Here is a 57671-nt window from a genome sequence, read left to right as displayed (position 1 = left end):
ATAACGGAAATTACTGGGCGTACCGGATTTATACTAATGGAAACGATAATGTGAAAGTATGGGAATTCCGAACTAATGGAGATTTTCACAGTCCGGGTAGAGTTTATATGGAAGATGCTTATATCTCTACGGATGGTAATATATATGGCAGTGTGTGGGATGGTCATTTAAACAACTGGGTTGTATCACAGATTAGGGAGTCTGCATCCTCCGGTTCTGGCTGGGTGAAAGATGAACGGACAGGAATGATCTCTCAGGCAGGAAGGATCTCTGCATCAAGCGGTAATATGCATGTTACTTTTCCTGTCGCATTTTCGTCCGAGGTGCTTGCTATAGTTCTTACAGTTGGAACAACTAATAACATTAATGCAACCTATTATAACGATAATACTTCAGGGTTTGATGTATCATTGAATGGTGGCGTTGAACATTATTCGCTAAGCTGGTTTGCTCTCGGGAAATAGAGGTAGTGATAGAAAAATATTATTACAGCGCTAAAACTGGTGGCTTTTATCTGATTTATGATAAAGCTGCCTATAAGTCCGGAAATGGCTGGCCGGATGACGCTGTTGCTGTCACTGATGAAGATTATAAGGCACTGTTTGCAGGCCAGGAAAAAGGGAAAGTTATTATCGCCGACAGCACCGGAAAACCCACCCTTGCTGACCCGGTTATTAACTGGCAGTTGAAAGCTGAATCACAACGCCAGAACCTGTTATCCGAAGCCAACGGTACAATCGCTGACTGGCGTACCGAGCTACAGCTTGAGGTTATCAGCGACGATGATAAAGCCAGCCTGATTCAGTGGATGGCATACATAAAAGCACTTAAGGTGCTGGATTTTACAGGCGTTACTGACGAGATGATTTATAAGACGATTGCCTGGCCGGATAAGCCAGAATAGATAAAAAATCCCGCCAGTTACCAGTTACCAGTTGCGCTGGCTGGCGGGAGACAATCGGTCATAGACGTGTAAAGGAGTTATAAATAATGTTATTCCGGGTGAGGACAATACGCCCCTAAACTTCAACAATACATAAACCATTGAGAATGTTATCACGCTGAAGCCGGATACACGCTGGTGCTCAGATGGCTTCGAAATCCGTTGCCAGAACCGGGAAGTGGTGCAGGTGGTGCTCAGCCTTGACTGTTGTGGCCGCGAAATCATCGGCTGGCCGGCAACAACGGGAGGACGGGCTTGGCATCCATGCGCTCCCAGTTTGATAATATCTCTTCTGGCTGTTGAGGTGGTTCAATGTAGTAATCTGACGTTGGTGGGCCTCAGTAAACCGTGCTGCGCCACCATTTATATTTATCCGCAGCAGCTATGCTGAATATTGCAGTTAGCTAATCCAATAATATCAGCGTAAAGAAATTAAAATGCCAGCCAACAGAATGTTGTTTATGCCAGAATAAATACATATTCAACTACCGAGGACAATTTTTCATCCACATCGAGGAAAAGCAACAACGTGGATAAGTTGTAAACCTATGGATAAAATGTTCATCCCAATGATGGCATCTCATATTTTCCTTATTTCCTTCTCTAATTGCTTAATTTGCGATCAGTACTGGCGTTCCGTGTTGTAGTTCCGCTCTCTCCTGTTTTTCTTATTGAATTGAATCCTGCTGTCACGCCTGTTTTTTGCGTGGATGGGAGTTTGTTTCCCGTTGAGGAGAGAAATGATGTGGTATTGGTTTTTATTAGCGCTGGCTATTGTGTCGGAAATTACTGGCCCCTTGTCAATGTAGTGGGCCAATGTCAATGACGATAACGCCGGTTATGTTTTCATGTTGGTGATGATCGTGCTTTCTTATATTTTCTTATCATTTGCAGTAAAACGCATCGCACTGGGGGTGACTTATGCTATGTGGGAAGGTATTGGCATTCTGTTTATTACCCTGTTTAGTGTCATGCTGTTTGATGAGAGCTTATCGTTGATAAAAGTTGCGGGATTAATGACGATGGTCGCTGGCATCGTGCTGATCAAATCCGGTACGCTGGCCCCTGGGGAGTGACATCATGACCACACTTAATGTTGCTCACGTTACATGGTTGGCACTGGCTATTGGGTTGGAGATCATAGCCAATATTTTTCTGAAGTACTCTAACGGTTTTCGCCGTCCGTTATACGGCGTGCTATCACTTTTCGCTGTACTGGCGGCGTTTACTGAACCGCCCCGGTTTCCTGGGAGAGTATTCAGTCTGTGAAGTCAGGCCACCAGATCCCTGTTTCCGATGAAGGCGTAACAGGCCTTTTCCATTTCTGCCGGTGGGATATTGACTCCCTTGATATGCTGGTAACAAACCGGGGCAGTATTTAGCCTGGACAACTCCAATGATAACCACCTTTTATCTTAAATCCAGTATACTTCACGCACTGAACTAAACGGAGTGTGGCATGGAACATCACTACGCGCGCCTGGTGAATCGTGCTGCGCTGGCAGCAACGACGCTGGCTTCACTGCTGCTGTTGGTGAAAATTTTCGCATGGTGGTACACCGGCTCGGTTAGCCTGCTGGCGGCATTAGTGGATTCCCTGGTGGATATCGCTGCTTCACTGACGAATCTTTTTGTGGTGCGCTATTCTCTTCAGCCCGCAGATGAAGAACATACCTTTGGCCATGGTAAAGCCGAATCCCTGGCGGCGCTGGCGCAGAGTATGTTTATTTCCGGGTCTGCTCTGTTTCTCTTTCTGACCGGTTTACAGCACATGGCTTCGCCCAACACCATGCGTGCGCCGCTGGTCGGTATGCTAGTGACGATGATCGCACTGTTTTCAACGGTAATCCTGGTGACTTTTCAGCGCTGGGTTGTACGACGAACACGCAGCCAGGCCATACGTGCCGATATGCTGCATTATCAGTCCGACGTTATCATGAATGGTGCGATCCTGCTGGCGTTGGCGCTCAGTTGGTATGGTTTTAAACGTGCAGACGCGCTGTTCGCGTTAGGCATCGGTGTTTATATTCTCTATAGCGCGCTGCGGATGGGGTATGACGCCGTACAGTCCTTGCTGGACAGGGCGCTTCCGGAAGCAGACCAGCAAGAAATCATTAATATTGTCGCTAACAGGCCGGGTGTGCAGGGAGTACATGATATTCGTACTCGTCAGTCTGGTCCGACTCGTTTTATTCAACTGCATCTTGAATTGGACGATCATCTGCCATTATTCCAGGCTCATCAAATTGCTGAAGAGGTGGAGCAGGCTTTATTAAAAGGTTTTCCCGGCTCTGATATCACTATCCACCAGGATCCGTGTTCGGTGGCAACAAGGCGCTATCCGCATACGTTATAATTTCCAGTTAAATAAGTAGCTTACCTTAATGCTTGCTAAAAACGTGATATAACGCAAAAAAATTAGCCGAAAGATCACTGACCTGAATCAATTCAGTTCTCGGGCTTTGATATACTATTGCAGTTATCAGTCCGTAAGATCGCCCGCGTACGTCGATCCTCTCACGGCGTCCAGAATTTATAATTTGCATCAACAAGTTCAGAGGTTGTCATGATTAAAAAAATCGGTGTACTGACAAGTGGCGGTGACGCTCCAGGTATGAACGCAGCCATTCGTGGAGTCGTTCGCTCTGCGCTGAGTGAGCATCTGGAAGTTTTTGGTATCTATGATGGCTATTTGGGATTGTATGAAGATCGCATGGTGAATCTGGATCGCTACAGCGTATCGGATATGATCAACCGGGGTGGAACGTTCCTCGGTTCAGCCCGTTTCCCTGAATTTCGTGAAGAATCTGTCCGTGCTGTCGCTATTGAGAACATGAAAAAACGTGGTATTGATGCGCTGGTGGTTATTGGCGGTGATGGTTCTTACATGGGAGCCAAGCGCTTGACCGAAATGGGTTTCCCCTGCATCGGTCTGCCTGGCACAATTGATAACGATGTGGCGGGTACTGATTACACTATCGGTTTCTTCACTGCGCTGGAAACCGTAGTGGAAGCGATTGACCGTTTGCGTGATACCTCTTCTTCTCACCAACGTATCTCGATAGTGGAAGTGATGGGGCGCCACTGTGGCGATCTAACGCTGGCGGCGGCCATTGCTGGTGGTTGTGAATTTATCGTTCTGCCGGAAATCCCCTATACCCGCGAAGAATTGGTGCAGGAGATCAAAGCAGGTATTGCTAAAGGTAAAAAGCACGCCATCGTGGCGATTACTGAGCATATTTGCGATATCAATGAGTTGGCGAAATATATTGAGGCTGAGACCAAACGTGAAACGCGATCCACTGTGTTAGGGCACATTCAACGTGGTGGCGCGCCGGTAGCTTATGACCGTATTCTGGCTTCCCGTATGGGGGCGTATTCCATTGAGTTATTGCTGCAAGGTTACGGTGGACGCTGCGTGGGTATTCAGAACGAGAAGATGGTGCACCATGACATCATTGACGCGATTGAAAACATGAAGCGTCCGTTTAAAGGTGACTGGCTGGATACCGCCAAGAAACTTTACTGATTAAAAGTAAGGCGCTAAATGATAGCGCCTTTTTTATGCATTCTATTATTCCATTCAGTTATTATCGCTATCTTTTAATTCTTTAAATCGTGAAAGACTTTATGTCACCCTCTCTTACGATGAAAACCTTTGGAGTGTGTGTGATGAAGAAGTGGAGTGTGGGTATCACCCTGTTACTGGCTTCAACTGGTGCCCTGGCGAAGGATATCCAGTTGTTGAACGTCTCTTACGATCCAACCCGTGAACTATACGAACAATATAACAAAGCTTTCAGCGCACATTACAAGCAGGAAACCGGCGACAATGTGATTATCCGTCAGTCGCATGGTGGTTCAGGCAAACAGGCGACTTCAGTCATCAATGGGATCCGCGCTGATGTTGTCACTCTGGCGCTGGCTTCTGATGTGGATGCGATTGCTGATCGCGGGCGTATCGATAAAAACTGGATCAAGCGCTTGCCAGATAACTCAGCGCCTTATACTTCAACCATCGTGTTCCTGGTCCGTAAAGGCAATCCTAAGCAGATCCATGACTGGTCAGATTTGATCAAACCCGGTGTTTCCGTTATCACGCCGAACCCAAAAACGTCTGGGGGAGCTCGCTGGAACTATCTGGCTGCATGGGGTTGGGCGCTGGATCAAAACCACGGTGATACCGCAAAAGCGCAGGCTTACATAAAAGCGCTGTTCAAAAATGTCCAGGTGCAGGATTCTGGTGCGCGTGGCGCAACGAATACTTTCGTCGAGCGGGGAATTGGCGATGTGCTGATTGCCTGGGAAAATGAAGCATATCTGGCGATAAACAAACTGGGTAAAGATCAGTTTGAAATTGTGACGCCAGGTGAGTCCATCCTCGCCGAGCCGACCGTTTCGGTAGTGGATAAAGTGGTCGACGAGCGTGGAACCCGCAAGGTCGCTGAAGAATATCTGAAATATCTGTATTCTCCGCAAGGCCAGGAAATTATCGCACAGAACTACTATCGTCCACGGGATCCGGTGGTGGAAAAGAAATACGCTAAAACTTTTGCTCCGGTCAAACTGTTTACTATCGATGATCCTAAATTCGGTGGCTGGGCCAAAGCGCAGAAGACTCACTTTGCTGATGGTGGAACGTACGACCAGGCCATGCAGCCTTAACGCATTTTTTCTGCATACCCGTATCAGGGCCGGACTTTTGTCCGGCCTTTTTTATTGCTGGCCCTAAAATGACCGCGTTGGGACACCGGTTCTCAAGAGTCGCCCTGATACATATCTGAAATGATTTTATGCAATAATTTGTCTAACTAAAGATCGAAGGATGTAGATATGCAGAAGCGAGTGCGGCTCCTCATCGCAGTAGTGATCAGCGTGATTGTTATAGCGGCCAGTTTGATCTTTATGGTGTCAGAGCATAACAATAATTCTGATGCTTTATGGAAAATCGTCAGCCAGAAGTGCGTACCGAACCAGCAACAGAATAATGACCCGGCACCATGCCGACAGGTGGATCTCCGTGATGGCTACGTGGTGCTGAAAGATCGCGTTGGTCCGCTGCAATTTTTATTGATACCGGTGGATAAGATTACCGGCATTGAAAGCCCAACACTGCTTAATCCCTCCACGCCCAATTTCTTTGCCGCCGCCTGGCGCGCACGGCATTATATGAAAGAAAAACGGGGTCAGACAATAGACGACAGCATGGTGGCCCTGGCCATTAACTCGTTGCGTGGCAGAACGCAGAACCAGATGCATATTCATATTTCCTGTCTGAAGCCGGATATTCGTCAACGTCTCAATAGCCTGGATGCTTCGCTGACCAGCCAGTGGCAGTCCGAACAGTTAGGGGATCACCAGTATCAGGTGAGGGCGCTGACCCGTGATGAGCTTATCAACACCAGCCCATTTATTCGGGTTGCTAATGAACTGCCTGGCGCTCGAGAGGAGATGTATAAATATGGTATCGCTATCGCCTCGTTGCCGGATGGCCGCAAGGCGCTGATGGTTATCAAACGTAATCTGCTGTTGCTGAATCGGGGTTCTGCTGAAGAGCTACAGGATCACAACTGCAGTATCCTGAAATCGTAAGGTCCCCTGCACGACGGCTCAGGATTCGGCCTGCTGGTCATCAGCATACTTTGCTGTGGCTATCCAGGCTGCGCAGAATAATGTCAGGCGGGCGAAAAAGTAGAAGAACGCCATCAATCCCAGTACTGACCCAAAGGCGGCACCAGAAGGCGAAGAAGCCAGTTTCGGTAGCGTCAGCGTCATAATAAATTTGATGATTTCAAAGCCCGTCGCCGCCAGCAACGTGCCGCGTAATAGCGCGCGCTTGCGTGGTTTATGGCGCGGCAGGATCCAGAAAATCCACAGGAACAGCAGATAGTTAGCCAGAATTGAAATTGACAGCGCGATCAGTGTCATTGCCGGGCGTAACCCGTCGATGCCATCCAGTCCCAGCGCCCGGACAATGGTCGTCTGCGCAGTACCCGCAATTGAGGTGAGAGAAAGGGTGATAATCAGCGCCAGCATCAGGCCGGTTAAAGAGATAAAGTCGCGGGAATACTTTAACCAGATCTTCTCTTTATCCTGTTCGTTACGTTCCCAGACATCACGCGACTGAGCGCGGATGGCTTCACGCAGATTGCCCATCCAACTGAGCCCGGAATATAGCGCAATCAATAACCCGGTCAGCCCGACGGTGGTGCGTTGCTGTATGGCGGTGTTTACTGTATTTTTTAGCGTTGTGGCCAGGGTCGGATCGCTGATGTTATTGACGATTTTATCGATGAGTTGGGTCAGTAGATCCTGATTGGATGCCAGCACAAACCCTACGGCGGCAAAAGAGACCATCAGAATGGGGATCAGTGAAAGAAAAGAGAAATAGGTTATTGCCGCGCCAAACTGGCTGCCCAGTCGGTCATTAAAACGTTCTCCTGCACGAATAAAATGCGCGACCGCGGGGATAGCCTGGAACCAGGCTATCCGCCTTGATACGCGTGTAATGGATTTGTCGACAGTCTGATTGCCGGTTTTAATATTGAGCAGCGGTTTCTCAGGATTATGCTGCACCTCTGTTGGCTGTTTTTCCGTCATGAACCTTTCTTTATCTCCTTCAGGGGGGACCCTATTAAAATTATAGCGTTGTAGGTCAGTCTACGTAATGCTTCATTGTTTGCGTCAGCCATTCCATAAACACCTGTACCCGCCTCGCCAGGTTGCGCCGATGGGGATAAATCAGCGAAACAGGCAAGGGTTCAGCGCAAAAATATGGCAGGACTTCGATCAGTTTTTTGTCTTTCACTGCCTGACGCAAACCGCGTTCAGGGGCCTGAATGATCCCCAGGCCAGATAAACAGGCAGCACGATAGGTTTCGGTACTGTTGACAGTGACAGTGCTGCCGGTCTGAATCAGGTGGCGGGTTTTGCCATCAAAAAACTCAAAGCCCGACGGTTGACTCCCGAGTTGCTGGCTGTAATGTACCATGGCGTGTGTCGACAGATCGTCAAGGGTGGTGGGGGTGCCAAAACGCGCAAGGTAATGCGGACTGGCGCAGTTAATTTGGGTCAGCATTCCCAGTGGACGGGCAATCAGCCCCGAGTCTTCCAGTGTGCCGACGCGGATAACACAGTCAAAGCCTTCTCTAATAACATCAACCCGCCGGTCACTGCTACTCAGTTCCAGCTCAATACCCGGATAGTGCTGTAAAAAATCCGCTAACAGCGGCAAGATATAATGACAAGCCAGGCTGACGGGCATATCTACCCTCAGACGACCGCTTATTGTCGCGGGATCGTGTTGAAAGAGTGAATCCATTTCTTCCAGCGTCGCCAGTACGTCGCGGCAGCGCTCGTAATAAACCTGCCCGTCCTGAGTTAGTTGAACCCGTCGGGTAGTGCGGTGCAGCAATCTGGCTCCCACGGTATTTTCCAGCGCTTGTAACTGTCGTGAAAGGCTGCCTTTAGGTAGTCCCAGGCTTTCGGCCGCCCGGGTAAAACTCTGTAATTCAGCAACCCTGACGAAGACCTGCATAGCGTGAATTTTATCCATCCATGTGCCTGTTGTTGTTAGAAATGAAACAGTGAAGCGTACCTGAGGACATTTATAGATCAGATTGCATCTAATATCCTGTTTTTTGTCCACAGCGTAATCAACGGAGTACAAAATGAGCCAGAAAATTGCACTGATCACCGGCGCCAGTCGGGGTTTAGGTAAGAATGCAGCCTTGAAACTGGCTGCAAAGGGCGTTGATATCATTCTGACCTGGCGTAGTAAAGGGCAGGAAGCACAGGAAGTCGTGCAGCAAATTAACGCGTCTGGCGCCCGTGCTGTGGCTATTCAGCTGGACACAGGCGATAGCAAAACGTTTTCTGTATTCGTCAACGAGGTGCGGCAGCAACTGACAACGAGATGGCAGCGCGATAGTTTTGATTATTTATTAAACAATGCCGGCACTGCGCTGCACCAGGATTTTGCCACCACCAGTGAAGAGCAGTTTGACGAGATGGTTAACGTTCATTTTAAAGGGCCTTTTTTCCTGACGCAGAAACTGTTGCCATTGATGGTAAATGGTGGACGTATCCTGAATGTGTCCAGTGGGCTGGCTCGTTTCAGCTTACCGGGATCCAGCGCCTACGCCTCGGTGAAAGGTGCAATAGAAGTATTAACCCGCTATCAGGCGAAGGAGCTTGGCGTCCGTGGCATTACGGCTAATGTCCTGGCGCCAGGAGCGATTGAGACCGATTTCAGCGATGGCAGGGTGCGTGATAATCCTCAGGTTAATGCTTCAGTCGCGTCGATGACTGCGTTGGGTCGCCCTGGTTTGCCGGACGATATTGGCGATGTCGTTGCCCTGTTGCTCAGTGATGAGAGTCACTGGATTAATGGTCAGCGTATCGAAGCCTCCGGTGGGATGGCGTTGTAATGGTCGGCATCTAATGTAATCGGTTGAGGTGAAAGCGATATCGGGTAACCGGATAGGGGGTGTTGGCAGCAATGCACTGGTGGAAAATCTGAGCGGTAGTCAAACGCGTCAATGATATTACCAGTGTGCCAGTAGCCTTGACAGTTTAGACACTGATGGTGCCGTTGAGCACCGTCAGTGTCTGGCCGCCGATCCATACTCCATCAGCGGCATAGGTCACGCTCAGGCGACCGGCACGCTGCATTGCAGTGCCCTGACGTACTCTGTAGTCCAACTCAGCCCCCTGAGCCTGCAGATAGCGGGCAAGGCAGGCGTTGGCGCTGCCAGTAACCGGATCTTCAATCAGCGAGCCATTTGCAGTGAACAGACCTCGCACCTCATACTGTTCTTTCTCGCCATTAAGTGGTCCAAATGGCATTACGCCATTAACGCGCGCTTTTTTGGTCAGCCGCTCAAACTCGACCACGTTGGGTTTAATAGCCAGCACCGCTTCGGCTGAAGTCATTGGCACCAGCAGCCAGCGGATGCCCATATCAGCTATCATCACTGGCAGCCTGCTATCAATCGCCTCGCTGTTCAGCGCGCGGCTGAGTGGGGCATCCGTGAATTCAGTCAGCGTGGCTTGCGGTGCGGCGAAGGCCAGGTCGTTATCAGCGCCAATTTTAATCGTGACCAGGCCGATACCGCACTGTTGAATAATTCTCCCTTTTATTTTCAAAGTGATGCCTGACTCCAGTAAGGCGTGAGCTGTACCCAGGGTTGGATGTCCGGCGAAAGGAAGCTCATGGTCGGGAGTGAAAATGCGCACTCGATAGTCTGCAGCCGGATCTTCTGCTGGCAGTACAAATGTGGTTTCCGACAGGTTGGTCCAGCGGGCAATGGCCCTCATCTGTTCATGGCTCAGATCGTTGGCTTCGATAATCACCGCCAGCGGGTTGCCGTTCAGTGGTGAAGAAGTGAATACATCAACCTGCTTAAAAGCGCGTAACCGTGTCATCATTGACCTCCTAATAGCTTGGGCCTGAACAAAAAAGTGACGGGATTATGCTGAAGACATTAGGACGAGCTTCGTCCATCAACGTCAGAAAAGTGTTGTGGGTTTGCGAAGAGCTCAATATTGTTTACCGACGTGATGACTGGGGGAGGGCTTTAAGTCACCTCAAGGAGCGGCCTCCAAAGCGATGGATCTATGTCGCGGGGAATGCCTTTTCCCTGGCCGACATTCCGGTCGGGTTGTCGGTCAATCGCTGGCATGAAACACCACTGGATCACCCCAATTTGCCCGCGGTACGGGCTTATTATGCGCGACTGATATGCTACCTGGGGTCGCAACGGCACGCCGTAGGGCTCAGTCGATGCCTGCGGCAATTCCGCTCATTTCACAGGCCAGTGCGCCGGTCCTTTTCAGGGCCCAGGTATAACGTTCATCAAACAGATAGCAGCAGCTCAGACGCATTGCGCTGTTGCCGCGTTCGCTCAGTGTATAAAGTGCACCTGGTGTCAGACAGATTTTCTCCTGCAACAGGCGATGGAAAAGCTCAACGCAGTCGACGCTGCCGGGCAGTTCAACCCAGAACACAAACCCGGCACAAGGCTGCGTTGCCCTGGTGCCCTTAGGGAAATGGCGGGCAATCAGTCCACGTGCTTCATCTACCTGAGCGGCATAGCGCCGGCGTATGGTACGTAGGTGATGATCGTAACCACCTGATTCCAGGAAAAGACCGAGTGCTTCGGAAAGTAGCCGTGATTCGGTCAGTGATGAGACCGATTTCAGCCGCGACAGCTGTTCACTGAAGCGCCCGGCTGCAATCCAGCCAACGTGGAAATCTGGCGCGACCGTTTTGGTGAAGCTGGTGCAGTGGATCACCCAGCCGTCGGTATCGAAGGCTTTTACCGCCGGTGACAGTGGCCAGCAGAATTGCAGTTCACAATAAAGACCATCCTCAATCAGTGGGATCTGATACTGATTAACCAGCTTTGCCAGCCGCTTTTTATCCTCCAGCCTCATGGTGTAGCCTAGCGGGTTTTGTCCCGTAGGCATTGCCACCAGCGCCTGGATCCTTTTCTCCTGCAGCAGCAATTCCAGTGCGTCGAGCGACAAACCATGTTGAGGATCGGTAGGGATTTCCACTACGGTCAGGCCGAGGCTGGCGAGGAGCGGAAAGAGGTAGAAATAGGTTGGTGTCTCGATCCCCACGCAGCCGCCCGGTTTGGTTACGGCCCGCAAAGCAAGCTGCAGTGCCTCCATACAGCCGTGGGTGAGGGTGATGTCTTCCACGGTCAGCGCCATGCCCAGATCCATCGCCCGTCGTGCTATTTCCCGGCGCAGCCGCTGGCTCCCAGGCGGAAGAGCATAGCGACCAATCAATTCGGGTTCCCGGCGCAATAACGAGGCCATAATGCGGCGGATTTTTGCCGTGGGAAAAAAATCGCTGTTCTGAGGACAGGCAAGGGAAATGTTGGTGTAGTCAGGATGGTTTTGCGCGGCAAACACGGTTTCAATCAAATCCAGCTTTTCGCTGCTGGGAGAACGTACAGTAGTACTATGGCGGCTGCCTGCTTTCACCGAGGGCAGCACGCCGCGGACGTAATAACCGGACTGTGGCCGCGCTTCGATCAGGCCGCGATCCTCAAGGATCCGGTAAGCGGCCAGCACAGTATTAACGCTGACCTGATGATGACTGGCACAGCGACGGATAGCGGGAAGGCGACTGCCGGGCAGATAAGTGCCGCTATGGATGGTTTCTGCCAGTGTTTCGGCCAACTGGTAGTACAGCGTGGTTTCCTGTGGTTCGATGATGGACACAGTTATCCCTCCTGTAGATGGGTACAATGGTAAGATTAGTGTAATTGTACCCGTAACAATATTGTATTTTTGAGTCTGTTACCATCTGATGCCAGCCTGTATTTTGGTGTTCTTACTTATCAGCAGGATACAGACCATGCTCGATCCCTCTTTTTTCAGCTACGTCACCGTTATGTCCATCACACCGGGCCCGAACAATCTGATGCTGGCCACCTCCGGCGTCAATTTCGGCATGCGACGTACGCTGCCGATGGTCATGGGAGTTATGATTGGCTGTGCGATCCAAACGGCAATAGCCGGTCTGCTGCTGGATGTTTTATTGCAGTGGATGAGTACCATTCGTCTACCGCTGACGCTGCTGGGTTGTGCCTATCTGCTATGGCTCTCGTGGAGAATATTCTGTTCCGGTGCGCCAGAAATGCAGGGAAAAGCCCGACCAATGACGTTGGTGGGCAGCGCGCTTTTTCAGGCAGTGAACCCGAAAGCGTGGCTGATGGTGATCAATGTGGCCCTGATGTACACCTCAAACAGTGGCATTCTGGCTGTCGCGATAGGTTTTATGGTGCTGAATTTCCCCTGCATCATGGTTTGGGCGATGATCGGCGACCAGATGAGGCGCCATTTGCAGGTGCCGTGGAAACGACGCTTGTTTAACACGGTGATGGCGTTGTCGCTGGTGGTAACTACTCTGTGGATGCTGTCGGAAGTCATTCATTCTTAAGCACTGAAGGCGGCGCTAAGGCCAGCCGTTTTTTTCCTGCAAACCGGATAGCCGCATAATAGTTTTTAGCGTCAGGCAGTAACAAATTTACTACCCGGACGCGCAGTTCGGGCAGATAATACTTGTCCCGAACTGCCGTGGATTATTTACCGATTACCGCATCGTGGTTGTCTGTGGATTCATCATTAGCCGCAGAAGATGGCGTGTAATCCAGTTGCAGGATCCGGCTGGTTTCCGCCAGGACATGCTCTGTCGCTGCCACGTTGCCATCCAGTTTCTGGCCGTAAAATGGGATAATCGCCTTAATCCTGGCCTGCCATTCAGCACTGTTGAATTTATCCTGAAAAACTTTCTTCATCAGATCGAGCATGATCGGCGCAGCTGTTGAAGCCCCCGGCGAAGCGCCGAGCAGGGCGGAAATAGTGCCATCCCCTGAGGTGACAACTTCGGTTCCCAGCTTCAGGACGCCGCCTTTTTTCTCATCTTTCTTGATTATCTGAACCCGTTGTCCGGCTTTCACGCGTTTCCACTCTTCTAACCTTGCGAGTGGCAAATAGTCCTGCAGTGCTTTCAGCCGCTCGTCATCAGTGAGCATCACCTGACCGACCAGATATTTCACTAAATTGAAATTATCCAGACCGACATGAACCATTGGCATAAAGTTAGCCGGGGTCATTGAGTTAAACATATCCCACAGCGAACCCTGTTTGAGGAACTTGGTGGAGAAGGTGGCAAACGGTCCGAACAGCAGCACGGGCTTACCGTCCAGTATACGTGTATCCAGATGGGGGACGGACATCGGTGGAGCGCCAACCGAAGCTTTACCATAAACCTTCGCCTGATGGCGCTGTACCACTTCAGGATTATCAGTAACGAGAAATTCGCCACCAACCGGGAAGCCGGCATAGTCTTTAGCTTCAGGAATGCCGGTTTCTTGCAAAAGGGTAAGGGCTGCGCCGCCTGCACCAATGAAAATGTATTTTGCGCGAAGGTTTTTTTCTTTGCCGCCATTTTTCAGGTCGGCGACGGTGACGGTCCAGCTGTCGTCAGTGTTACGTTTGAAACGGCGGACCTCATGACGGGTCTGGAGGGTAAAGCGCTGGCTTTTTTGCAGAGAAGCAACCAACTGGCGGGTGATTTCACCGAAATTAACGTCAGTACCAATAGTAATATGCGTGGCGGCAACGCGCTGCTCAATATCGCGCCCTTCCATGATCAATGGCGCCCATTTACGAATAATTTCCGGGTCTTCGGTGTATTCCATGCCTCGAAACAGGGTGCTTCTTTGCAGCGCACTGAAACGCTTCCTCAGGAAGTCGATGTTATCATCACCCCAGACAAAACTCATGTGAGGCACACTGCTGATAAAGCTGCGGGGGTTATTCAGTACGCCGCGCTGGACCTGCCACGCCCAGAATTGGCGGGATATCTGGAAGGCTTCATTTATGCTGATGGCTTTGCTGATATCGACAGAGCCATTCGCCTGCTGCGGGGTATAGTTCATTTCTGCCAGTGCGGAGTGTCCCGTACCTGCATTGTTCCAGCCGTTTGAACTTTCTTCGGCGACACTGTCGAGACGCTCAATCATGCTGATGTGCCAGTTCGGCTCCAGTTCCTGTAGCCAGGTGCCGAGCGTGGCGCTCATGATACCACCGCCGATCAGTAATACATCAATGTCTGTTTTCTGTTCTTGTACGGAGGCCGGGATAAGGTTTTCGGCTGATTTTCGCATGGGCGATACCTCCATATGTTGACAAGTCAACATGTTAAACTGGTGAAACAGTCCCAGTTTCTAAGGAACCAGTTTGGCTGTTTCGCGGAATACAGGGATAGTTGGCTGGGTAATCCATGCCCCGGGCATAGATGATTTAACCACCCGTTTACTGATAGAAAATATACCATTGTTATGAGTAAATTAAAAAATTGTTTAAAGATTAAAAGTGGGAATGAAGGATGAAAAAAAATTAGTAAGAGTAATATCAGGCCTTGAAATAACACTCTGTTAAAGCCGTAAATCAATGTTTAATTATTTAATATCAATTGATTGAAATGATTTTATTAACGCTATCTGTTGATGGCGTGATGGACGAAAAGTCGGGTTGACATGATCTGATAACCGCTTTTATTGCAAAATTTCTGACGGTGGCGGGGCTTGATTATGTTGCCGGGTGTAATCAATAAGGAGAGGCGATGATCGTGCGGAGTATGACAAGAAAGAAGGAGAAACCCCTGTACCGCTTAATAGCACAGGGGAACGCTGTCAGGTGTTTTTGGCTGCCGCCGCAGCTTTAACGATAACCGCGAAGGCATCTGCTTTCAGCGAAGCGCCGCCAACCAATGCACCGTCGATATCCGGCTGAGCAAACAGTTCTGCCGCGTTCTTGTCGTTAACAGAACCACCGTACTGGATAATCACTTGTGCAGCGATGGCTGCGTCTTTCTTCGCGATATGGCCACGGATGAATTTATGCACTGCCTGCGCCTGTGCAGGGGTGGCTGATTTGCCGGTACCGATAGCCCAGACGGGTTCATAGGCAATGACCACATCTTTGAACGCTTCAGCGCCCTGGCTGTTCAGTACGGCGTCTATCTGGCGGGCGCAAACTTCTTCGGTTTTACCGGCTTCATTTTCCGCTTCGGTTTCCCCGATGCATAGCACAGGGATCAGACCTGTGGCTTTCAATACGGCGAATTTTTTGGCGATCAGTTCGTCGCTTTCCTGGTGGTAGGTTCGACGTTCAGAGTGACCGATGATGATGTATTTCGCCCCGATATCTTTCAGCATCTCAGCGGAAACTTCACCAGTGAACGCCCCCGATAAGTTCACATCAACGTTTTGTGCGCCGAGCGCAATATGGCTACCAGAGAGGGCGTGTTTCGCCAGATCCAGATACATCACTGGCGGGGCAATGGCTACGCCGCAGCCGTCAACGCCGCTCAGCTCGGTACGCAAACCGGCGATCAACTCATTGACCATATGTTTGCTGCCGTTGAGTTTCCAGTTACCCATGACTAACGGATGTCGCATTATATCCTCCACGCTTAGCGCGATACGGTTAAATTACTCTGCCTGAGCAGTGTTGTCTGCCAGACAGTATAGAGAGCAAAATCTTTAAAGGCTTTGCTTTTCGTCATTTTTGGCTGGGATCCTGGGGGGTCATCGAGAGCTTAATCGGTTCAATGGCAAAGGTTAGCCCTTTGTCGCCATTGTCAGAAATGACGTAGCGCACCGCGCCCTCAGTCTGAGCAAAATAACGTGACCCTTTGCCTTTGCTCAGCAGGTCATCCAGTCGCTTCAGGCTCTGCTCTTCACTGAGCGTTGGCTCAAAAAAACGCGCCAGTGCGGTCATGTAGGCGAGGGCTTTAGCGCGGGCATTTTTCTCATCAGGTCCAGGAATGGGGAGCCAGGTTAGCTGTAACGTTTTGATCTTGCCTGTACCCTGCTCAAGGGCGGTCGAGGCATAGAGATTTTCGTTGATCTTGCTGGCGGCCCGCGTCAAATTACTTTTATCCCCGCTATTGGCGATTGCTCTGTATTCAGCAATTTGTAACGTTGGGTTGCTGGCATTATATTTTTCGCGAAACTGGCTGATAGTCATATCAAAGGTCGGTGCTCCCGCCAGAAGATAGGGCGCGGTGGGCAGGTGTTCAGTATGATCCTGAGGATCAGCATCGGCCGGTTCCGGCACCAACACGTTCGCCAGAGTGACCAGTAATGTGATGCTTATGAAGATCGCTTTATTCATTATCGTCTACTCTAACCTTTACATTCAGTTGAAGATTAGAACGGACAATGACCGATAAAGTCAAAGCCTGACGCTGTTCTGAGGGATAAAAAATGACCTTACAAACGTGGTGTTTTTCGTATCGCGGCAGGTTGGGACGACGCGATCTGTGGATTTGGCTGATACTCTGGTTAGCATTGATGATACTGCTGTTTATGCTGGCTGAGCGCGGATGGATGAGTACCCGGGTGGCGGTTTTTTGTGTGATGAGCCTGTTATGGCCAACCAGCGCGGTGTTGGTTAAGCGCCTGCATGACCGTAATAAAGCGGGTTCCTGGGCGCTATTGCTGCTCGTTGCGTGGATGCTGCTCGTCGGTGACTGGGAATCGCTTCCCACTCGCTGGCAATGGGTGCCTGGCCGCTTTATCCCGACCTTGATTGTCGTGACCATGACGCTGGAACTGGGCGTGTTCCGGGGCACGCCGCGAGAGAACCGTTTTGGTAAAATGGCCTGTCCGGTCAATTATTTTGGTCGCAGAACCGCAAATTACCAGTAATGTTCGCTGGTCATATGGCCTGGTTTACGCTTCAGGTGCTTGCGCATGCCGCGAGTTTCTTTCAGCAATTGCTGGGTATCCCGCACCATCTGTGGGTTACCGCATAGCATGATATGGCTGTGCTCTGCCGTCATTGGCAGCCCAACCGCCGCTTCCAACTCTCCGCTCTCAATCAGCTTGGGAATGCGGCCCGTCAGGGAACCCGCTGTCTCTTCCCGGCTCACCACGGTCTGGATACGCAATTGACCGTTGTAGCGTTGCTGCAATTGCTGCATCAGCGGGAGATAGCTCAGATCCTGGGCATAGCGTGCCGCATGTACCAGAACAATGTGCTCAAAACGAGCCAACCCTTTTCCTTCCTGTAAAATCGACAGATAAGGCCCGATAGCGGTACCTGTAGCCAGCATCCACAGTGTTGTACAGTCGGGGATTTCATCCAGCACAAAGAAGCCCGCGGCCTCTTTAGTGATAATCACGGGTTGACCGGGTTGCAGCGCATGCAGCCTGGGACTGAGTTTTCCTTCCGGCACGGTGACAAGATAAAACTCCAGGTTCTCATCACTGGGGGCGTTAACGTATGAGTAGGCGCGCTGTACGCGTTCGCCGTCTATTTCGAGCGCCAGCTTGGCGAACTGGCCGGCGGTAAAAGGGGTGATGGGGGCGTTCAACGTGATACTGAATAAGCTATCTGTCCAGTGAGTCACCTGTTTAACACTGGCGTTAACCCATTCGGCCATAAATAACTCCTTAGTCAGTTCGGGGCGGGGTTGGTCACGGTATCTTCGCGGCTACGGTCGAATTTTTCCAGTTGTTGTCGGATACAAAGCTCATATCGACAAATTATGCTGGTGCCTTTTGACTATCCCGTAGTACCCGTAGTAAAGGATGAATTTCATGGCCGGGACGGATCATTTCCCAGCCGCTTACTCAGGTAGGTGACGGGGTCTGCTATCACAAAATGTAGGGATGCAGGCTTTGATCCTTGCGATCAAGATAATGGACTGACTGAATACGGCGAATGGTGCGGGACTTGCCGCGGATCAGCAGTGTTTCTGTGGTCGCCATATTGCCCTTACGGGTAATGCCTTGCAGTAAATCCCCGCAGGTGATGCCGGTGGCGGAGAAGATGACATTATCATTGCGCGCCATCTCGTCGAGTGGCAGCACTGTTCCCGCCGTAATCCCCATGGTTGCACAGCGTTTCAGTTCCTGCTCGCCTATCGCGCGGTTCTCTGGCGTATCCCCTTTTACCTCATGGCGCGGCAACAGACGACCTTGCATATCACCGTCTAACGCCCGAATGACTGCCGCTGAAATCACCCCTTCAGGCGCACCGCCAATGCCATAAAGCACGTCCACTTCACTGTCTGGCATACAGGTCAGGATTGAGGCCGCCACGTCGCCATCGGGAAAGGCAAAAATGCGTACGCCGAGCTTTTGTAACGCCGCGATGATTGCATCATGACGGGGTTTAGCCAACAGGGTGACAGTAAGCTCCGTCAGGGGTTTCTGTAAAGCTTGCGCAATGCGTTTCAGATTATCTTCCAGCGGTCGTGCCAGATCGATAACGCCTTTGGCTGCTGGCCCGACGATCAACTTCTCCATATACATATCTGGTGCGTTAAGGAAGGTGCCCTTGTCGCCTACTGCCAGCACTGTTAACGCGTTTGCCTGCCCCATCGCCGTCATTCGCGTACCTTCTATCGGATCCACGGCGATATCTACCGCATCCCCTTCACCGCTACCGACTTTTTCACCGATATATAGCATGGGCGCTTCATCAATTTCTCCCTCGCCAATAACTATCTGACCGTCGATGTTCACCTGGTTGAGCATAATGCGCATCGCATGGACGGCGGCGGCGTCGGCGGCGTTTTTGTCGCCGCGGCCCAGCCATTTATAACCCGCAAGGGCTGCCGCTTCCGTAACGCGTGAAAATTCAATGGCGAGTTCTCTTTTCATGATTTGTCCCGGAGAAGTGATCAGGCGGGCAGTTTATCACGTCAGGGGAGGGAAACACCCGTGACCGGTTGGTCACGGGCAGGAGAGCGTCGATTACGTGTCATCATGGTTTTCCCAAAACTGCGCGCGGGAAACGGCTTTTTTCCAGCCAGCGTAACGATAGTTACGTTCGGTGGTTTCGATGCCTGGACGGAATTCATGTTCAATTACCGCTTTCGCCCGTACTTCATCCAGATCCTTCCAGAATCCGACGGCCAGACCAGCCAGGTAGGCTGAGCCCAACGCGGTGACTTCACGTACTTCCGGACGTTCCACTCGGGTGCCCAGAATATCGGCCTGGAACTGCATCAGGAAGTTATTGGCCACGGCCCCGCCATCCACACGCAGCGACTGTAGGCGGGTGTTGGCATCATTCTGCATCGCTTCCAATACATCACGGGTTTGGTAGGCTATCGACTCCAGGGTGGCGCGAATGATGTGGTTAGCGTTAACGCCGCGCGTCAGGCCGAAAATCGCTCCGCGGGCATACGGGTCCCAGTAAGGCGCTCCCAGGCCGGTAAAGGCTGGCACCATATACACGCCATTGCTGTCCTTCACTTTCATCGCGAAATATTCGGAGTCAGTGGAATCGTTGATCAGTTTCATTTCGTCGCGCAGCCACTGAATGGATGCGCCACCGATAAATACGGCGCCTTCCAGTGCATAGTTCACTTCACCGCGCGGGCCACAGGCGATGGTGGTCAGCAGACCGTGAGTCGAGGTTACCGCTTCAGTCCCGGTGTTCATCAACATGAAGCAGCCAGTGCCGTAGGTGTTTTTCGCCATACCCGGCTGGACGCACAACTGACCGTATAGCGCTGCCTGTTGATCGCCCGCGATACCCGCGATAGGAATACGCGTACCGCCTTTACCACCGATGTTTGTTTGACCATAGACCTCAGAAGAGGATTTTACGGCAGGCAGCATTTCACGCGGGATATCGAGGATATCCAGCATGCGCTGATCCCATTCCAGTTTGTGGATGTTGAACATCATGGTACGTGAGGCATTGGTGTAATCGGTGATATGTACCCGTCCCTGGGTCATTTTCCATACCAGCCAGGCATCCACGTTACCGAACAGTAATTCGCCACGTTTGGCCCGCTCACGTGCGCCGGCCACATTATCCAGGATCCACTTCACCTTGGTACCGGAGAAATAAGGGTTAATCACCAGTCCGGTGGTGTGCTGGATGTATTCTTCCAGTCCTTCTTTTTTCAGTTTTGCGCAATAATCAGCGGTACGTGGATCCTGCCAGACGATGGCGTTATGAATGGGTTTGCCGGTTTCTTTATCCCAGACAATGGTGGTTTCACGCTGGTTGGTGATGCCGATTGCGGCAATCTCGTCTGAGCGGATACCCGAATGGGCCAGCACTTCGACCAGTGTTGAGCTTTGCGATGCCCAGATGTCCATTGGGTCATGCTCAACCCAGCCAGGCTTAGGATAGATCTGCTGAAATTCGCGTTGTGAAACCGCCACAATGTTGGCGTCATGATCGAGGATAACGGCACGGGAGCTGGTGGTGCCTTGATCAAGCGCGACAATGTATTTTTTTTCTGTGGTCATAAATCCTTCCTGATGGTGTAAAGGGGTAACACTTACGCTTTACGCTGCTCAGCACGCGTTATCGTCTGCTCTTTTTTCTTTACCTCGACGGCTCCTGGCAAGTTACGGGCGATCAGATGGCGATAACCAAATGCACCAACGCTGGCACCGACAATCGGGCCAAAAATTGGCACGAGGAAATAAGGGATATCACGTCCCCCCGTGAAGGCGACGGTTCCCCAGCCTGCCAGCCATTCAAAGAGTTTAGGGCCGAAATCACGGGCGGGGTTCAGGGCGAAGCCGGTCAGGGGGCCCATTGAGCCGCCGATAACCGCAATCAGCAAACCAATCAGCAATGGGGCCATGGGGCCGCGAGGCAGACCATTGCCGTCATCGGTCAGCGCCATGATCAGGCCCATCATCACGGCGGTAATCACCGCTTCAACCAGGAACGCCTGCCCCACGCCGATGTGGGGGTTAGGGTAGGTTGAGAAGATGCCGGCCAGCTCAAGGCTATCGATACTGCCCCGCACCATATGATGCGTCTGCTCATAATCCAGGAACAGATTGTAGTAGAGGCTGTAAACGAGCGCGGCTGAGCAGAAGGTCCCGGCGAGTTGAGCCAGGATATACGGCACGACTTTACGGGCTTCAAAGTTAGCAAACAGGCAGAGTGCGATAGTAACGGCTGGATTCAGGTGTGCGCCGGAGATGGCGGCACTCAGGTAGATAGCCATCGCAACGGCAATCCCCCAGATGATGCTGATTTCCCATTGTCCAAAACTTGCACCAGCCAGTTTCATCGCGGCGACACAGCCAGCACCAAAGAAAATAATTGTGCCGGCGCCTAAGAATTCGGCGATGCATTGCCCTTTGAGCGTACTTGTTGATTGACTCATGTTGGCATTTCCTGAAGGAGAGGTTAAATGTGGTACTCCGTTTTTTGCTCATTTCCTGAGCCACCCTCATCTTATGTAGGGTTGTTGTGAATTTATCGTTAACGAGCACAAACGAGAAATATCGAAATTAAAAGTTGTGCTCTGTGTCAAAAAAATGAGCGTTTTCGCGTATTTTTATCCTTTCATTTTTCTTATTGAAACACCATTTCAACTTTTGTTTCCGTGTGTTTTTGCAAGAAAGCAACATTAGCCTGGCGTACTGTGTGTCAATTGTTACATATTCCAGGTCAAGACCGAAAATTGTCACAGACTGTACTCTGAGCGGGTTCGCTGCTGGACTTGACGAGCCGGTCTACTTACAATCGGGACAGCGTTGTTATCCGTGGAATCCCGGCTTATCCCTGATGATTTGCGGGTGGCAGCATCAACGCCTTGCGATTAGGAGAGGTCAGAACCATGTCATTTGAAGTTTTTGAAAAATTGGAAGCGAAAGTACAGCAGGCGATTGATACCATCACCCTGCTGCAGATGGAAATTGAAGAACTGAAAGAGCAGAACAACACTCTGACTCAGCAGGTTCAACAGGCCGCCGGCAACAGTGAGTCCCTGGTGCGCGAAAACCAGCATTTGAAAGAAGAGCAGCATGCCTGGCAGGAGCGTCTGCGTGTGCTGCTGGGGAAAATGGAAGAGGTCTGAGTTTTCGAGCTGCAAAGAGGCACTGGTCAAAGTCGAAATAGTGGACGACGGGTGCTCTATTGTCGCTGAGGGAGCAGGGTTCTGTCGCATTAACGACAGCATGTCAGTAAAAATTGAATTGCCTGTTTTTCAGGTGGCCAGTAGATAAAACTGTTCTGCCGGGGACAGCCCGTCCCCGGCCAGATGCTGGTATTGCCCCTTGCGTATCATATGAATAAGTTCAATACCGGACAGAATCGTCTGTGCCCGCCTGAACGATTTGAACCCCGTCATCAGTTTTATCCGGCGTTTGATATTCCGGTGGTCCTGCTCAATCAGGTTGTTCAGATACCTGTTCTGCCTGACCGTGATGCATTCCTCTTTTTCCTTATCGGCATTGAGCGTGGCACCACTTCAGGTTCGCTATGGTGGCGAATGGCCTTGCGGAAGAAGCGTAATGCCGCTGCCGCATCCCGCTTCGCCCGTCAGCAAAAAATCAATGGTCTGGCCTGAGATATCGACCGCACGGTACAGATATTTCCACTGGCCCCTGATTTTGATACAGGTTTCATCCATTCGCCACCGGCGCCCTGGGCGACGTTTATGCCGGTGGAAGGCCTTATCCCGCAACGGCACCAGGCGGATAACCCAGCGGTAAAGTGTGGAATGGTCAACCATCACGCCGCGCTTTGCCATCATCTCTTCGAGGTTACGCAGGCTCAGGGCAGAGCCAAATACCAGCGAACACATTGCGCGATGACATCAGCAGGAGAATGCAGGCGTTTAAAGGCTTTTCGGATCAGGCACATGGGCAGGTAACATCACAAAAAAACAGCATGTTACCTGATTAGCTGCTTAATGCGACAGAACCGCTTCATCAAAGGGCTTTATTGAATAAACCGGATGGGGATAAACATTCCCCCTGTTCGGTGACAAAAGACGGGTGCCGCTGGCCCCCATCGTTTCTTATTCAATATCGAGCGGGTCTTCGGAGAGGATGATGCCAGTATTGTCGGCGTACAGATGGTCGCCTGAGAAGAACGTCACGCCGCCGAAATTCACGCGGATATCGCTTTCACCTGTTCCCTCGCCGGCGGCGCCAACCGGAATGGCGGCAATGGCCTGAATGCCAATATCCAGCTCTTCCAGCGCGTCAACCTGACGTACGGAGCCATATACCACAATGCCTTCCCACTCGTTTTGCTGCGCCAGTCGCGCCAGTGCCGCATCGACCAGTGCACAACGAACTGAACCGCCACCGTCAACCAGCAGAACACGTCCACGTCCGTTTTCCTCCAGCAGATCGTAGAGAAGCCCGTTGTCTTCGAAACATTTTACCGTGATGATTTGCCCGCCAAACGAGGTGCGGCCACCAAAGTTTGAGAAGAGCGGTTCAACGACATTCACATCTTCATGATAGATGTCGCAGAGTTCAGAAGTATCATATTTCATAAGAGGGTCGTCTGTTTGCCACAGGGGAATTGAGTATATCGCTTTCTGTGGGGTGTTGGCAAAATCATCAACTGCTAAAAATTGCGATGGGTCAAGCACATCGTGATTAATTGATGACCAGCCCCAGAGCAAAAAGCAGGTTAACCAGCAAGGCATTTTTGACCGTCTTCACCAGTACCGGGCGCATAGCTATGGCTGAGCGCTCGCGCAGCACATACCGTCCCTGACGGAACAACAACGGGGTTGCCAGCAGGAAGAGCCAGCCAGCCATAGGCAGTGAATTCAGCCAGGCGAACAGGACGAAACACAGTAGCGAACCTGCCAGCAATAGCAGATGGTAGTAGCGGGCGTTCATGGCGCCCAGTCGTACCGCCAGGGTGAATTTGCCATGCTGCCGATCGCTGTCTATATCACGCATATTATTGATATTGAGCACCGCGACAGCCAGTAATCCGCAGCCGCTGGCAGGCAACAGCAATACCGTCTGGACGCTGTGCGCCTGCAAATAGTAGCTGCCCAGCACGCCCAGCCAGCCAAAGAAAACTAATACTGAAGCATCGCCCAGTCCAAGGTAGCCGTAAGGTTTTTTCCCCACGGTGTAGGCAATGGCGGCGATGATAGCCAGAGCCCCCAGTGCGAGAAAGCCCAGTATATCGCTGTAAGAGTGGCAAGAGCGGATGACCAGCGTCACGCCTGTAACCATGGTCAACATCACGGTGATCGCCAGAGCAAAGCGCATTTGTTTCTGGCTGATAGCGCCTTTCTGCATGCCCCGCAAGGGGCCGATACGTTCAGTTGTATCGCTGCCTTTAATCGCATCGCCGTAGTCGTTGGCCAGATTGGACAGCATTTGCAACAAGGCAGTGGTCAGCAAGGCAAGCAGCGCGACAGAAAGGTTGAAGTGTCCCTGCCACCATGCCAGGGCTGAGCCGGTGATCACCGGGGCACAAGCCAGTGGCAGCGTGCGTAAACGCAGACTTTCCAGCCAGGCGCGCAGGGGAGTGATAACCGGGATTGGGTGGATATTTTCCGTCATGAGGCACTAGCCTTTGCTGGAGAAAAGAGAACACGCTGAATTCCGGTCAGTGTACTGTTTGCGGATGATGAAAGACTTAATCCACGTCAATGATGCTCGAAACAGCGAGTCCGGATGCGTTGAGAAAAATGAGGGTAGAAGAGGAGGCCGAAACCTCCTGATAATGGTATTTACGCTTACAGAATAAAGCGGCTGAGGTCTTCGTCGGCCACCAGTTCATCCAGGTGCTTGCTCACGTAGTCGGCGTCAATCGTAATGGATTCACCGCTGCGGTCACTGGCATCAAAGGAAATTTCTTCCACCAGACGCTCAAGCACCGTATGCAGGCGGCGGGCACCAATGTTTTCCGCCGATTCGTTCACCTGCCATGCGGCGGCGGCAATACGACTGATACCGTCCTCGGTAAAGTGAATATCCACTCCCTCGGTTTTCATCAGCGCTTTGTACTGTGCGGTGACAGACGCCTTCGGTTCCGTCAGGATACGCTCAAAGTCATGCGTGGTCAGAGCCTGCAATTCGACGCGGATTGGCAGACGCCCTTGCAGTTCCGGGATCAAATCGGAAGGGCTGGCAACCTGGAACGCACCAGAGGCGATAAACAGGATGTGGTCGGTTTTTACCATGCCGTGCTTGGTTGATACGGTGCAGCCTTCTACCAGCGGTAGCAGATCGCGCTGTACGCCTTCACGGGAGACGTCCGGTCCGGAGCTTTCGCCACGCTTACAGACTTTGTCGATCTCATCAATAAACACGATACCGTGTTGCTCAACGGCTTCGATGGCTTCCTGTTTAAGCTCTTCTGGATTCACCAGTTTGGCGGCTTCTTCTTCCACCAACATTTTCATCGCGTCTTTGATCTTTAATTTGCGTGGCTTTTGTTTCTGCCCCCCCAGGTTCTGGAACATCGACTGTAACTGGCTGGTCATCTCTTCCATACCCGGAGGCGCCATGATTTCCACGCCCATTGGCGCGGCCGCCAGATTGATTTCAATTTCTTTATCGTCCAGTTCGCCCTCGCGCAGTTTCTTGCGGAAAGACTGGCGGGCTGCAGACGATTCAGCCGCAGGCTCGGACTGACCCCAATTATTTTTGGCGGGTGGGATCAGGGCATCAAGAATACGTTCTTCGGCCATTTCTTCGGCGCGGTAGCGGTTTTTCTCAATCGCCTGAGAGCGAACCATTTTGATCGCAGAATCGGTCAGATCGCGGATAATGGAATCCACTTCTTTTCCGACATAGCCCACTTCGGTGAATTTTGTCGCTTCGACTTTGATAAATGGCGCGTTGGCTAACTTTGCCAGTCGACGGGCGATCTCGGTTTTACCGACCCCTGTCGGGCCGATCATCAGAATATTTTTTGGCGTGACTTCATGGCGCAGATCTTCGTCGAGTTGCATACGGCGCCAGCGATTACGCAAGGCGATAGCCACAGCACGCTTGGCACTATCCTGGCCGATGATAAATCTGTTCAATTCGCTGACGATTTCGCGCGGAGTCATTTCAGACATAGTTAGGTCCTTACGCTTTAGACGGTAATTCTTCAATGGTGAGATTGTGGTTGGTGTAAATGCAGATATCGCCTGCAATACCCAGCGCTTTTTCCACTATATCGCGCGCACCGAGCTCGGTGTTTTCCAGTAGTGCACGAGCAGCAGCCTGCGCGTAAGGACCACCAGAACCAATAGCAATCAAATCGTTTTCAGGCTGGATGACGTCACCATTACCGGTAATAATCAGAGAGGCGTTCTCATCCGCTACAGCCAGCAGGGCTTCCAGCTTGCGCAACATACGATCAGTACGCCAGTCTTTGGCTAATTCAACGGCGGCCTTCACCAGATGACCCTGATGCATTTCCAGCTTGCGTTCGAATAGTTCAAACAGCGTAAAGGCATCTGCGGTTCCGCCAGCAAAACCAGCAATGACCTGGTCATTATAGAGACGACGCACTTTCTTGACGTTGCCTTTCATTACTGTGTTGCCGAGAGTAGCCTGGCCATCACCGCCAATGACTACCTGGCCGTTGCGTCGTACACTTACAATTGTTGTCACGGGCAGACCCCTTGTTGCCGTCGGAAGATAGCCCTGCAGTGCAACTGCAGGGCATTGATGCAACCAGATATGGGGCGGGATTGAGAGGTTTCAACCCCCAATGGCGAGAGGAATACAATTTGCGTGGCCGGAACCGCGCAGGGTCTTCAAGGTACTGTCCGCCCCCGCACGATTACTGAATGGTCCAATCACCACGCGGTTCCAGCCGCCACCGGTGGTAATCCGGCTTTCAAACCCTTCGAAGGCCAGTTGGGCACGGATTGACTCTGCCTGGTTTGCTCCTTTGAAGGAACCACATTGTACCATCCAGTGCTGAGTTTTCTCTTTCTGCGCTTCTTTCGGCTGTGCCGTTTGCGTCTGGGCTGGAGCCTGGCGCGTTACTGGCGCTGTCGGTTGAGTATGACTCTGACTCTGCGGCAGCATGTGGGTCTGCTGCGGTACTGCCGTTGGTGTCTGAGTACGGGGCTGTTGTGGTTGCATACGCGACTGTTGCTGCAATTGGGTTTGCTGCTGTTGACGCTGTAATGTTTGCTGGCGTTGAGCTGGCGTTTGCTCGTTCCATGGTACTTCATTCAGCTGGGTTGGCTGCTGGCGCATATCGGCCTGCATTTGCTCCAGCAACTGGCGTTGCTCATCGGTAAGTTGCGTCTGGGAATGCACTTCACCCCCAGCAGAAGGCTCGGTTGGCGTTGGAACAGTTGTCTGGCGGTTTTCCAGCTCTTTAATATAGCGCCAGCGTTCTTCAGGTTTGGGCGGCAGGCCGTTTCCGGGTGCTTTATGATCCGGAATAATTGGCGCCTCTTCTTTTTTATGATGGGCAATAAACCACAGTCCGCCGACAAAGGCCACTAGCACCGCAGCGGCAAGGACCACCATTATCTTCGAGATACCTGAACCACTACTGCGCTTCTTGTTGCGACTGTTGGTCTTTTTGCGACGCGTCCCTGTAGAACGTCCGCGGCCTACGTAATCTTTTTGTGCCACTATCGTTTCGCTAATAATCAATGGAAAGGTAAGGTTGGGCAATAATTTGTGCTGGCGCGCCCGGCTGTCAGCCCGTCATGTTACTCAAGGGCTGGAAGTTTGACCAGCAGGGATACAACTAAGAATCTACTGAATCTCGATTTTGCCGCCACTGAGGGTCTTTTTTCCCGCTACCGAATCTTCTCTCGAAGAGAAGAGGGGGCGGTGCTGCCGCGGATCTTCAGTTCGAAATCCAGCAGGCGTGAACCACTGTTGACTGTTTTGCCTTGTAACTGTTCCAGTAGCAGGTTCATTGCTTCACGGCCAATATCAAATCGCGGTTGGGCTACGGTCGTCAACTGTGGGTCGCTGTAGCGCGACAGCTCGATATCATCAAAACCGATCAGAGATAAATCCTGCGGGATGCGCAATCCCATATTTTTTGCCTGTGACATCGCGCCCAGGGCCATGATATCGCTGTGGCAAAATAGCGCATCAGGCGGATGGGGTAATGCCATGAGTTGTTTCATCGCCTGGGAACCCGCCTCAAAAGTGAAGTCACCCCGCACAATATAGTGTTGATCCAGTGTAATGCCACTGCGTCTGAGTGCTTGAATGTAACCTTGTAGACGATACTGGCACAGAGGCAAATCATGTGGACCAGAGATACAGGCGATACGTCTGTGGCCCAATTTTAGCAGATGATTGACCGCCTCAAAGGCGGCTGTCAGGTTATCGATATGGACGGTGGGTAACTCCAGCTCTGGCGCGAACTCATTCGCCATCACCATTGGTGGCAGATTATACTGCTCTTCCCGGCTGGTATCGAAAGGGACCTGGGAGCCCAGTAGCACCATACCATCAATCTGTCGGGCCATCATCAGGTTAAGGAAGGATTGTTCCTGGCGGTTCTGGTGAGCGCAGTCGCCAATCAGGACCAGATAACGTTGACTGGCCGCAACCACTTCAATACCGCGGATCATTTCACTGAAAAACGGATCACAGATGTCCGGGACGATGACCAGGATGGTTTTTGACTCGTTGTGTTTGGTGTTACGGGCCATCGAGTGAGGAGAGTAACCGACAGCAACCACCGCTTCTTCCACTTTTTGTCGTGTGGCGGCAGAGACTTTTTCCGGGTGCATCAGGGCCCGCGATACCGTCGCTGTGGATACGCCGGCTTTTTCCGCTACGTCCTTCATCGTGGCACCCGTCATCTCTTGATTCTGCTCCAACGCTTTTCTCCTCACGTCAGCCTCAGCTGACCTGACCTTCAGGGATTATCAGGACGATGTTCTGTGTTGCTGTTCGTCTTTTGTTGATGTTGACCATCTCCCATAAATAACCGATGAGAGTGAATGGCGTTATTTAATTTGCATAAAAATTGTGACTTGTGCGACTTTTTTCGCTGTTCCTCGCAGTAAACCACTGCAACAGGGAGGACTTTCAGCTTTCTGTTGGATCGACATCTAACGTCCACTTGACCTTTCTGGCCTGTGGCAGAGTCGCAATCAATGGCAGCGAGGATTGAATCAGACGCTGTAAATATCTGCGGGAAGGGTGCTGGAGCAGCAACTGCCAGCGATAGCGTCCGCTGCGTTTTGGTTGCAGTGCAGGGACCGGCCCCATCACCCAGAATGCTTCATCCTTCAATGGACTGGCTTCCAGCAGGTTGCGCAACTGCTGCAGAAACAGCGCCGACTGCTGGTTATCATGATCGTCTGATCGAAACAGCACATGGCTGGTGAAGGGCGGCAGGAAGACGGTTTTACGCTCATTAAGGGCCTGCTTCGCGAAGGCGTCGTAGCCCTGATGCAGCAAGGTTTGCAGCAGCGGATGATCGGGATGGTGCGTTTGCAGTATCACTTCCCCTTGTTTACCGGTACGGCCCGCCCGCCCGGCAACCTGGGTATAAAGTTGGGCAAAGCGTTCAGCTGAACGGAAGTCGGCTGAAAACAACGCGCCATCGACATCCAGTAGTGATACCAGCGTGACATCCGGAAAATGGTGTCCCTTAGCCAGCATTTGCGTCCCGACCAGAATACGAGCACCGCCGCGATGTACATCCGCCAGATGTTGTTCAAGCGCACCTTTGCGGCTGGTGGTATCACGGTCGATGCGTGATAGCGGTACGTGTGGAAACAGTTCGCTCAGGTTGTGCTCTAACTGCTCCGTTCCCAGTCCGACCGGCACCAGATGTGTTGAGCCGCACTGGGGACACTGATGCGGGATGGGCCGCTGGCTGTCACAGTGGTGGCAGCGTAGCTGACGATAATGTTGGTGCAGGGTGTAATAGCGATCACAGCGTTGACATTCAGCGATCCAGCCGCATTCATGACACAGCATGGCGGGAGAAAAGCCGCGGCGGTTAAGAAACAGCAGTATCTGATTATCGGCTTTCAGGTGCTGGTCAATCTTTTTGATCAGTAGCGGCGACAGGCCGCCTTGTAGCTTTATGCCTTTCAGATCGATCAATTGCTGGATGGCCAGTCGTGCATTGCCAGCACGTTTGCTGAGATTCAATTGCCGGTATTTGCCCCTCTGCACGTTATGCAGTGTCTCCAACGCGGGGGTAGCCGTGCCCATCACGATCGGAATATCTTCCTGTCTCGCCCGGAAAACGGCCAGATCGCGGGCCTGATAGCGCCAGCCTTCTTGCTGTTTATAAGAACTGTCGTGCTCTTCATCGATGATAATCACCCCGAGTCGGGCAAACGGCGTGAACAGCGCGGATCGGGTGCCGATGACGATGGCTGTTTCACCGCTTTTAGCCCGAAGCCAGACGGCCAGTCGTTCGCTGTCATTCAGCGCTGAGTGGAGCACATCGACCGGGGCGTTAAAACGCTCCCGAAAGCGGGCGATAGTTTGCGGAGTCAGACCGATTTCTGGTACCAATACCAGCGCCTGTCGGCCACTGGCGAGCACGTTTTCCAATACGCTCAGGTAGACTTCAGTTTTGCCAGAACCGGTAATGCCAGCCAGTAGCCAGGCGACAAAGTGATCGTCCTCACTGCGAATGGCGCCGACGGCGGTTGCCTGCTCGGTGTTCAGTTTTAGCCGTTCGCCTTTCACCGCATAAGTGTTGCGCCAGTCCTGCTGAGTGCGTTGCCGTGCTTGCAGGTAGCACAGGCCTTTGGCCCGTAATGCCTGCAGTGTAGCGTCGGTAATGTCGTGCTGGCTGATTTCGTGCCGATAGAGGGCACCCTGGCGTAGTGTGGCGAGTGCCTGTTGTTGTTTCGGCGCGCGCTTCAGGCTTTCCAGCGCGGTTTCATGGCCAGACTCGGTTATCAACCATTGCCAGAGAGGAGCCTCCTGTGCCGGCTTGCCTTGCCGCAACAGCACCGGTATGGCATGAAATAACACTTCCCCGAGAGGGTGGTGGTAATAATCGGCCGCCCACAGCAAAATGCGCCACAGTGAAGTCGGATAAAGTGATTCGTTATCCAGTACCTCATACACTGTTTTCAATTGTTCAGGAGGAACATCGCTGGCTTCACTGCTTCCCACCACGATGCCAATCGCTTTACGCTGTCCGAAAGGCACGCTAACACGGGCGCCAATCACTGCCGCAGGCAGATGAGGCGGCAACAGGTAGTCAAAGTTGCGAGCAAGGGGAACGGGGAGCGCGACCTGAACAACGGGCATGAATTCATCCGAATGAGATTGTGAACGAGGTAGTGTACACTGTGTCTTCCTGAATGTGCGGATTCGATTGCAGCGGACGGTTAATATCTGTATAGTTCGCCGCCGTTGATGCGGCATTTTTGTATCACAATACACCTGAATTTTTAATCTTCGTGTGGTGCCGGTGCAGGAATTTCCCTGGCACGGGAGAGCGACACGGCCTTAACTGAGGTTTCCCATGAAAAAAGGTATTCACCCAAATTACGTTGACGTTACTGCAAAATGTTCTTGCGGTAACGAAATCAAAACCCGCTCAACCGTGGGTCACGACCTGAACCTGGACGTGTGCGGTAACTGCCACCCGTTCTACACAGGTAAGCAGCGTGATGTTGCTACCGGTGGTCGTGTTGACCGTTTCAACAAGCGTTTCAGCATCCCAGGCAGCAAATAAGCACGTTGCCAGAGACGGAGACGGTTTCCGTCGCGGATAAAATGAAACACATAATGCCGGTCACCTTGAATAACCGGCATTATTTTTAAAAATTTTTTTGACCCTTTCCTCTCTCACTTCTTTGTGTTGTTCTCACTTTTGTCTTGTCGGGTAGTTTCAGCCAGTCCGATAAATTGATTGATGTTGCCAGAATGGCAGAGGAAACCCCTTGATTTTTATGCGGTAGATCCCAGCCCCCTTCATGATACAGATATCTGAAGAGGGCTCTTTTAGTTGATCAGATATTACTCGGTAGTGGTACTGCCAGTAGTCGCACTGTCTTCAGTGGTACTATCAGTAGTGTTACTGTCAGTAGTCGCACTGTCTTCAGCAGCACTATCAGTAGTGTTACTGTCAGTAGTTGCACTGTCATCAGTGGTACTATCAGTAGTGTTACTGTCAGTAGTCGCACTGTCATCAGTGGTACTATCAGTAGTGTTACTGTCAGTAGTCGCACTGTCATCAGTGGTGCTATCAGTAGTGTTACTGTCAGTAGTCGCACTGTCATCGGTGGTACTATCAGTAGTCGTGCTATCAGGTTTATTCAGTTCAATGACCTGAGCAACAATCGTCCCGTCAATATCACTTATTGCGCTAATGGTAGGTGCATTGATCGTTAACGTTTCTGCTGACAGCGTTCCGGCTGAGCAGAAAATAAACCAGGAACAATAACTGCTGTTGAAGCTACCATCGGTATTGAGGGTTAGTGTTTTGCCCTTCAGCGTGCCGTAATTGCTAATGCTACTGAGTCCCGTGACCATAAACTGGTTTGAGGCCTGCATGGTTCCAGAGTTTTCAAAGGTATCAGAATAAACCGTTATATTATTCCCACTTACCGCTCCTGTATTTTTCACGGTGGTCGCACCCAGGTAGGTTGTACCCTGTGAATCAACAGTACTGCTCAGGTTGATAGCTTTGGTTGCCTGTAATGTCACTCCAGTAACGCCATTGATGCTGCCGCTATTGGTGATGCTGGTGTCAGCTACGGAAGTCAGCGCGTAGCTACTGTCGAGCATATATCCTGTACGAACATAGACTGCGCCGTCGGAACTGATCACACCTTTGTTCTCAATATCGCCAATATAAGAGATCAGTTGATTCGCGGCGGTTCCGCTCAGAGTCCCATTGCTTGAGTTTGAAATTTTACCGAGCGCCAGCGCATAAAGGGTATTGTCTGCCTCAATGGTTCCACTGTTGCTCAGGGTATTTGACGACACCAATTGCACATTGTTGCCGGTGAGCGAGCCGGTATTACTCATCGCACCGCCTGAGGAAGCCACCATGCTGCCGCTGGCGGTAATGGTGTTGCTGTTGCTCAAGGTACTTGACGACACCAACTGCACATTGTTGCCGGTGAGCGAGCCGCTATTACTCATCGCACCGCCTGAGGAAGCCACCATGTTGCCGCTGGCGGTAATGGTGTTGCTGTTGCTCAGGGAACTTGATGACACCAACTGTATATCATCGCCGGTCAGTGAACCTGAGTTACTGATAGCACCACCGGTTGCGGACGCTACCACGTCGCCGCTGGCGGTAATGGTTCCACTGTTGTTCAGGGCGCCTGACGACGTCAATTGCATATTATTGCCAGTGATCGAACCCGTATTACTCATTTTGCCTGCGGAGGTAGCCGTAATATCGCCACTGGCTGTCATGGATCCGGAATTAATCAGCGTACCATTAGAGGTTATCTGAATTGAATCTGTTGACAGAGTACCGCTGTTATTCACCCCGGCACCAGATTTTGTGGTTTGTAACTGGATAACACCTGCAGTAACGCCACCCAACGCACTGACGTCGATGCCAGTGCTGGACGAAGAGTAACTCCCGCTCGTCGTGGCTTCCCCACTGGTGCTGTCATAGGTATAAATGCCCGCAATTGCCTTCAGGGAATCGGTTTCAATCAGGCCATTAATACGAATGGTTTCTGCCAGAATATCGGTATAGCTTTGATCATTGGTGAGACCGTTACTGCCAATGGTTACGGTGCCTTGAGAAACATTAAATCCAGTCAGTACGCCGTCAACCAGCACTGGCGTACCTGTTGTTAGCGTTGTGTGACTGGTATTGATAAAGCTACAGCCTGAGCAAGTGATGCCGTTAGGGTTGGCGATGATAACATCTGCCTGTTGACCCGCGACCTCAATAAAACCACTGAGGGTACTGGCCTTATTGGAAACCACTTCGTTGAGAATAACGGTGGCGGCAGTGCTCAAATTGGAGTTCTTTCCAATATTACCGCTATCACGTATTAAATTCTCAGTACTGTTATTCAGCACCATTCCTTTTTCACTAACGTTAAACTCTGACCAGATGTTGTGGGACAGTCCGTTTGCGTCGGGGGTGTTAATATCAACGACGGTTGAACCATTTAGATGTGTGTAGTTAGTCGGTTCGGCAAACGCAGCATGGGATGCGATAGCGATCGATGTGACTAAAAATAGTGTGTTAAATTTATGCATTTTAATATTTTACTCCTTTGTTTTTGGTAATTGTTCCTGATGTTTATTTCTGTTTTTCCTGAAAGTGTTTTTTGAAATTATTTTAATATTTCCATTGAAGTGAAAATCCCAAAGTAAGAGGGTCGGTATGAAATCCCTGTGGTTTTTTCAATGGTGTGCCGGCAAAAAGATCGTATCCTGTATTCCACATTCTGCCGCGTAAACCGACGACGCTTCCTACCATGCTTTTTCCTGAGTAATACTGTTGGCTCTTATTGCCGATAACCCGTCCGACATCCAGTCCTAAATAAGGCTGATAGTTTTTATCTTTTAAAACCCAGGTGATATTATTTCGCCAATACCATCCCTGGTTCTCCTGTAGATTAGATTCACCATCGAACCCGCGCACAGTCCAGCGATTCCCCATAACGAACGCATCCAGTGTTGAGAGAAGATCGGGAGAAAGTTGCAGCATAAAATAAGGTGAATAGTTCAGTGTTTGATTGAACAGGTTGAAATTCATCGATGCTTGCAAATTCAGCGTGATTATACGGCCTGCGCTGTCAATGACTTTTTGTTGTTGTTCCAGCGTGGAAGCACTGTTAAACCAGGGCATCTTTTTCTGATAGCTCAGGCTCCCGCTAACCACCGCGTTATTAAAATAATGCTGATGATTCAGGATAGCTTTCCATCCGGTACTGTGTTTGTGCATACTGTTTAGTTCGACATTTTCATAGTAGTAGCGTGAGCGAACATCAAAAATCTGTAGTCCTGCTGTCGTTCGCTGATGGATGGTATTTGACAATTGTCGGTTAAGCTGCAGACTGTAATATTCGTTCTTATTATTCAGCATCCAGTCTGACCATGTTGCCTGCACGCGTTGCTTGTAGCGGCTGTGGCTGGCATACAGATCCATCCACCAATATCCCCAGGGGATGCTGTAACCAATCGACCAGTTACTGTTGCCTTCAGGCTTATGTCGGGTATCAATATCATGTCCCATAGAGACGTAAAAGGTATCGCTCAGTGAGGTGATGTTATTGAGATAGAGTGCCGCGCCAGCCTGATAGCGTCCGCTTGTTTTGCTCCCGGCATCATTGACCCAGGCGCCGACTTGCCAGAATTTGTCCTGTTCACGATGAATGAGGATATCACTTTCGCCTTTTTCGGCACCGGGAACCAGATTGATTTTCACTTTTGAACCCGGCACGCGCTGCAGGTTGAAACTTCCCTGTTCCAGATCGCTCAGGTTAAGGAGATCGCCCTCATCCAAAGGGAGAGTGGTCTTGAGATTGATATAGTTTGCCCCTCCTTCTTCGAGTTTTATCTTTCCGATTTTTCCAGCCACGATATTGAAATGTAATTCTCGACTATTCAGGTTTTGTTCCGGCATGTTTATTCGCGTCGTGATATACCCCAGGCGGATAATTTCATTCTGCATAACATCAGCCAGTAATTTTATACCTTTAACGCCCAGGCATTTCCCTTGCGCCTGGTGGGTAAAATAATCTAATGTTTTTATATTAAGAGAATCGTTGTCTTTCTTATAATAAACATTGTCAATAGCATAACATGGAGATTCCTCAGGAAACTGGATAGGGGTTTTGTTAAATTCTTGTTTGGAAGAACGGCTTTTTTTTGCTGTGTTTTGCAAGTGTTCTTTGCGGATTTTATCCTGTTCAACCTGATTACTTAATTGGCTTTTAATTGCGTTTTCAGCGTCTTTTGACTGAGGGGGGGTGACCTCGGCGGCGTTGGATTTGGTGTTGTAAATGAAAAAAATAGTTAAGAAAGTCAGCAACATCGATTTGATGCTGGGATACCTGTCCATGATTAATTCCAGTTCTAATAATCCGTTATCAGTGTCGAATTGTAATCAGTTTATAGATACCCTGCAATACTGAAATTTTATGATAAATTCTAAATTATAAATTTTATCTTTTTCTGATGATTATTGGATATTATTGGGTATTCGTGTTTTGGTGTTTGCCGGAAATATAAACGAATTTCCTGTTGAAGAAAAAGTAAGGACGAATGTAAGAAAAAAATGATTTCCCTGACAGCAGTTATTCCAAATAAACGCTGCTGCCAGAGGAAAAGCAGGGAGACCAGACATGTCCGGAGTGGGTCAGTATTCCCAGGTGTCTGGATCGACGCCCATCTTCCGCATGATCGTTTTTGCCTCTTCCGGGATTTCATCGCTGCGCTCTTTACGCAGGTCGACATCATCCGGCAGCGGCTGACCGGTGAAGGCATGCAGGAATGCTTCACACAGCAGCTCGCTGTTAGTGGCATGGCGGAGGTTATTGACCTGACGGCGGGTTCGTTCATCGGTCAAAATTTTCAGTACTTTTAACGGAATGGATACCGTAATTTTTTTAACCTGCTCGCTCTTCTTGCCGTGCTCAGCGTAAGGGCTGATATATTCGCCGTTCCATTCAGCCATGGGGTACCTTAGTCATCATTAAAATTGAAAAAATGCCGAAATTTGGCTAATTATGCCCGAAGTTGGGCCCCATCACACTGTACAGGCTCAATTTTCTATCGGCTATAGCGACATAATATTAACGGTTATTGTCGAATTGCTCAATCTATACGCAAGGACATTTAGATGTCCAGATGTGTTGACGTCTATTTCTGCCCTGCTATGCTAGTGAGCATCCTTTATCCCCGTTCAGGAATTTATGCACCATGACGCGTAAACAGGCAACCATCGCAGTACGCAGCGGTTTGAATGATGACGAGCAATATGGCTGTGTTGTCCCGCCAATCCACCTGTCCAGTACTTATAATTTTACTGATTTCAACGAGCCGCGTGCTCATGATTATTCCCGCCGAGGTAACCCGACTCGTGATGTTGTTCAGCGTGCGTTAGCCGAGCTGGAAGGTGGCGCGGGTGCGGTAATGACCAATACCGGGATGTCAGCGATTCATTTGGTGTGTACGGTATTCCTGAAACCCGGCGATTTATTGGTGGCTCCCCATGACTGTTATGGCGGCAGTTATCGTTTGTTCGACAGTTTAAGCAAACGTGGCGCTTATCGGGTGAAGTTTGTCGATCAAGGTGATGACGCCGCGTTGAAAGCGGCGCTGGCCGAGAAGCCTAAACTGGTGTTGGTTGAAAGCCCCAGTAACCCGCTGCTGCGGGTGGTGGATATTGCGGCTATCTGCCAGGCGGCCCGTGAAGTTGGGGCGATTAGCGTGGTGGATAACACCTTCCTCAGTCCGGCGCTGCAAAACCCACTGGCGCTGGGTGCGGATCTGGTGCTGCATTCCTGTACCAAGTATCTGAATGGTCATTCTGATGTAGTGGCGGGGGTCGTTATTGCTAAAGATCCGGCGCTGGTGACCGAACTGGCCTGGTGGGCCAATAATATTGGCGTAACGGGGGCCGCTTTCGACAGTTACCTGCTGCTACGGGGGTTGCGTACACTCGCGCCACGTATGGCGGCGGCTCAGCGCAATGCACTGGCCATTGTTGATTATTTGCAGCAACAACCCCTGGTCAAAAAATTATATCACCCCTCTTTGCCTGAAAATGCGGGTCATGAGTTTGCGGTACGTCAGCAAAAGGGCTTTGGCGCGATGCTAAGTTTTGAACTGGAGGGTGATGAGCAGACACTACGCCGTTTCCTGAAAGCGCTTGAATTGTTTACTCTGGCAGAATCATTGGGGGGCGTGGAAAGCTTGATTTCCCACACTGCCACCATGACTCACGCCGGTATGTCGGCGGAGGCTCGCGCCGCGGCTGGCATTTCAGAAACGCTGTTGCGGATTTCTGTGGGAATAGAGGATCACGAAGATTTAATCGCTGATCTGGATAAGGCATTCCGGATAGCGGCCAAGAGGTAAGCATGAGTCAGGCAGCAGTGACGGCGGGAACGCGTCAATTGCATAAATTTGGCGGCAGCAGCCTTGCTGATGCCAAATGTTATCTGCGGGTGGCCAGGATTATGGCGGAGTATAGTCATCCTGGCGACATGATGGTCGTTTCGGCGGCGGGGAGCACGACCAATCAGTTGATTAGCTGGCTTAAACTGAGCCAGAGCGACCGGTTATCCGCCCATCAGGTCCAACAGGCGCTACGGCGTTATCAGAGTGAGTTGATTAGCAGCCTGCTTCCTGCTGACTCGGCGGAGGTGCTGGTTGCCGCTTTTATACAAGATTTGGAAAGGCTGGCCGCATTGCTGGATAGCAATATGACTGAAGCGGTGTACGCCGAAGTGGTGGGGCACGGAGAAATCTGGTCGGCGCGATTGATGGCTGCGGTACTGAATATGAGCGATATGGCGGCCGACTGGCTTGACGCCCGGGATTTCCTGCGCGCTGAGCGGGCGGCGCAACCACAGGTTGATGAGGAGAAATCCCGGCCTCTGCTGCAACAGTTGTTGGTACAGTATCCTCAGCAGCGACTGGTGGTGACCGGTTTTATCAGCGGTAACGATCAAGGAGAAACCGTCCTGTTGGGTCGCAACGGCAGTGACTATTCAGCGACGCAGATTGGTGCGCTGGCGGGAGTGTCGCGCGTGACTATCTGGAGCGATGTGCCCGGCGTGTACAGTGCGGATCCGCGTAAGGTTGAAGATGCCTGTCTGTTACCTTTACTGCGTCTGGATGAAGCCAGCGAACTGGCTCGTCTGGCTGCTCCTGTCCTGCATACCCGGACATTGCAACCCGTTTCAGGTAGCGATATCGATTTGCAACTGCGCTGCAGTTATCAGCCAGAGCAGGGCTCCACCCGGATCGAGCGAGTTTTGGCCTCCGGTAGCGGTGCAAGGATTGTTACCAGTCACGATGACGTCTGCCTGATAGAGTGCCAATTACCGCCACAGCATGATTTCACCATCTTGCATAAAGAGATCGATCAATTGCTGAAGCGTGCGCAGCTTCGTCCATTGGCAACCGGTGTACATCCTGATCGTAATCTTCTGCAACTTTGCTACACCGCTGAAATCGTCGGCAGTGCGCTGACGTTGTTGCAGCAGGCTGGCGTTCCGGGCCGGTTACAGCTACGCGAAGGTATGGCGCTGGTGGCGTTGGTCGGCGCGGGTGTATGTCGCAATCCGCTGCACAGTCACCGTTTCTGGCAGCAGTTGAACGATCAGCCGATCGAGTTTATCTGGCCGTCGGAAGAAGGGATAAGTCTGGTCGCCGTGTTGCGTGTCGGGCCCACAGAACATCTGATCCGTGGTCTGCATCAGTCGTTGTTCCGCGCTGAAAAACAGGTAGGTCTGATCCTGTTTGGTAAAGGGAATATCGGTTCGCGCTGGCTGGAGCTGTTTGCCCGTGAACAGGAAACGCTTTCCGCACGAAGCGGGTTCGAATTCATTCTGGCAGGTGTGGTGGACAGCCGCCGTAGTCTGCTGAATTATGACGGGCTGGATGCTGGCCGCGCGCTGGCCTTCTTTGATGATGAAGCGATAGAGCAGGATGAAGAGTCACTGTTCCTGTGGATGCGTGCGCACCCGTTTGATGACCTGGTCGTACTGGATGTTACCGCCAGCGAACAGTTGGCGGAGCAGTACCTGGATTTTGCCAGTTATGGTTTCCATGTGATCAGCGCGAATAAAGCCGCAGGTGCTTCCAGTAGCGATCGTTACCGCCAGATCCGTGATGCCTTCGCTAAAACGGGACGCCACTGGCTGTATAACGCCACTGTTGGCGCTGGCTTACCGGTCAATCATACCGTGCGGGATTTGCGTGAGAGCGGTGACAGCATCCTGGCCATCAGCGGTATTTTCTCCGGCACGCTTTCATGGCTGTTCCTGCAGTATGACGGTACGGTGCCGTTTACTGAGCTGGTGGATCAGGCCTGGCAGCAAGGGCTGACGGAACCTGACCCGCGTGTTGATTTGTCTGGTCTGGATGTAATGCGGAAGCTGGTTATCCTGGCCCGTGAAGCGGGTTATGACATTGAGCCTGATCAGGTGCGTGTGGAGTCGCTGGTGCCGAAAAGCTGTGAAGGAGAATCGGTGGATCACTTCTTCGAAAACGGCGAGGCGCTGAACGAGCAGATGCAGCAGCGCTTTGAAGCGGCGCAGGAAATGGGCCTGGTATTGCGTTATGTCGCACGCTTTGATGCTAATGGTAAAGCGCGTGTTGGTGTGGAAGCGGTTCGTGATGATCATCCGCTGGCCTCATTATTACCTTGTGATAACGTTTTTGCTATTGAAAGCCGTTGGTACCGAGATAATCCGTTAGTGATCCGCGGGCCTGGAGCGGGGCGGGATGTGACCGCCGGCGCGATTCAGTCCGATATTAACCGCCTTACACAACTGTTGTAGCGTCCTGTTGAGCCGGAATTCTCCGGCTCTTTTCATTTTTTTCCTGATCCTTTGAGGTGGGTGAAATTTCTTCAATAGCGTTGAGAAATTGTCACGCCGGTTCATCATTTATTGATTGACTGCCCCCCGCTATTCCTTCATTTTGAATGTCTGGACGTCTAAACGTATGGACGTTCAACGTGGTGAGTTAATTCTTGAGTGATCGATGAGGGAAGCAGGTATGAGTTTTTTCCACGCTAATCAGCGCGAAGCGCTGAACCAGAGTCTGGCTGAACTGAACGGACAAATTAACGTTTCTTTCGAGTTTTTCCCGCCGCGCACCAGCGAAATGGAACAGACCCTGTGGAGCTCAATTGATCGTCTGAGTAGCCTGAAACCAAAGTTTGTTTCAGTGACCTACGGTGCCAACTCTGGCGAACGCGATCGTACCCACAGCATTATTAAGGGGATCAAAGATCGTACCGGACTGGAAGCAGCGCCACACCTTACCTGTATTGATGCCAGTAGCGATGAACTGCGCACTATCGCTCAGGATTACTGGAATAACGGGATTCGCCATATCGTCGCCCTGCGCGGTGATTTACCTCCAGGGGGCGGCAAGCCAGCAATGTATGGCGTGGACCTGGTCACGTTGTTGAAGGAGGTGGGAGACTTTGATATTTCCGTTGCCGCCTATCCGGAGGTGCACCCGGAGGCGAAAAGCGCCCAGTCTGACTTGATCAATCTAAAACGTAAAATTGATGCCGGGGCAACCCGCGCCATTACTCAGTTTTTCTTTGATGTGGAGAGCTATCTGCGCTTTCGTGATCGCTGTGTGACGGCGGGTATCGATGTGGAGATTGTCCCAGGTATTCTGCCCGTCTCAAACTTCAAACAGCTGCAACGTTTTGCCGCCATAACGAACGTGCGTGTACCGGGCTGGATGACCAATATGTTTGCCGGGCTGGATGACGATCCTGAAACCCGCAAAATGGTCGGTGCCAACGTGGCGATGGATATGGTGCGGATCCTCAGTCGTGAAGGGGTTAAGGACTTTCACTTCTATACCCTGAATCGAGCCGAGATGAGCTACGCTATTTGCCATACTCTTGGTGTTCGTCCGGCGCTATCCGTCACCTGACGATAGCCTTGCTGATAAAGAAAAAGCCATCCCTCTGTAGGATGGCTTTTTGCTGTCAGGCGTAACGTATTACGTGGAGATTACCCGCCTGAGCGGTTAGCCGGTATTACGCATCCCCGCGGCGACACCGGCGATGGTAACCATCAGTGCCTGTTCAACATGGGCATCTGGCTCGCCACCGCTGGTTTCCTGCTGGCGGGAGCGGTGCAGCAGCTCGGCTTGTAGCACGTTCAGTGGGTCAGTATAGACGTTACGCAACGCGATGGACTCCGCAATCCACGGTTGGTCAGCCATCAGATGCGCATCGTTGGCGATGGTCAGGATGACGTTGATGTCGGAAGATAACTGGTCACGCAGTTGCTTGCCCAGTGGCCACAGAGACGGATCGACCAGGCGTTGATCATAATATTCCGCCAGCCACAGGTCGGCTTTCGAGAAAACCATTTCCAGCATCCCCAGACGAGTGGAGAAGAATGGCCAGTCGCGGCACATTGCTTCTAACTGATCCTGATGGCCGGCCTCCATCGCCTTCTGTAACGCGGCACCAGCACCCAGCCAGGCAGGCAGCATCAGACGGTTTTGGGTCCAGGCAAAGATCCACGGGATTGCGCGCAGCGACTCAACACCCCCAGTTGGACGTCGTTTGGCTGGTCGGGAGCCCAGCGGCAATTTAGCCAGCTCCTGCTCTGGGGTCGCCGAACGGAAGTAAGGCACAAAGTCCGCGTTCTCACGTACGTAGCCGCGGTACATGTCACAGGAATCCTTTGACAGCTGGTCCATAATGCCGCGCCACTCTTTCTTCGGCTCTGGTGGCGGCAGGAGGTTGGCTTCGAGGATTGCCCCGGTGTACAACGACAGACTGGTGATGGTCACTTCCGGCAGACCGTATTTGAAACGGATCATCTCGCCCTGCTCGGTGACGCGCAGGCCACCTTTCAGGCTACCCGGCGGCTGTGACAGCAGCGCCGCATGAGCGGGCGCGCCACCGCGACCAATGGTGCCGCCCCGTCCGTGGAACAGTGTTAGGGCGATACCGGCTTTTTCGCAGGTTTTGATCAGCGCATCCTGCGCCTGATATTGCGCCCAACTGGCGGCCATTACCCCGGCATCTTTTGCCGAATCAGAATAGCCAATCATCACCATCTGCTTGCCCTGAATAACATTACGATACCAGTCAATATTCAATAACTGGGTCATGACGTTATTCGCGTTGTTCAGGTCATCCAGCGTTTCAAACAGCGGCGCTACGGGCATGGTAAACGGAATACCGGCTTCTTTCAGCAGCAGGTGCACGGCCAACACGTCAGAAGGTTGTTTAGCCATGGAAATGACATAGGCGGCAATTGAGCCTTTCGGCACTTCGGCGGCCACGCGGCAGGTATCCAGCACTTCCTGCGTTTCGGCACTGGGTTTCCAGTTACGTGGTAACAGCGGACGTTTTGAATTCAGTTCGCTTATCAGGAACGCCTGTTTGTCAGCCTCTGACCAGCTTTCGTAGTCACCCAGGTCCAGATAGCGCGTGATTTCTGCGATAGCTTCAGTGTGGCGAGAGCTTTCCTGACGGATATCGATACGTACCAGCGGAACGCCAAAACACTTCACGCGACGCAGGGTGTCCAGCAGTTGGCCGTTGGCGATAATGCCCATGCCACAGGCCTGCAGAGACTGATAACAGGCGTACAGTGGGTCCCATAACTGTTCATTGGAAATGAGCAGATCTGCCGGACGTGACGGACGTTCGCCTTTCAGGCGCTGTTCAAGATAAGCCTGGGTGCTGAGTAGTTGGCTACGTAGCTTTTTCATGATGACGCGATACGGTTCCAGCGCCTCGGGGTCGCCGCACAGTTCGCGCACGTCCGGCGTACATTCTGACATCGACAGTTCCGAAACCAGCACGGCAATATCACGCAGGAACAGGTCGGTGGCTTTCCAGCGGCTTAACTGCAAAGCATGACGGGTGATTTTTGCGGTGACGTTCGCGTTGCCGTCACGGTCTCCGCCCATCCAGGAGGTGAACTGTACGGGGACAAAATCCACCGGTAACTTAACGCCAAAGGAAGCTTCAACTTGCTCATTCAGTTCACGCAGGAAATTAGGGACGCCTTCCCACAGGCTGTTTTCCACCACCGCAAAACCCCATTTAGCTTCATCGATTGGGGTGGGGCGGTATTTACGAATTTCATCCGTGTGCCAGGCCTGGGCTACTAACTGGCGCAGGCGACGCATAATTTGCGTATGATCGCATTCTGACAGATCGTTGTGATCGAGCTGTTTCAGGCAGTTATTCACTTCAACCAGCTTGTGGATCAACGTACGTCGGGTAATCTCTGTTGGGTGGGCCGTTAGCACCAGCTCAAGCGAAAGTGACTCGATCGCCGCACGGATTTTCTGTTCTGTCAGGTGGGGATGTTGCTTCAGACGTTCAAACGTCCTGGCCAGTATTTCCGTCTGGTTAGCGCCTTCCCCTTTCGGCGAAATAGTATGGTACTGCTCGGCGACGTTAGTGAGATTTAAAAACTGACTAAAAGCGCGAGCCACTGGCAGCAGCTCATCATTAGAGAGATTTTGCAGCGTTGACAGCAATTCTTTACGGTGGGCGTCATTTCCCGCACGTGATGACTTAGAGAGTTTACGGATAGTTTCTACCCGATCGAGGATGTTCTCTCCAAGCGCACCCTTAATCGTATCCCCGAGCAGTTTGCCGAGCATACTGACATTACTTCGCATTGCGGAATATTGTTCGTTCATATGATCCCTGACACCCTTCTTGTTTTATGCCCCGCATTTTGAAATATCTGGGCATGTTTTTTTATTCACCGCCGTCGGCATAACTTCTCCTTTTATCTAGCCACGTTCACTTCCATTCGTCAATTGACTTAGATTTGTCTTGATTCTGTAGCTAACTGGCGGGAATTTATGAAATTTAATAACAACCCGCTGAGATAAGTTATTCTTATCATGACCGAGGGAACTATACGGGGGCAAACTGCTGTTTTCACAGCTGAATCCCCCGAATATCATTTAGTGGTGGCAAAAATGATGTACCACCTGAGCAATCAATTCACGGGTGGGTTTAATAAAAGCGGTATCGATATATTCATCCGGTTGGTGCGCTTGATCGATCGACCCCGGGCCCAGTACCAGTGTTGGGCACACTTCCTGAATAAATGGCGCTTCAGTACAATAATTCACCACTTCCGTTTCTGTACCCAGCAGTTTTTCCACCACTTTCACCAATTGATGGTCCGGCGAACATTCGTAACCTGGGATTGGCGGGTGCAGCTCGCTAATGGTGAGGCGACCCGGCCAGCGTTCACTCACGGGTGCCAATGCGTTGTTCAGCAAACCGTCCAGGTCGTTAAGCGACAGGCCCGGCAACGGGCGGATATCCATGTACAGTTCACAGCAGGCACAAATACGATTTGGCGCATCACCACCATGGATATGACCAAAGTTCATGGTCGGATAAGGGATAGCGAAATCCGCATGACGATAGCGTTCTTTCAGCGTATTGCGGAGCGCCATCAGCTGGGTGATTGACTCATGCATCAGTTCAATCGCGTTAACGCCGCGCGCCGGATCGCTGGAATGGCCTGACTGTCCCTGGATGCGGATGGACTGTGAAAGATGTCCTTTATGAGCGCGCACGGGTTTCAGTGAGGTAGGTTCGCCGATGATGGCGCAGTCAGGACGGATGGTGGCGCTTTCTGAGAAATATTTCGCCCCCGCCATCGTCGTTTCTTCATCTGCTGTTGCCAGGATATATAGAGGTTTCTCCAGTTTTGCGACATCGACATCGCGTAACGTATCTAAAATAAAAGCAAAGAAACCTTTCATGTCGGCCGTCCCCAGGCCGTACAACTTGTTGTCATGTTCAGTTAGCGTGAATGGGTCGCGCGTCCAGCGACCATCGTCAAAGGGTACGGTATCGGTATGACCGGCCAGTAACAGGCCGCCCGCACCGTTGCCTGTTTTGGCCAGCATATTGAATTTATGGCGCGTGCCGGGCACCGGCTGAACTTCAACAGTGAAGCCCAGGTCACGACACCAGCCAGCCAGTAAATTGATTAAAGTTTCATTGCTCTGATCGAGGGAGGCATCGGTTGCACTGATCGATGGCGTAGCAATCAACTTACGGTAAAGTTCGAGAAAAGGCGGTAATTTTGTCTTCACTGTTGACAGTCCTTGCGTTAGGATAGTATCAATATTCATGCATTAATAGTGAATAAAAATACATTAATGGCGTATGGATGGGAACGATAAAGTTGTGAAAAATCCAGCGCTGACCATGTGGGAACACAGTTGTAATTGCTGTAACCCGAATTTTTGAGACCGCAACAAGGGTATCAGTCTGATGTTGAAAACGCTGATTGTTGGTGCCAGTGGTTATGCTGGTGTAGAACTCGCGACGTACCTGAATCGTCATCCACAAGTGAACATAACCGCTTTAGCGGTTTCAGCGCAAAGCCCTGATGCCGGAAAATTACTCTCTGACCTCCATCCGCAACTGAAAGGTATTATTGATATGCCGCTGCAGCCGCTGAGTAATGCGGCACAGTTCGCGGATAAAGTCGATGTGGTTTTTCTGGCGACGGCGCACGAGGTCAGCCACGATCTGGCACCGGAATTTCTGGCGGCAGGCTGCGTAGTGTTTGATCTCTCCGCTGCTTTTCGTGTGAATGAGGAAAGCTTTTTCACTGACAATTACGGTTTCTCTCATCAGCACCCGGAATGGCTGGACAAAGCCGTGTATGGCCTGGCTGAGTGGCAGCACAACAGGATCAAAGAAGCCCAGTTGATAGCCGTCCCGGGCTGTTACCCGACTGTGGCGCAACTGGCACTGAAGCCGCTGATTGCAGCTAATCTGCTTAACGAGTCGCAATGGCCGGTCATCAATGCCACCAGCGGGGTGAGCGGAGCAGGACGTAAAGCTGCAATTGGCACCAGTTTCTGCGAAGTCAGCCTGAAACCTTATGGTATTTTCACTCATCGCCATCAGCCTGAAATTGCTGCGCATTTGGGGATTTCGGTGATCTTTACCCCGCACCTGGGCAACTTCGCTCGCGGTATTCTGGCGACCACCACCTGTCGTCTGAACGCGGGGATTACTCATGATGACGTGGCAGAAGCCTTCCATCATGCTTATCACGACAAACCGCTGGTACGTGTGTATGAGAAAGGCATCCCATCGATTAAAGGCGTAGTGGGCCTGCCATTCTGTGATATCGGTTTTGCGGTGAAGGGCGAGCATCTGATTGTGGTTTCGGCGGAAGATAACCTACTGAAAGGCGCGTCGTCTCAGGCAGTGCAGTGCCTGAATATTCGTTTCGGTTTCCCTGAAGCCCAGTCACTTATTTAATCAGCGAGTAATCAAATGACCAATCCGTTAATTGTTAAACTTGGCGGCGTACTACTGGATAGTGAAGAGGCGCTGGAGAAATTATTCAATGCGCTGGCAACCTGGCGGGAATCACACCAGCGCCCGTTGCTGATTGTCCACGGTGGCGGCTGTCTGGTAGATGAACTGATGAAAAAGCTCGCTCTGCCGGTACAAAAGAAAAATGGCCTGCGTGTTACGCCTGCTGATCAGATTGACATTATTACCGGCGCGCTGGCCGGTACGGCGAACAAAACGCTGCTGGCCTGGGCGAAAAAACACCATATTGCTGCCGTAGGTTTGTGTCTGGGTGATGGCGGCATCGTCAACGTTGAGCAGTATGATGCAGATCTGGGACACGTTGGACTGGCGACGCCTGGCTCTCCGGTACTGATCAATACCCTGCTGGCGGCGGGTTTCCTGCCGGTTGTCAGTTCAATTGGCCTCACTGAGGGTGGGCAGTTAATGAACGTTAACGCTGATCAGGCGGCGACGGCGTTGGCGTCCACCCTGGGGGCCGACTTGATTCTGTTGTCCGATGTCAGCGGGATTCTGGACGGTAAAGGTCAGCGTATTGCCGAGATGACCGCAGCGAAAGCCGAACAACTGATCGCTCAGGGTATTATTACTGATGGCATGATTGTTAAAGTCAATGCCGCGTTGGATGCTGCCCGTACGCTGGGGCGCCCGGTCGATATTGCCAGTTGGCGCCATGCAGAACAGCTGCCGACCCTTTTTAACGGCGTGTCAATTGGCACCCGGATCCTCGCTTAACAGAGTATTCAAGGAAAAGACAATGCAAGACAAGAGCATCAAAAAAATCGTTCTCGCTTACTCAGGTGGTTTGGATACATCCGCCATTATTCCATGGCTGAAAGAGAACTACGGCGGTTGTGAAGTGGTCGCGTTCGTTGCGGATATCGGTCAGGAGCGTAGCGATTTGGAGGGCGTTGAGAAAAAAGCGTTGCAGTCCGGTGCATCCGAATGCCACGTTGTCGATCTGCGTGAAGAATTCATCAGCGATTATGTCTATCCGGTGTTGCAGACTGGCGCACTGTATGAAGGGTCGTATCTGCTGGGGACTTCAATGGCCCGTCCGGTTATCGCTAAAGCTCAGGTTGAGCTGGCGCTGAAAGTTGGTGCCGATGCGTTGTGTCACGGCGCGACGGGTAAAGGTAACGATCAGGTTCGTTTCGAAACGACTTACACCGCTCTGGCCCCGCAACTAAAAGTGGTTGCGCCATGGCGTGAGTGGAACCTGCGTTCGCGTGAAGCGCTGCTGGACTACCTGAAAGAGCGTAATATTCCGACGACCGCTTCGCTGGAAAAAATATACAGTCGGGATGAAAACGCCTGGCATATTTCCACTGAGGGTGGCGTGCTGGAAAGCCCATGGAATGCCCCGAACAAAGATTGTTGGGTGTGGACCGTCGATCCACAGGACGCGCCGGACCAGCCGGAACAGGTGACGGTTTCGGTTGAGAAAGGCCGTGTAGTGGCGGTTAATGGCGAAAAATTAAGCCCGTTCCACTGCCTGGAAAAGCTCAACGTTATCGGTGCAAAACACGGCGTGGGACGGATCGATATCGTTGAAAACCGTCTGGTGGGGATTAAATCCCGCGGCTGCTATGAAACGCCTGGCGGTACCATTATGGTTAGCGCGTTGCGTGCGGTTGAGCAGTTGGTTCTGGACCGCGACAGCTTTAAATGGCGTGAGCAGTTGGGCCTGGAGATGTCTTACGTGGTGTACGATGGTCGTTGGTTCGCGCCATTACGTCAGTCCATTCAGGCTGCTGCTGAGTCTCTGGCGACAGAAGTGAATGGTGAAGTGATATTGCAGCTTTATAAAGGTCAGGTGACGGCAATTCAGAAAAAATCAGCTAACAGCCTGTATTCTGAAGAATTTGCGACCTTTGGCGAAGATGAAGTATACGATCACCGTCACGCAGGTGGCTTTATCCGCCTGTTCTCTCTCTCTTCACGCATTCGTGCGCTGAACGAAAAGAAATAATTCCTTGTCAGGACGGCCATTGCGCCGTCCTGCCTGTCGCGTGAAAAACGACCCATACTTATTATTCCGCAATTAATGGAGCACTGATATGGCACTTTGGGGTGGACGGTTTACTCAGGCAGCAGATCAACGTTTCAAACAGTTTAACGATTCGCTGCGCTTCGACTATCGTCTGGCAGAGCAGGATATCGTTGGTTCTGTTGCCTGGTCCAAAGCGTTGGTGACGGTCAATGTTCTGACAGTAGAAGAGCAGCGGCAACTGGAAAGCGCGCTGAACGTGTTGCTGGAGGAAGTGCGTGCTAATCCGCAGCAGATCCTCGAAAGCGATGCAGAAGATATTCATAGTTATGTTGAGGCGCGCTTGATTGAGAAAGTGGGTGCGCTGGGCAAAAAGCTGCATACTGGCCGCAGTCGTAACGACCAGGTCGCTACTGACCTGAAACTGTGGTGCAAAGTACAGATTAGCGAACTACTGAGCGCGACACGTCATCTGCAACAGGCGCTGGTGGCAACCGCTGACGCGAATCAGGATGCGGTGATGCCGGGTTATACTCACCTGCAGCGAGCCCAGCCAGTGACGTTTGCACACTGGTGCCTGGCCTACGTTGAAATGCTGGCGCGTGACGAAAGTCGTCTGCAGGATACGCTGAAGCGTCTGGATGTCAGTCCGCTTGGCTGCGGTGCACTGGCCGGAACCGCGTATGAAATTGATCGTGAGCAACTGGCTGGCTGGTTAGGTTTTTCCTCCGCGACGCGTAACAGTCTGGACACGGTTTCTGACCGTGATCATGTGCTGGAATTGCTTTCCGATGCATCCATCGGCATGGTTCACTTGTCCCGCTTCGCTGAAGATCTGATTTTCTTCAATACCGGCGAATCCGCTTTTGTTGAGCTGTCCGATCGCGTGACCTCTGGATCCTCGCTGATGCCGCAGAAGAAAAATCCCGATGCGTTGGAGTTGATCCGTGGCAAATGTGGTCGTGTGCAGGGAGCGCTGACCGGCATGATGATGACGCTGAAAGGTCTGCCACTGGCCTATAACAAGGATATGCAGGAAGACAAAGAAGGGCTGTTTGACGCGCTGGATACCTGGTCAGATTGCCTGCATATGGCGGCACTGGTGTTGGATGGTATCCAGGTGAAGCGTCCACGCTGCCAGGAGGCGGCAGAGCAGGGTTATGCTAATTCTACCGAATTAGCTGACTATCTGGTCGCGAAAGGTGTTCCGTTCCGTGAAGCTCACCACATTGTGGGCGAAGTGGTCGTGGCGGCAATAAATAAAGGTGTGGCGCTGGAAGCGTTGAAACTGGCAGAGCTGCAGACCTTCAGTCGTGTGATTGAAGATGATGTTTATCCGATATTGTCGCTACAGTCCTGCCTTGATAAGCGTAATGCCAAAGGTGGTGTTTCGCCTCATCAGGTATCACGGGCAATCACTGAGGCGAAAAACCGTCTTTCTGATCAAAAAAGTAAGCTTCAGGTCTGATGCCGATCATTTAAGGACAGGTGGCCCGAACGGCCAGTTAGTGTAAAAAGGGGTCATGTTCAAACATGGGCCCTTTTTAAGTGGGAGGTTCACCGGCCTGGTATGCTTAATCTTATCGCACAGGGACTGTCCACAATCCGCTTTCGCCAGATTTCACTTTATTCTATTGTGTCCGCGTAAACGCCCGCTTGAGTCGATGATCGGGTGGGTTATTGGCAGACACCAGGCTAATGCTTAAGCAATCAAGAATTGCTCCAGGTCGTCACTACCACCAATGTGACGTCCACCGATAAAGACCTGTGGCACCGTGGTACGACCGGTAATAGCGCGCAGGCTGACGGTCGTGGCATCCTGACCTAATACGATCTCTTCATACTGAATACCGCGATCCAGCAGCATTTGTTTCGCTTTGGCGCAGAATGGGCAGCCTGGCTTGGTAAACAGTGAGACGGACTCCTGTATTTTAAATTCTGGTGCCAGATAGCGCAGCATGGTGTCGGCATCGGAGACTTCAAATGGGTCGCCAGGCCTGTTGGGTTCTACAAACATTTTTTCCACCACGCCGTTACGAACCAGCATTGAGTAGCGCCATGAACGGGGACCAAATCCCAGATCGGCTTTCTCAATCAGCATCCCCATGCCGCGGGTAAAGTCACCGTTACCATCAGGAATAAAGGTGATGTTGTTGGCGTGTTGATCGGCTTTCCAGGCGTTCATTACAAAAGTATCGTTAACGGATACACAAAGAATATTATCCACGCCGTGTTGTTTGAAAACATCAGCCAACTCGTTATAGCGGGGGAGATGACTTGACGAACACGTTGGCGTGAAAGCGCCTGGTAGAGAAAATACGATGACAGTTTGGTCCTTAAACAACTCATCGGTTGTGATATCGACCCAACTGTCTCCCTGACGGGTATGAAAGGTGACTTGTGGGACTGACTGAGCCTCCTGATTTGGAAACATAAATGACCTCTTAATTAGGGAGAATGATTAATTCTTGATCTGAGCGACATTATTGATATTTATTCTTGATAGGGATAATCGTTGGTTGTTATTCTATCTATAGTTATTGGCTATCGTGGGTGGGGTAAAATGAATATTCGTGATCTGGTGTATTTAGTGTCGCTGGCTGAGCATCGTCATTTTCGGCGGGCAGCGGATGCTTGCCATGTTAGTCAGCCAACGCTGAGTGGTCAGATCCGCAAGTTGGAAGACGAGCTGGGCGTGATGTTGTTAGAACGAACCAGCCGTAAAGTTCTATTTACGCAGTCCGGGTTGTTGCTGGTGGATCAGGCGCGTATTGTACTGCGGGAAGTGAACGTGCTGAAGGAAATGGCCAGCCAGCAGGGTGAAGTGATGTCCGGGCCATTGCATATCGGGTTGATACCCACTGTTGGCCCTTATCTGTTGCCACATATTGTGCCGATGCTGCATCAGACCTTCCCGAAACTGGAGATGTATCTGCACGAAGCGCAGACACAGCCATTGCTGGCCCAGCTTGACAACGGCATACTGGATTGCGCCATTCTGGCTCTGGTGAAAGAGTCGGCGGCCTTTATCGAAGTGCCGCTGTTCGACGAACCCATGAGGTTGGCGATTTACCAGGATCACCCGTGGCGTGATCGCGATCGTGTGCCAATGTCCGATCTGGCTGGGGAGAAGCTGTTGATGTTGGAAGATGGTCATTGTTTGCGCGATCAGGCGATGGGCTTTTGTTTTCAGGCCGGGGCTGATGAAGATTCGCATTTCCGCGCCACCAGTCTGGAGACGCTGCGTAACATGGTGGCCGCAGGAAGCGGGATTACGCTGTTACCCGCGCTGGCTGTGCCGAAAGAGCGTGTACGTGATGGTGTCTGCTATCTGCCGTGTTACAAGCCAGAGCCACAACGGACCATCGCTCTGGTTTACCGTCCGGGATCACCACTGCGCGGTCGCTATGAGCAACTGGCAGAGGCAATCCGTAGTCATATGCAGGCCTATATAGGGACCCGTTAAAACAGGCGGTTTAAGCCATTCAGTGCCGCTACACGGTAGGCTTCGGCCATTGTGGGATAGTTAAAGGTGGTATTCACGAAGTATTCAATCGTATTGCCGCCATTTTTCTGTTCCATAATAGCCTGACCAATGTGGATGATTTCTGCAGCATGTTCACCAAAGCAGTGAATACCGAGGATCTCCTTCGTCTCACGATGGAAGAGAATCTTCAGGCTCCCCACGTTCATACCGACAATCTGCGCCCGGGCCAGGTGCTTGAACTGCGCGCGTCCCACTTCATAAGGGACTTTCATCGCCGTCAGTTGCTGTTCCGTTTTACCGACAGAACTGATTTCCGGAATAGTATAAATTCCGGTCGGAATATCCTCAATCAAGTGGGCGTTTGCTTCACCTTTAATCAGCGCCTGGGCTGCAATGCGCCCCTGATCGTAAGCGGCTGAGGCAAGGCTTGGATAACCAATCACGTCACCTACGGCATAGATGTGCGGCTGTGCGGTCTGGTACATACTGTTGACCTTGAGCAGGCCACGACCATCTGCTTCCAGCCCGACATTTTCCAGCGACAGAGAGTCAGTATTACCGGTACGGCCATTAGCGTACAGCAGGCAGTCTGCTTTTACTTTCTTGCCGGACTTGAGATGCACAATCACGCCATCACCGACGCCTTCAATTTTCTCAAACTCTTCATTATGGCGGATAACCACTCCGTTGTTCCATAAGTGGTATGAGAGCGAGTCTGAAATTTCCTGATCAAGGAAGGCCAACAGATGATCACGGGTGTTGATCAGGTCGACTTTAACGCTCAGGCCACGAAAAATTGAAGCATATTCACAACCAATGACGCCGGCACCATAGATAATCACGTGGCCTGGCTCGTGATGTAAATTGAGGATTGAGTCGCTGTCATAGATGCGTGGATGGGTAAAGTCCACATTGGTGGGATGGTAGGGCTTTGATCCACAAGCAATAACAAACTTTTCAGCGGTCAGACGCTCAATTGAACCATCGTGCGTGACAATGTCTATGGTGTTGGCATCGACGAAACGTGCATCGCCCTGATACAGCTCACAACGGTTACGCTCGTAAAAACCCTGACGCATCTGGGTTTGCTGGCTGATAACGTTTTCTGTGTGGTTAAGGATATCCGCGAAAGATGAACGTAGAAGGCGGGTATGGTCACTGTAAAGTGGGTTTTGATTGAACTCGATAATGCGGCTGACTGCGTGGCGGAGAGCTTTTGATGGGATGGTGCCCCAATGAGTACAACCACCGCCAATATTGTGATAACGCTCGATAACGGCAATGCGGGCGCCTTGTTTTACCAGGCCCATGGCGGCACCTTCGCCGCCAGGGCCGGATCCAATCACAATGGCGTCGTAATCATAAGATTGTTGCATACTAATACGCCCTATTTATATACAAATTTTCAACGACACTCTAACATTTCGCTGACTATTTCCCAATTCTAACCAACTTTTTTGCCATTATTTGACAAAGAGTGAGGTTAACAGGCCGTCACAAAGTTGATGCAACTGTACGCTGAATTTTTTGTTATAGTGCCATTCTGGCAGGTAAAACAGGCACAAACATGGGCGTCAGAGCGCAGCAAAAAGAGCGGACACGACGTTCGCTGATCGAAGCGGCATTTAGCCAGCTAAGTGCTGAGCGAAGTTTTGCCAGTCTCAGTCTGAGAGAAGTTGCCCGGGAAGCCGGAATTGCACCCACCTCATTCTATCGCCACTTTCGTGATGTTGATGAATTAGGGCTGACCATGGTGGATGAAAGTGGTTTGATGCTGCGTCAATTGATGCGTCAGGCTCGCCAGCGTATTGCCAAGGGTGGCAGTGTTATCCGTACCTCGGTCTCCACTTTCATGGAGTTTATTGGTAACAATCCTAATGCTTTCCGTTTGTTGCTACGAGAGCGTTCCGGTACTTCGGCCGCGTTTCGTGCCGCGGTAGCCCGTGAGATCCAACATTTTATTGCCGAACTGGCGGATTACCTCGAAATTGAAAATCGTATGCCGCGTAGTTTTACTGAAGCGCAGGCGGAAGCGATGGTTATTATTGTCTTTAACGCCGGTGCGGAAGCACTGGATATTGATGTTGAGCAGCGTCGCCAGTTGGAAGAGCGTCTGGTTCTGCAACTGCGAATGATTTCGAAAGGCGCTTATTACTGGTATCGCCGTGAACAGGAGAAGTTGGCGGTAACGCTGGAATCTGATGATTAAAGGATGGTGACATGAGTTTATCTACTGGACGGGACAAGGGTACGCTATTACTGGCATTTCTTGCGGGGTTATCTGTTAACGGATCATTTTCCGCGCTATTCAGTTCGCTTGTGCCGTTCTCAGTGTTTCCGCTTATCGCACTGGGGTTGTCAGCCTGGTGTCTGCATCAGCGCTATCTGAACCGTGCAATGCCAGAGGGATTGCCTTCGATTACCGCCGCGTTTTTCCTGCTGGGCATCCTGTTATACAGCGCGATTGTACGGGCGGAATATCCAGCTATTGGTTCGAACTTTGTGCCGACTATTTTGATGGTGGCGCTGGTGTTCTGGATTGGTCTGAAGCTGCGTACGCGTAGAGGCGAGTAATTCCGGGACAGCAGGTCCTCGCCTCCTTGTATTAACGTCGTGACAGTAACACACCGCATTCCATATGGTGGGTATAAGGGAACTGATCGAACAGCGCCAGGCGAGTGATTTCATGCGTTGCTGACAACGTGGCCAAATTTTCACCCAGCGTTTGCGGGTTGCAAGAGATATACAGGATGCGCGGATAAGCTTGTACCATTTTCACCGTTTCGGCATCCAGACCGCTGCGAGGGGGATCGACGAAAATGGTTTCGCACTCATAAGTGCTCAGGTCGATTCCCTCCAGCCGTTTAAAGGTACGTTCGCCGTTCATTGCCTGAGTAAACTCTTCCGCTGCCATTCGAATGATCTGTACATTTTTAATATTGTTAACAGCGATATTGTACTGTGCCGAAGCAACGGAGGGTTTGGCGATTTCCGTCGCCAGTACGCGCCGGAAGTTACGTGCCAGCGCCAAAGAAAAGTTGCCATTGCCGCAGTACAGTTCCAGCAAATCGCCACTGGCGTTCTTTGTCACCTCCAGCGCCCATTCCAGCATTTTAATATTTATTGCCGCGTTTGGTTGAGTGAAGCTGTTTTCCACTTGACGCCAGGTAATATCCTGTCCGGCAATCGGCAGACATTCATCGACAAAATCACGATCCAGACAGATTTTGCTCCTGGCGGCCCGGCCAATCAGATGCAGGTCAAACCCTTCGGCGCGTAGCGCATCACGTAGGATAACGGCGGCCTGCCGCCACTCTTCTGTCAGGGGACGATGGTAAAGCAGTGATACCACGGCCTGATTGCTCAGGGTAGAAAGATAATCAATTTGGAACAGTTTATGGCGTAGCAGAGGATTGTCGCGCATGCCGTTGATCAGCTTTGGCATGAGCTGGTTAATTATCTGACTGGCCGCTGGGAAGCTGTCCACGCGAATACGCTGGTGCGTCTGCGGGTCGAAAATGATGTGGTAAAGATCATCGCCATCGTGCCAAATTCGGAATTCTGCCCGCATGCGATAATGGCTGACGGGGGAACGGAATACCTCAACCTCTGGCGCAGAAAATGGCTTCATTAGTGTCTCAAGACGGGCGATTTTCTCGTCGAGTTGGGCATTGTATTGTTCAGTCGGCAACTGTTCGGGCGTCATGGAAATTCCTCAGGTTGAAGGCTTTTAATGCCGGGCGATTGTAGGTATTCGCCACTCAATGTCCAGCGTTGTCCGGCTCAGGATGATTATGGACATCTATCCTGTCCTCTTTCAATTGAGGGTTCGTGGTAAACTAGCCAACCTGTTTGATAAAGATTACGAGACAGTTTATGGCTATCAAACTCCAGGAAGGGAGTATTATCTCAGCAGCAGTTACACCTTCTAAAGAACGTCCCACCGTACTGGTTTTTGATTCCGGCGTTGGTGGGCTGTCTGTCTATGATGAAATCCGGCGACTTCTGCCGGATCTGCACTATATCTATGCTTTTGATAACGTCGCCTTCCCTTATGGTGAAAAAAGTGAAGAGTTTATTGTTGAGCGCGTGGTTGAGATTGTTAGCGCTGTAGCCTGTCATTATTCGCTGGCGCTGGTGATTATTGCTTGCAACTCAGCCAGTACCGTCACGCTTCCTGCGTTACGTGAGTGCTTTGATTTCCCGGTCGTGGGGGTTGTGCCTGCAATCAAACCGGCTGCGCGGCTGACGCGTAATGGAAAGGTAGGGTTGTTAGCGACTCGCGGTACGGTCAAACGTCCTTACACGCTTGAGCTGGTGTCGCGTTTTGCCAGTGAATGCAAAACAGAAATGTTGGGATCGGCTGAATTGGTTGAGCTTGCGGAAGCGAAGCTGCAGGGTAAAACGGTGTCGCTGGAGGATGTAAAGCGTATCCTGCAACCGTGGCTGCGAATGAAAGAGCCACCTGATACGGTGGTGCTTGGTTGTACGCATTTTCCGCTATTGAATGAAGAACTGCAGCAGGTATTGCCTCCTGGCACCCGTTTAGTGGATTCAGGTGCAGCCATTGCTCGTCGAACCGCCTGGTTATTAGAAAATGAATCGCCCAGAGCTATGTCGGCTGATACCAATCTGGCTTTTTGCCTGGCGATGACTGAGGAAGCTGTACAGTTATTGCCTGTTTTAAAGCGTTATGGTTTTGAAAGACTCGAAAAACTGGTCTTGTAGACCATTTATGGGTAAAAAAACACCGGTTGAAAATTTTTTTGTTATTAGGCCTTGCCTGGCGTCAGGAACCCCCTATAATGCGCCTCCACTGACACGGAATAACGGTTTAGCGACCGCCGGGTTGAGAGATTCAGGAGACTGGATCGCCGGAGAAAACCCTGTAAAAAGAGGTTGACTCTGCAGGAGGAAAGCGTAATATACGCCACCTCGCGACAGGCGCTAATACCCTGTTCGCACTGCTCTTTAACAATTTATCAGACAATCTGTGTGGGCACTCGCAGGATTGA

At 51.3% G+C, this 57671-nt stretch carries 48 protein-coding genes and 5 pseudogenes (1 of these 53 running past the window's edge); 26 read left to right on the top strand and 27 right to left on the bottom strand.

Features of this window, described 5'->3' with window-relative positions; genetic code table 11:
• The 9 genes and pseudogenes from EH228_RS10325 to EH228_RS10290 form a co-directional block, all read left to right on the top strand.
• On the top strand, positions 1-464 hold the 3' portion of the coding sequence (locus EH228_RS10325) for a gp53-like domain-containing protein (protein WP_152321590.1). 328 nt of this gene lie to the left of the window's left edge; only the last 464 of its 792 coding nucleotides appear in the window; its start codon lies off the left edge, out of view; it ends in the stop codon at positions 462-464.
• A 5-nt stretch (positions 465-469) separates the two neighbouring features.
• A complete protein-coding gene (locus tag EH228_RS10320) occupies positions 470-904 on the top strand; it encodes a tail fiber assembly protein (protein ID WP_240116270.1) in 435 nt (144 codons plus the stop codon).
• 148 nt (positions 905-1052) lie between these two features.
• A pseudogene (locus EH228_RS20520) lies at positions 1053-1193 on the top strand (IS3 family transposase); the annotation flags it as partial.
• 490 nt (positions 1194-1683) lie between these two features.
• A pseudogene (gene mdtJ / locus EH228_RS10315) lies at positions 1684-2019 on the top strand (multidrug/spermidine efflux SMR transporter subunit MdtJ).
• 4 nt (positions 2020-2023) lie between these two features.
• Positions 2024-2173: pseudogene (locus EH228_RS10310) on the top strand (SMR family transporter); the annotation flags it as partial.
• 229 nt (positions 2174-2402) lie between these two features.
• Positions 2403-3299 carry a CDF family cation-efflux transporter FieF gene (fieF, locus tag EH228_RS10305; protein ID WP_152321587.1) on the top strand — a complete coding sequence of 299 codons (897 nt, stop codon included), beginning with the start codon at positions 2403-2405 and terminating at the stop codon, positions 3297-3299.
• Between the two features lie 210 nt (positions 3300-3509).
• Positions 3510-4472, top strand: coding sequence for a 6-phosphofructokinase (gene pfkA, locus EH228_RS10300; protein WP_152321586.1), 963 nt, complete (start codon positions 3510-3512; stop codon positions 4470-4472).
• Between the two features lie 143 nt (positions 4473-4615).
• Positions 4616-5608, top strand: coding sequence for a sulfate ABC transporter substrate-binding protein (locus EH228_RS10295; protein WP_152321585.1), 993 nt, complete (start codon positions 4616-4618; stop codon positions 5606-5608).
• Positions 5609-5776: 168 nt separating this feature from the next.
• Positions 5777-6535 (top strand): CDP-diacylglycerol diphosphatase, encoded by a 759-nt coding sequence (locus EH228_RS10290; RefSeq protein ID WP_152321584.1) that lies wholly within the window; start codon positions 5777-5779, stop codon positions 6533-6535.
• 18 nt (positions 6536-6553) lie between these two features.
• On the opposite strand, the gene yhjD is transcribed toward EH228_RS10290, so the two are convergent.
• Both yhjD and EH228_RS10280 read right to left on the bottom strand, forming a co-directional pair.
• A complete protein-coding gene (gene yhjD / locus EH228_RS10285; RefSeq protein ID WP_152321583.1) occupies positions 6554-7543 on the bottom strand; it encodes an inner membrane protein YhjD in 990 nt (329 codons plus the stop codon).
• 55 nt (positions 7544-7598) lie between these two features.
• Positions 7599-8498, bottom strand: coding sequence for a LysR family transcriptional regulator (locus tag EH228_RS10280; protein WP_152321582.1), 900 nt, complete (start codon positions 8496-8498; stop codon positions 7599-7601).
• A 115-nt stretch (positions 8499-8613) separates the two neighbouring features.
• On the opposite strand from EH228_RS10280, the gene EH228_RS10275 reads away from it, so the two are divergent.
• Positions 8614-9372 carry an SDR family NAD(P)-dependent oxidoreductase gene (locus EH228_RS10275; protein WP_152321581.1) on the top strand — a complete coding sequence of 253 codons (759 nt, stop codon included), beginning with the start codon at positions 8614-8616 and terminating at the stop codon, positions 9370-9372.
• Between the two features lie 145 nt (positions 9373-9517).
• On the opposite strand, the gene EH228_RS10270 is transcribed toward EH228_RS10275, so the two are convergent.
• Positions 9518-10369: a PhzF family phenazine biosynthesis protein gene (locus tag EH228_RS10270; RefSeq protein ID WP_152321580.1), complete on the bottom strand. Its 852-nt coding sequence runs from the start codon at positions 10367-10369 to the stop codon at positions 9518-9520.
• Positions 10370-10416: 47 nt separating this feature from the next.
• Between EH228_RS10270 and EH228_RS20515 the strand changes: the two are divergent.
• A pseudogene (locus EH228_RS20515) lies at positions 10417-10717 on the top strand (glutathione S-transferase family protein).
• Between the two features lie 3 nt (positions 10718-10720).
• Here the strand turns inward: EH228_RS20515 and EH228_RS10260 are convergent.
• A complete protein-coding gene (locus EH228_RS10260) occupies positions 10721-12178 on the bottom strand; it encodes an aminotransferase-like domain-containing protein (protein WP_152321579.1) in 1458 nt (485 codons plus the stop codon).
• Between the two features lie 136 nt (positions 12179-12314).
• Here EH228_RS10260 and EH228_RS10255 point away from each other — a divergent pair, with 136 nt between their 5' ends.
• Positions 12315-12899, top strand: a complete 585-nt coding sequence (locus tag EH228_RS10255) for a LysE family translocator (protein WP_152321578.1) — start codon at positions 12315-12317, stop codon at positions 12897-12899.
• Positions 12900-13041: 142 nt separating this feature from the next.
• On the opposite strand, the gene mqo is transcribed toward EH228_RS10255, so the two are convergent.
• The 3 genes from mqo to EH228_RS10240 form a co-directional block, all read right to left on the bottom strand.
• Positions 13042-14631, bottom strand: a complete 1590-nt coding sequence (gene mqo, locus EH228_RS10250; RefSeq protein ID WP_152321577.1) for a malate dehydrogenase (quinone) — start codon at positions 14629-14631, stop codon at positions 13042-13044.
• 528 nt (positions 14632-15159) lie between these two features.
• Positions 15160-15927, bottom strand: coding sequence for a triose-phosphate isomerase (tpiA, locus tag EH228_RS10245; RefSeq protein ID WP_152321576.1), 768 nt, complete (start codon positions 15925-15927; stop codon positions 15160-15162).
• Positions 15928-16030: 103 nt separating this feature from the next.
• Positions 16031-16645, bottom strand: coding sequence for a YiiQ family protein (locus tag EH228_RS10240; protein ID WP_152321575.1), 615 nt, complete (start codon positions 16643-16645; stop codon positions 16031-16033).
• 92 nt (positions 16646-16737) lie between these two features.
• Between EH228_RS10240 and EH228_RS10235 the strand changes: the two genes are divergently transcribed.
• Complete coding sequence (locus EH228_RS10235; RefSeq protein ID WP_152321574.1) at positions 16738-17181, top strand: DUF805 domain-containing protein; 444 nt, start codon at positions 16738-16740, stop codon at positions 17179-17181.
• On the opposite strand, the gene fpr is transcribed toward EH228_RS10235, so the two are convergent.
• From fpr to EH228_RS10215, 4 genes are all read right to left on the bottom strand, one after another.
• On the bottom strand, positions 17172-17918 hold the full coding sequence (gene fpr, locus EH228_RS10230) for a ferredoxin--NADP(+) reductase (RefSeq protein ID WP_152321573.1): 747 nt from the start codon (positions 17916-17918) through the stop codon (positions 17172-17174). The two genes, EH228_RS10235 and fpr, sit on opposite strands and share 10 nt — an antisense overlap.
• A 214-nt stretch (positions 17919-18132) precedes the next feature.
• Positions 18133-19143, bottom strand: a complete 1011-nt coding sequence (glpX, locus tag EH228_RS10225) for a class II fructose-bisphosphatase (RefSeq protein WP_152321572.1) — start codon at positions 19141-19143, stop codon at positions 18133-18135.
• 93 nt (positions 19144-19236) lie between these two features.
• Positions 19237-20751 (bottom strand): glycerol kinase GlpK, encoded by a 1515-nt coding sequence (glpK, locus tag EH228_RS10220; RefSeq protein WP_152321571.1) that lies wholly within the window; start codon positions 20749-20751, stop codon positions 19237-19239.
• 32 nt (positions 20752-20783) lie between these two features.
• Complete coding sequence (locus EH228_RS10215; protein ID WP_152321570.1) at positions 20784-21629, bottom strand: MIP/aquaporin family protein; 846 nt, start codon at positions 21627-21629, stop codon at positions 20784-20786.
• Positions 21630-22085: 456 nt separating this feature from the next.
• Between EH228_RS10215 and zapB the strand changes: the two genes are divergently transcribed.
• Complete coding sequence (zapB, locus tag EH228_RS10210) at positions 22086-22325, top strand: cell division protein ZapB (RefSeq protein ID WP_152321569.1); 240 nt, start codon at positions 22086-22088, stop codon at positions 22323-22325.
• Between the two features lie 129 nt (positions 22326-22454).
• Here zapB and EH228_RS20510 read toward each other — a convergent pair.
• The 8 genes and pseudogenes from EH228_RS20510 to priA all read right to left on the bottom strand — a co-directional run bounded on the left by EH228_RS20510 (position 22455) and on the right by priA (position 31449).
• A pseudogene (locus EH228_RS20510) lies at positions 22455-22982 on the bottom strand (IS6 family transposase).
• A gap of 288 nt (positions 22983-23270) precedes the next feature.
• Entirely contained in the window at positions 23271-23756 is a 486-nt protein-coding gene (gene rraA / locus EH228_RS10200) for a ribonuclease E activity regulator RraA (RefSeq protein ID WP_152321568.1), read from the bottom strand.
• Between the two features lie 106 nt (positions 23757-23862).
• Positions 23863-24792 (bottom strand): 1,4-dihydroxy-2-naphthoate polyprenyltransferase, encoded by a 930-nt coding sequence (locus EH228_RS10195; RefSeq protein ID WP_152321567.1) that lies wholly within the window; start codon positions 24790-24792, stop codon positions 23863-23865.
• A gap of 176 nt (positions 24793-24968) precedes the next feature.
• Positions 24969-26300 (bottom strand): HslU--HslV peptidase ATPase subunit, encoded by a 1332-nt coding sequence (gene hslU / locus EH228_RS10190; RefSeq protein ID WP_152321566.1) that lies wholly within the window; start codon positions 26298-26300, stop codon positions 24969-24971.
• Between the two features lie 10 nt (positions 26301-26310).
• Entirely contained in the window at positions 26311-26841 is a 531-nt protein-coding gene (gene hslV, locus EH228_RS10185) for an ATP-dependent protease subunit HslV (protein WP_152321565.1), read from the bottom strand.
• A 90-nt stretch (positions 26842-26931) separates the two neighbouring features.
• On the bottom strand, positions 26932-27825 hold the full coding sequence (gene ftsN, locus EH228_RS10180; RefSeq protein WP_152321564.1) for a cell division protein FtsN: 894 nt from the start codon (positions 27823-27825) through the stop codon (positions 26932-26934).
• A gap of 170 nt (positions 27826-27995) precedes the next feature.
• A complete protein-coding gene (gene cytR, locus EH228_RS10175) occupies positions 27996-29039 on the bottom strand; it encodes a DNA-binding transcriptional regulator CytR (protein WP_152321563.1) in 1044 nt (347 codons plus the stop codon).
• A 211-nt stretch (positions 29040-29250) separates the two neighbouring features.
• Positions 29251-31449 (bottom strand): primosomal protein N', encoded by a 2199-nt coding sequence (gene priA / locus EH228_RS10170; RefSeq protein ID WP_152321562.1) that lies wholly within the window; start codon positions 31447-31449, stop codon positions 29251-29253.
• A gap of 217 nt (positions 31450-31666) precedes the next feature.
• On the opposite strand from priA, the gene rpmE reads away from it, so the two are divergent.
• Positions 31667-31879, top strand: coding sequence for a 50S ribosomal protein L31 (gene rpmE, locus EH228_RS10165; protein WP_152321561.1), 213 nt, complete (start codon positions 31667-31669; stop codon positions 31877-31879).
• Positions 31880-32163: 284 nt separating this feature from the next.
• Here the strand turns inward: rpmE and EH228_RS10160 are convergent, their stop codons facing one another.
• The 3 genes from EH228_RS10160 to metJ all read right to left on the bottom strand — a co-directional run bounded on the left by EH228_RS10160 (position 32164) and on the right by metJ (position 36805).
• On the bottom strand, positions 32164-34380 hold the full coding sequence (locus EH228_RS10160) for a two-partner secretion domain-containing protein (protein WP_152321560.1): 2217 nt from the start codon (positions 34378-34380) through the stop codon (positions 32164-32166).
• Positions 34381-34462: 82 nt separating this feature from the next.
• Positions 34463-36163, bottom strand: a complete 1701-nt coding sequence (locus tag EH228_RS10155; RefSeq protein WP_240116274.1) for a ShlB/FhaC/HecB family hemolysin secretion/activation protein — start codon at positions 36161-36163, stop codon at positions 34463-34465.
• Between the two features lie 324 nt (positions 36164-36487).
• The gene (gene metJ / locus EH228_RS10150; protein WP_152321558.1) at positions 36488-36805 is read right to left on the bottom strand and encodes a met regulon transcriptional regulator MetJ; all 318 of its coding nucleotides are present in this window, start codon (positions 36803-36805) and stop codon (positions 36488-36490) included.
• A 245-nt stretch (positions 36806-37050) separates the two neighbouring features.
• On the opposite strand from metJ, the gene metB reads away from it, so the two are divergent.
• From metB to metF, 3 genes are all read left to right on the top strand, one after another.
• Complete coding sequence (gene metB, locus EH228_RS10145; RefSeq protein WP_152321557.1) at positions 37051-38211, top strand: cystathionine gamma-synthase; 1161 nt, start codon at positions 37051-37053, stop codon at positions 38209-38211.
• 2 nt (positions 38212-38213) lie between these two features.
• Positions 38214-40643, top strand: coding sequence for a bifunctional aspartate kinase/homoserine dehydrogenase II (locus tag EH228_RS10140; RefSeq protein ID WP_152321556.1), 2430 nt, complete (start codon positions 38214-38216; stop codon positions 40641-40643).
• Between the two features lie 220 nt (positions 40644-40863).
• A complete protein-coding gene (metF, locus tag EH228_RS10135) occupies positions 40864-41763 on the top strand; it encodes a methylenetetrahydrofolate reductase (protein WP_152321555.1) in 900 nt (299 codons plus the stop codon).
• Positions 41764-41859: 96 nt separating this feature from the next.
• Here the strand turns inward: metF and ppc are convergent, their stop codons facing one another.
• Both ppc and argE read right to left on the bottom strand, forming a co-directional pair.
• The gene (gene ppc, locus EH228_RS10130) at positions 41860-44511 is read right to left on the bottom strand and encodes a phosphoenolpyruvate carboxylase (protein WP_152321554.1); all 2652 of its coding nucleotides are present in this window, start codon (positions 44509-44511) and stop codon (positions 41860-41862) included.
• 273 nt (positions 44512-44784) lie between these two features.
• Positions 44785-45936 (bottom strand): acetylornithine deacetylase, encoded by a 1152-nt coding sequence (gene argE, locus EH228_RS10125; RefSeq protein ID WP_152321553.1) that lies wholly within the window; start codon positions 45934-45936, stop codon positions 44785-44787.
• A gap of 181 nt (positions 45937-46117) precedes the next feature.
• Between argE and argC the strand changes: the two genes are divergently transcribed.
• From argC to argH, 4 genes are all read left to right on the top strand, one after another.
• Positions 46118-47122, top strand: coding sequence for an N-acetyl-gamma-glutamyl-phosphate reductase (gene argC / locus EH228_RS10120; protein WP_152321552.1), 1005 nt, complete (start codon positions 46118-46120; stop codon positions 47120-47122).
• A gap of 15 nt (positions 47123-47137) precedes the next feature.
• A complete protein-coding gene (gene argB / locus EH228_RS10115; RefSeq protein WP_152321551.1) occupies positions 47138-47914 on the top strand; it encodes an acetylglutamate kinase in 777 nt (258 codons plus the stop codon).
• 22 nt (positions 47915-47936) lie between these two features.
• Positions 47937-49151 (top strand): argininosuccinate synthase, encoded by a 1215-nt coding sequence (locus tag EH228_RS10110; RefSeq protein WP_152321550.1) that lies wholly within the window; start codon positions 47937-47939, stop codon positions 49149-49151.
• An 88-nt stretch (positions 49152-49239) separates the two neighbouring features.
• Positions 49240-50637, top strand: a complete 1398-nt coding sequence (gene argH / locus EH228_RS10105; RefSeq protein ID WP_152321549.1) for an argininosuccinate lyase — start codon at positions 49240-49242, stop codon at positions 50635-50637.
• Between the two features lie 234 nt (positions 50638-50871).
• Here the strand turns inward: argH and EH228_RS10100 are convergent, their stop codons facing one another.
• Complete coding sequence (locus tag EH228_RS10100) at positions 50872-51603, bottom strand: glutathione peroxidase (protein WP_152321548.1); 732 nt, start codon at positions 51601-51603, stop codon at positions 50872-50874.
• 129 nt (positions 51604-51732) lie between these two features.
• Between EH228_RS10100 and oxyR the strand changes: the two genes are divergently transcribed.
• Positions 51733-52635 carry a DNA-binding transcriptional regulator OxyR gene (gene oxyR / locus EH228_RS10095; protein ID WP_152321547.1) on the top strand — a complete coding sequence of 301 codons (903 nt, stop codon included), beginning with the start codon at positions 51733-51735 and terminating at the stop codon, positions 52633-52635.
• Here oxyR and sthA read toward each other — a convergent pair.
• The gene (gene sthA / locus EH228_RS10090; RefSeq protein ID WP_152321546.1) at positions 52632-54032 is read right to left on the bottom strand and encodes a Si-specific NAD(P)(+) transhydrogenase; all 1401 of its coding nucleotides are present in this window, start codon (positions 54030-54032) and stop codon (positions 52632-52634) included. The genes oxyR and sthA overlap by 4 nt on opposite strands.
• Positions 54033-54223: 191 nt before the next feature.
• On the opposite strand from sthA, the gene fabR reads away from it, so the two are divergent.
• The gene (gene fabR, locus EH228_RS10085; RefSeq protein ID WP_152321545.1) at positions 54224-54865 is read left to right on the top strand and encodes an HTH-type transcriptional repressor FabR; all 642 of its coding nucleotides are present in this window, start codon (positions 54224-54226) and stop codon (positions 54863-54865) included.
• Positions 54866-54876: 11 nt separating this feature from the next.
• The gene (locus EH228_RS10080) at positions 54877-55230 is read left to right on the top strand and encodes a YijD family membrane protein (RefSeq protein WP_152321544.1); all 354 of its coding nucleotides are present in this window, start codon (positions 54877-54879) and stop codon (positions 55228-55230) included.
• Positions 55231-55261: 31 nt separating this feature from the next.
• Here the strand turns inward: EH228_RS10080 and trmA are convergent, their stop codons facing one another.
• Positions 55262-56362 carry a tRNA (uridine(54)-C5)-methyltransferase TrmA gene (gene trmA, locus EH228_RS10075; RefSeq protein ID WP_152321543.1) on the bottom strand — a complete coding sequence of 367 codons (1101 nt, stop codon included), beginning with the start codon at positions 56360-56362 and terminating at the stop codon, positions 55262-55264.
• A gap of 176 nt (positions 56363-56538) precedes the next feature.
• On the opposite strand from trmA, the gene murI reads away from it, so the two are divergent.
• The gene (murI, locus tag EH228_RS10070; protein WP_420841457.1) at positions 56539-57384 is read left to right on the top strand and encodes a glutamate racemase; all 846 of its coding nucleotides are present in this window, start codon (positions 56539-56541) and stop codon (positions 57382-57384) included.
• The last annotated feature ends 287 nt before the right edge of the window (positions 57385-57671 follow it).

The organism is Erwinia endophytica, assembly GCF_009295515.1.
Classification (GTDB): Bacteria; Pseudomonadota; Gammaproteobacteria; order Enterobacterales; family Enterobacteriaceae; genus Erwinia; species Erwinia endophytica.
Note: the sequence above shows the minus strand (reverse complement) of the source record. Positions and strands in the feature narration are given on the sequence as shown.

What these genes read in the sequence shown, in the direction of transcription:
- priA (WP_152321562.1), bottom strand. Translation starts at nt 31,449, where the DNA reads ATGCCCGTTGTTCAGGTCGCGCTCCCCGTTCCCCTTGCTCGCAACTTT.
- metJ (WP_152321558.1), bottom strand. Translation starts at nt 36,805, where the DNA reads ATGGCTGAATGGAACGGCGAATATATCAGCCCTTACGCTGAGCACGGC.
- argH (WP_152321549.1), top strand. Translation starts at nt 49,240, where the DNA reads ATGGCACTTTGGGGTGGACGGTTTACTCAGGCAGCAGATCAACGTTTC.
- EH228_RS10255 (WP_152321578.1), top strand. Translation starts at nt 12,315, where the DNA reads ATGCTCGATCCCTCTTTTTTCAGCTACGTCACCGTTATGTCCATCACA.
- fabR (WP_152321545.1), top strand. Translation starts at nt 54,224, where the DNA reads ATGGGCGTCAGAGCGCAGCAAAAAGAGCGGACACGACGTTCGCTGATC.
- sthA (WP_152321546.1), bottom strand. Translation starts at nt 54,032, where the DNA reads ATGCAACAATCTTATGATTACGACGCCATTGTGATTGGATCCGGCCCT.
- EH228_RS10280 (WP_152321582.1), bottom strand. Translation starts at nt 8,498, where the DNA reads ATGGATAAAATTCACGCTATGCAGGTCTTCGTCAGGGTTGCTGAATTA.
- rraA (WP_152321568.1), bottom strand. Translation starts at nt 23,756, where the DNA reads ATGAAATATGATACTTCTGAACTCTGCGACATCTATCATGAAGATGTG.
- EH228_RS10100 (WP_152321548.1), bottom strand. Translation starts at nt 51,603, where the DNA reads ATGTTTCCAAATCAGGAGGCTCAGTCAGTCCCACAAGTCACCTTTCAT.
- zapB (WP_152321569.1), top strand. Translation starts at nt 22,086, where the DNA reads ATGTCATTTGAAGTTTTTGAAAAATTGGAAGCGAAAGTACAGCAGGCG.
- glpK (WP_152321571.1), bottom strand. Translation starts at nt 20,751, where the DNA reads ATGACCACAGAAAAAAAATACATTGTCGCGCTTGATCAAGGCACCACC.
- oxyR (WP_152321547.1), top strand. Translation starts at nt 51,733, where the DNA reads ATGAATATTCGTGATCTGGTGTATTTAGTGTCGCTGGCTGAGCATCGT.
- rpmE (WP_152321561.1), top strand. Translation starts at nt 31,667, where the DNA reads ATGAAAAAAGGTATTCACCCAAATTACGTTGACGTTACTGCAAAATGT.
- mqo (WP_152321577.1), bottom strand. Translation starts at nt 14,631, where the DNA reads ATGCGAAAATCAGCCGAAAACCTTATCCCGGCCTCCGTACAAGAACAG.
- EH228_RS10270 (WP_152321580.1), bottom strand. Translation starts at nt 10,369, where the DNA reads ATGACACGGTTACGCGCTTTTAAGCAGGTTGATGTATTCACTTCTTCA.
- hslU (WP_152321566.1), bottom strand. Translation starts at nt 26,300, where the DNA reads ATGTCTGAAATGACTCCGCGCGAAATCGTCAGCGAATTGAACAGATTT.
- yhjD (WP_152321583.1), bottom strand. Translation starts at nt 7,543, where the DNA reads ATGACGGAAAAACAGCCAACAGAGGTGCAGCATAATCCTGAGAAACCG.
- tpiA (WP_152321576.1), bottom strand. Translation starts at nt 15,927, where the DNA reads ATGCGACATCCGTTAGTCATGGGTAACTGGAAACTCAACGGCAGCAAA.
- EH228_RS10240 (WP_152321575.1), bottom strand. Translation starts at nt 16,645, where the DNA reads ATGAATAAAGCGATCTTCATAAGCATCACATTACTGGTCACTCTGGCG.
- EH228_RS10295 (WP_152321585.1), top strand. Translation starts at nt 4,616, where the DNA reads ATGAAGAAGTGGAGTGTGGGTATCACCCTGTTACTGGCTTCAACTGGT.
- EH228_RS10140 (WP_152321556.1), top strand. Translation starts at nt 38,214, where the DNA reads ATGAGTCAGGCAGCAGTGACGGCGGGAACGCGTCAATTGCATAAATTT.
- EH228_RS10215 (WP_152321570.1), bottom strand. Translation starts at nt 21,629, where the DNA reads ATGAGTCAATCAACAAGTACGCTCAAAGGGCAATGCATCGCCGAATTC.
- glpX (WP_152321572.1), bottom strand. Translation starts at nt 19,143, where the DNA reads ATGAAAAGAGAACTCGCCATTGAATTTTCACGCGTTACGGAAGCGGCA.
- EH228_RS10160 (WP_152321560.1), bottom strand. Translation starts at nt 34,380, where the DNA reads ATGCATAAATTTAACACACTATTTTTAGTCACATCGATCGCTATCGCA.
- EH228_RS10080 (WP_152321544.1), top strand. Translation starts at nt 54,877, where the DNA reads ATGAGTTTATCTACTGGACGGGACAAGGGTACGCTATTACTGGCATTT.
- EH228_RS10110 (WP_152321550.1), top strand. Translation starts at nt 47,937, where the DNA reads ATGCAAGACAAGAGCATCAAAAAAATCGTTCTCGCTTACTCAGGTGGT.
- EH228_RS10155 (WP_240116274.1), bottom strand. Translation starts at nt 36,163, where the DNA reads ATGTTGCTGACTTTCTTAACTATTTTTTTCATTTACAACACCAAATCC.
- trmA (WP_152321543.1), bottom strand. Translation starts at nt 56,362, where the DNA reads ATGACGCCCGAACAGTTGCCGACTGAACAATACAATGCCCAACTCGAC.
- metF (WP_152321555.1), top strand. Translation starts at nt 40,864, where the DNA reads ATGAGTTTTTTCCACGCTAATCAGCGCGAAGCGCTGAACCAGAGTCTG.
- EH228_RS10235 (WP_152321574.1), top strand. Translation starts at nt 16,738, where the DNA reads ATGACCTTACAAACGTGGTGTTTTTCGTATCGCGGCAGGTTGGGACGA.
- ppc (WP_152321554.1), bottom strand. Translation starts at nt 44,511, where the DNA reads ATGAACGAACAATATTCCGCAATGCGAAGTAATGTCAGTATGCTCGGC.
- argC (WP_152321552.1), top strand. Translation starts at nt 46,118, where the DNA reads ATGTTGAAAACGCTGATTGTTGGTGCCAGTGGTTATGCTGGTGTAGAA.
- EH228_RS10290 (WP_152321584.1), top strand. Translation starts at nt 5,777, where the DNA reads ATGCAGAAGCGAGTGCGGCTCCTCATCGCAGTAGTGATCAGCGTGATT.
- EH228_RS10275 (WP_152321581.1), top strand. Translation starts at nt 8,614, where the DNA reads ATGAGCCAGAAAATTGCACTGATCACCGGCGCCAGTCGGGGTTTAGGT.
- metB (WP_152321557.1), top strand. Translation starts at nt 37,051, where the DNA reads ATGACGCGTAAACAGGCAACCATCGCAGTACGCAGCGGTTTGAATGAT.
- fieF (WP_152321587.1), top strand. Translation starts at nt 2,403, where the DNA reads ATGGAACATCACTACGCGCGCCTGGTGAATCGTGCTGCGCTGGCAGCA.
- argB (WP_152321551.1), top strand. Translation starts at nt 47,138, where the DNA reads ATGACCAATCCGTTAATTGTTAAACTTGGCGGCGTACTACTGGATAGT.
- fpr (WP_152321573.1), bottom strand. Translation starts at nt 17,918, where the DNA reads ATGGCCGAATGGGTTAACGCCAGTGTTAAACAGGTGACTCACTGGACA.
- EH228_RS10195 (WP_152321567.1), bottom strand. Translation starts at nt 24,792, where the DNA reads ATGACGGAAAATATCCACCCAATCCCGGTTATCACTCCCCTGCGCGCC.
- pfkA (WP_152321586.1), top strand. Translation starts at nt 3,510, where the DNA reads ATGATTAAAAAAATCGGTGTACTGACAAGTGGCGGTGACGCTCCAGGT.